Consider the following 57,671-nt stretch of genomic DNA (forward strand, 5'->3'; position numbering starts at 1 on the left):
ATGTCCAGCACCAGCGCCGTCTTGCGCTTGGCTGTCCATCGCTTGATCTCGTCTTCCATCAGGGTGCTCATGTCTTCTTCCTTTCGACACTAACACCTGAGCAGCTATTCACTGGGTCAATACAAGCCGCCGCCGCAGTGACATTTGCCACCGCCTGGACAAACCCGGCCCCGGATAATCCCGGGCTTTCTCGAATCCCTCCGTTCCATGCGCCCGGTCGTCCTGATCACCGGCGCGGCCCGCCGCCTGGGCCGCCACCTTGCACTGCATCTGGCCCGCGCCGGCTGGGATGTGGCCGTGCACCACCGCACCACGCCGGATGCCGATGCCGATTCGCTCGGCACCGCCTTGCGGGAACTGGGCGCGCGCACCGTGGGCCTGCCGGCCGATCTGGAAGATGAAGCCGCCGTCGAGACCCTGGTGCCTGCCGCCGTGGCCGCGCTGGGGCGGCTGGACGCCGTGGTCAACAGCGCCTCGCTGTTCAGCCACGACGAGATCGCCTCCTTCAGCTACGCGAACCTGGAGCGCCATTTGCGCGCCAATACCGCAGCCGCCTTGACGCTGGCGCGTGCCCTGCACCGCCACTGCGCCGCTGCCGGCCATGAGGGCTGCGTCGTCAATGTGCTGGACCAAAAGCTCTGGAACCCCAACCCCGACCACCTGAGCTACACCCTGAGCAAGGCTGCCCTGGAAGCCGCCACGCCGGTGCTGGCCCAGGCCCTGGCGCCGCAACTGCGCGTGGTGGACGTGGCGCTGGGCGTGACCCTGCCCAGCGGCCCGATGACCGAGGCCGAGTTCCTGGCTGCGCACCGCCTGACCCCGCTGGGCCGCAGCAGCCAGCCGGACGATTTCGCCCAGGCGGTGGAGTACCTGCTGAAGGCCCGCGCCGTCACCGGCAGCACCCTGCTGGTCGACGGCGGCCAGCACCTCGCCGCGCAGCCGCGCGACGTCTATTACCTCGTGAAAGAGAACTGACATGGCCTCGGCCCTCGACCATCCCAGCCTGCTCAACTGCCGGCGCCTGTTCCTGCGCAATTACGAGGTGTGGATCAACATCGGTGTGCACGATTTCGAGAAACGCGGCGAGCAGCGCGTGCTGATCAATGTGGACCTCTACGTGCCGCTGGCCGAGACCACCCCCCAGACCGATGAGCTGGACGAGGTGGTGGACTACGACTTCATGCGCCGCACCATTGCCGAGTACGTCTCGCACGGCCACATCCACCTGCAGGAAACCCTGTGCGACGCCGTGCTGGCGCGCATGCTCGAGCACCCCAAGGTGCGGGCGGCGCGCGTGAGTACGGAAAAGCCGGATGTCTATCCGGATTGCGATGCCGTTGGCGTCGAAGTGTTTGGCATCAAGTAATGAACAACGCCCCCAGTCTCACTGCGTTCGCCTCCCCCCGAGGGGGCGCAGTGCTCTTGGGGCGGCCCTGCGAGCACTGACATGAGCAACAAAGACAAAGCCACCCACGAGCTGAACAAGCTCAGCAAGCGCTTGCACCGTCAGGTGGGTGAGGCGATCACCGACTTCAACATGATTGAAGAAGGCGACAAGGTCATGGTCTGCCTGAGCGGCGGCAAGGACAGCTACGCCCTGCTCGACATCCTGATCAATCTGCGCCAGCGCGCCCCGATCTCGTTCGACATCGTGGCGGTGAACCTGGACCAGAAGCAGCCCGGCTTCCCCGAGGAGGTGCTGCCCACCTACCTGCAGTCCATCGGCGTGCCCTTCCACATCGAGGAGCAGGACACCTACAGCATCGTCAAGAAGCTGATCCCCGAGGGCAAGACCACCTGCAGCCTGTGCTCGCGCCTGCGCCGCGGCATCCTCTACCGCGTGGCGCAGGAACTGGGCGCCACCAAGATCGCCCTGGGCCATCACCGCGACGACATCGTCACCACGCTGATGCTCAACATGTTCCACGGCGGCATCATGAAGGGCATGCCGCCCAAGCTGGTCAGCGACGACGGCCGCAACACCGTGATCCGCCCGCTCGCCTATGTGGCCGAGGAGGACCTGATCCGCTGGGCCGAGCACCGCCAGTTCCCCATCATTCCCTGCAACCTCTGTGGCAGCCAGGAAAACCTGCAGCGCGCCGCCGTGAAGGAGATGCTGCAGAGCTGGGAGAAGAAGCAACCCGGCCGGCTGGACAACATGCTGCGCGCCATGGCCCACATCGTGCCCAGCCACATGATGGACCGCGAGCTCTTCCCCTTCCAGACCATCAAGCCCACCGGCACCCCGTTTGCCGGCGGCGACATCGCGTTTGACGAGGACGAGGAAAGCTGCGCCCCGCCGGCGGTTGCCCCTGGGGTCATCCAGGTCATCCGCAAGAATCCCGAGGTGGTTTAGGCTGTCTCCATTCCTTGGGAGACCGCTATGAACACCCGCCGCCTGCTGCTGCTTTCCGCAGCCCTCTCGCTGGCCGGCTGCGCCGCGCTCAAGACCCTGAGCATCGAAGTGCGCAGCTTCGGCCAGATGCCTGAAGGCAAGACCACCTATGCCTTCGAGCGTCTGCCCTCGCAGCAGCAGCCGCTGAGCCGCGCGGCCGAGTGGGAGGCCCTGGCCGCACCGGCCCTGGCCAAGGCCGGGCTCAAACCCGCGCCGGCCGGCAGCCCGCCGGACCTGATCGTCGCGCTGGGCGCACGCGTCAGCGCCACCGCTCTCAGCCCCTGGGACGACCCGCTCTGGTACCGCTGGAACGCCCCGCTCTACCACTGGCGCTTCGGCATGCCGCCGCATTCCCACCCGATGTTCATCGAGCGCCGCTATGAGCGCGAGGTCGGCGTGCTGCTGCGCGACCGCGCCACCGGCCAGGCCCTGTGGGAAGCCCGCGCCAGCAACGATGGCGCCACCCAGGGGGGCGACAGCATGATCGCGGCCTTGTTCGAAGCCGCCCTGGCCGACTACCCCAAGGCCAACCCGCAGCCCCATCAGGTGCGGGTGACGCTCCCGTAATCCCGGGGGGCGGGCCGGCAGGCCGGCCCAGATAATCCCGGCCCCTCAGAGACGACGAGCGAGGCCGGGATGGCGCTGAACATGGTGGTGATGGCCGCGGGCAAGGGCACGCGGATGAAGTCGGCGCTCCCGAAGGTGCTGCACAAGCTGGCCGGCAAGCCCTTGCTGCAGCATGTGCTGGACACCATGGCGCCGCTGGACTGCGCGGCGCGCATCGTCATCACAGGCCATGGCGCCGAGCAGGTCGAGACGCGCGCCCAGGCCCAGGCCCTGCGCTTCGTGCGCCAGATGCCGCAGCTGGGCACCGGCCATGCCGTGCAGCAGGCCGTGCCGGCGCTGGATGCCAGCGCCCCCACCACCCTGATCCTGAACGGCGACACCCCGCTGGTGCGGCGCGAAACCGCCGAAGCCCTGGTGGCCGCCAGCGCCGGCAGCAAGCTGGCCCTGCTGACCGTGGTGCTGGACGACCCGACCGGCTATGGCCGCATCCTGCGCGACGCCGACGGCAAGGTGCTGGGCATCAAGGAGCACAAGGACGCCACGGCGGCCGAGCGCCAGATCCGCGAGGGCTACACCGGCATGATGGCCGCGCCCACCGCCCTGCTGACCCGCTGGCTCGGCCAGCTGAAGAACGACAACGCCCAGGGCGAGTACTACCTGACCGACATCGTCGCCATGGCCGTGGCCGAGGGCGTCGAGGTCGTCGCCACCCAGGCCGGCAGCGAGACCGAGGTGCTGGGCGTCAACGACCCGGTGCAACTGGCCGATCTGGAGCGCCGCTTCCAGCGCCAGCAGGCCGAAACCCTGATGCGCGCCGGCGTGCGCCTGATGGACCCGGCGCGCTTTGACCTGCGTGGCCAGCTCGAAGCCAGCGCCGAGGTCGAGATCGACGTCGGCTGCGTGTTCGAGGGCCGCGTGGTGCTGGGTGAAGGCGTGCGCATCGGCGCGCATTGCGTCATCAAGGACGCGGTGATCGCCGCCGGCGCCGTCATCCACCCCTTCACGCACATCGACGGCGAAGCTGCCGGGGTCGAAGTGGGTGAAGGCGCACTGATCGGCCCCTTCGCCCGCCTGCGCCCCGGTGCCAAGCTGGGCCGCGAGGTGCACATCGGCAACTTCGTCGAAGTGAAAAACAGCAGCCTGGCCGCGGGCGCCAAGGCCAACCACCTGGCCTACCTGGGCGACGCCACGGTGGGCGAGCGCGTCAACTACGGCGCCGGCAGCATCACCGCCAACTACGACGGCGCCAACAAGCACCGCACCGTCATCGAGGCCGATGTGCACATCGGCTCCAATTGCGTGCTGGTCGCACCCGTCACCATCGGCGCCGGCAGCACCATCGGCGGCGGCAGCACCATCGCCAAGGACGTGCCGGCCGGTGAGCTCTGGGTGGCGCGCGCCCGCCAGACCAAGATTCCTGGCTGGACCCGTCCGGTCAAGGCCAAGAAGTAGCCCCCAACCCACACCGGGAGTGCCCATGAAGCTGCTGAATGCCCTGCTGGCCCTGGTGGCCGCGCTGCTGCTGATCGTCTTCGGCGCCGGCCAGTTCCTGGCGGCCGATTACCGCGTCGAGCGCTCCACCCGGGTGCAGGCCCCGCCCGCCAAGGTCTACGCCCTGATCGACTCCAGCAAGGGCTGGGCAAGCTGGGGCGTCTGGTACCGCCGGGATCCGCAGATGAAGGTCAGCGAATCCGGCGCCGCCCAGGGCGTGGGCGCCGTCTGGACCTGGACAAGCGAAAGCCAGGGCAACGGCCGCATGAAGCTGACCGGTGCCGAACCCGAGCGCAAGATTGCCTACGAACTGGCCATCGACGATTTCGACCCCAGCCAGGGCGAGATCGAACTCACGCCCGAAGCCGGCGGCACGCACGTGCGCTGGACCATGCACGGGCGCATGAGCAACACCATCGGGCGCTGGTTTGCGCTCTTCATGGACCGACTGGTGGGGCCCGATTTCGAGACCGGCCTGGCCAACCTCAAACAACTCGCAGAGAAGCAATAAACATCATGGCCGCTGGCAGCCTCCTCGCCCTCCTCGACGACATCGCGACCGTTCTCGACGATGTCGCCATCCTGACCAAGGTCGCCGCCAAGAAGACCAGCGGCGTGCTGGGCGACGACCTGGCGCTGAACGCCCAGCAGGTTGCCGGCGTGCGCGCCGAGCGCGAAATCCCCGTGGTCTGGGCCGTTGCCAAAGGCAGCTTCGTCAACAAGGCCATCCTGGTGCCGGCGGCCCTGCTGATTTCCTACTTCGCCCCCTGGCTCGTGCTGCCCCTGCTGATGCTGGGTGGCGCCTACCTGTGCTTCGAGGGCGTGGAAAAGCTCTGGCACAAGATCGCCCACCGCGACGAGGAAGCGGCGCATGAGAAGGAAGTGCTGGAGGCCCTGACCCACCCCGAGGTGGATCTGGTGCAGTTCGAGGCCGACAAGATCAAGGGCGCCATCCGCACCGATTTCATCCTTTCGGCCGAAATCATCGTCATCGCGCTGGGCATCGTGGCCGGCAAGCCGCTGGGCACCCAGCTGGGCGTGCTGACCGGCATCGCCATTGCCATGACGGCGGGCGTCTACGGCCTGGTGGCCGGCATCGTCAAGCTGGACGACGCCGGCCTCTACCTGAGCCAGAAGAACCCCAGCGGCCCGCTGCACCTGCTGGGCCGCGGCCTGCTGGCCGCCGCGCCGCGGCTGATGAAGCTGCTGGCCTTCGTCGGCACGGCCGCCATGTTCCTGGTGGGTGGCGGCATCCTGGTGCACGGCATCCCGGCCCTGCACCACATCGGCGAAGACCTGGCCAAGGGCGGCTTCACCGGCAGCCTGCTGGAAATGGGCCTGAACCTGGGCGTGGGCGTGGTGGCCGGCGCGGTCTGCCTGCTGGCCTGGAACGGCATCAGCCGCTTGCTGCCCAAGCGCGGCTAAGGGCAATAGGCCCGCGCGGCCGGCCCGGCCGCCAGGCTTTGGGCGGCCAGCTGGCGCAGTTGGGCCTGCAGCGCCGGCTCCACTGGCGACGTCACCAGCGCCGGCCCGCTGCCCAGGGCCTGGCCGCTGGCGCTGGCGTACAGCACATAGGCCGCCAGCAAGGCGCCGGCCGGGCTGCTGTGGTTGCCGTCGGCAGCACGCAAAGCCAGCGCCGGCAGGGCGGTCGCGGCACGGTCGAAGGCCTGCGGCACCGGGGCCAGGCAGGCGGCCTCGGCCTTCGCGATGCCTTCGTGAAGCCCGTAGATGCGCGCGCTCTCGTCAACCCCCTGGCGCGGCCATTCGGGAAACAGCACCGGTGTGGCGCCGCGCGCCTTGACCAGGCGGATCCAGGCCTTGGCTTCCTCGGTGGAGTAGTTCACCGTGCCGGAACTGCTGTACTTCTGCGCCTGCAGGAAGACCTGGCTCCAGGCTGCGGAATCCAGCAGCGTGCGCGAGGCCGTGTCGCTGAGGCGTTCGTCCAGGAACAACAGGCCGGGTGCCACCGCCACGCGCACCGGCTGCCCCGGGCTGGCCTGGCGGAACAGCTCCGCCACCAGGGCGGGCAGTTCGTTGAAGTGGGTGTGGCTGTTGCCATAGAACAGCAGTGCGCGCTCGCCGGGTACGGGAGCCGGCGCGGGCGGCGGCGCGCTCGGGGCGGTGGAAGACGCACCACCACAGGCGGCCAGGGCCGTCAGCAGGGCGGCGACGCAAAGCAGGCGAAGGGTGCGCATGCGGGCCATGCTCGCGCAGATGCCGCGGCGCCGCCCCTGCGGAAAGTCAGCTTTGCGGGAATGCGAGCACTTTCCGGGGCAGATGCCCGTTTGCAGGCGGCCACGGCGCGCTTAGCATCGGGCCATCCTTGCTCTGGGGCCGCCATGGTTTCCCAAGTCCTCGCCAGCATCGGCTTGACCGTCTGCATCGCACTGGGCCTGCACATGCTGCTGGGCCGGGAGCGTCAGCGTCAGCTCGGGCTGTGGTGGCAGGGCTACCAGGCGCGCTTCTCGCTGTGGCGGCGGCGCTGGTCGCCGGACGCCCGCGCCGAGCAGCGGCGCCGCCAGCGTCTCTTCGTGGCCAGCCAGCATCGCGAAGCGATCGAGCGGGCCCGCTCCAAGCCGATGGAGCTTGACGAAGTTGAGTGGGACGGCAATGTCGCCAAGCCCAAGTTTGGCCAAGCGCGCAAGCGCCATCTGCACTGAGCCAAGCCTTCGGCTTGACCAGCGCCTGCGTCCCCAAGTAGAAGCGCTTCTTAGCGCCACCAGGGAGCAGGCGGATGAGCACCGCGAAACGGCAGCCGGCAGCAGACCTTGCCCACATTTGGGCCGGCGGCGGCTTCGCGGGTGCCTGGCGCTACGAGCAACAGAGCGCCCGCCTGCAGTGCGACGAGGATGTGGCTACCGCCCTGGGGCTGGCCGTCGAAGGGCCGCTGACAGCCTTCCTGGCCATGGTGGACGAGGCCGATCGCGCCGCGCTGCTGGCGGCGGTGCAGGCTACCGCACATGACGGCGGCCGCCTGGACCGGCGCTTTCGCATCGGCCATGGCCCGGCGGCCGGGCAATGGGCGCGTCTGGCCGGCCGGGCCAGTCAGGGTGTGCTGGCGGCGGCGCTGACCGACCTCCCTGGTGAAGGCGAGCGCATGGACAGCTGGCGCGACGCCGAGCAGCGCTTCCGCCACGCCTTCGACCAAACCCCCACCACCGCCGTGCAGGGCTACGACCGGCTGCGCCGCGTCATCTACTGGAACGCCGCGAGCGAGCAGCTGTATGGCTGGCGGCGCGAAGAAGCCTTGGGCCGGCTGCTGGAAGACCTGATCGTGCCGCCGCCCATGCGTGCTGATGTGGTGCGCCTGCATACCGCCTGGCTGGAGCAAGGCGTGGCCATTCCAGCCGGTGAACTGGAGCTGCAGCACAAGGACGGCAGTATGGTGCCGGTGTTCTCCAGCCATGTGATGCTTCGCAACGGCTGGGATGAGCCCGAGATGTACTGCATCGACGTGGACCTGCGCCAGCAGCGCCAGGCCATGCTGGAAGGGCATCAGCGCGAGCGGCAGCTCAGCGTGCTCAGCCAGGTCAGCCACGCGGGCTGGTGGGAGTGGGAGCTGCTGACCGACGAGGTGCGCTGGTCCGCCGAACTGGGGCGTTGGTTTGGCGTCGGCCCTGGCCAGGCCGCACGGCTGGATCTGCTGCGGCGATTGGATGAAGCCACGCGTCAGCAATTGCAGGCGCATTGGATCCATGTGCAGCGCGGCGGGGCGCTGGACCTGGAGCTGCGCCAGCTGGTGGCCGGGCAGGAACGCCACTTCCTGTTGCATGTGGAGGCACCCGACCCCACGGTGCCGCAGCGCCGCATCGGCACCCTGCTCGACATCACCGAAAGCAAGGCCGCCGCCTCGCGCATCGATCGCCTGGCCCGCCACGACGACATGACCGGCCTGCCCAACCGCCTGCAGATGAGCGAGCGGCTGGAGGAAGCCCTGTCGCGCCAGCGCCGCAACCCGAAGGGCAAGCTGCTGGTGGCTTGCCTGGGGCTGGACCGCTTCCGGCTGGTGAACGAGAGCTTCGGCCCGAGCCGGGGCGACAGCCTGCTGAACGCCTGCGCCGAGCGCCTGCGCGGCCGCCTGCGCGCCCACGATCTGCTGGCACGGCTGGGCGGCGACCACTTCGGCGTGCTGATCGAAAGCGTGCGCGACGAAGCCGAAGCCGAGACCCTGGCCCAGCAGTTGCTGGGTCTGTTCCGCCAACCCTTTGGCAGCGGCGAGCAGGAGCATTACCTGAGCGCCAGCCTGGGCCTGAGCTGCTGGCCCGATGACGGCAGCAGCGCCGAGGTGCTGCTGCAGCATGCCGAAACCGCGCTGCACCGCGCCAAGGAGCAAGGCGGCGGGCACCATCAGTTCTACCGGGCCGAGATGAACGAGCGGGCGCTGGAGCGGGTGCAGATGCTGAACCGCCTGCGCCGCGCCCAGCCGCAGGGCGAGCTGAGCCTGCACTACCAGGCCCAGCGCCGCCTGAGCGACCGCAGCCTGATGGGCGCCGAAGCCCTGCTGCGCTGGCACTCACCGCAGCTCGGCAACGTGCCGCCAGACCGCTTCATCCCCCTGGCTGAGGAAAGCGGGCTGATCGATACCGAGGGCGGCCTCGGCGACTGGGTGCTGGCACGCTGCTGCGAGACCCTGGCGGGCTGGCAGGGCGGACCCCAGGCGCATCTGCGTCTGGCCGCCAATCTCTCGGCGCGCCAGTTCCGCAGCGGCCGCCTGCCCGGAACGGTGGCGCGCCTGCTGCAGGAGCATGGCGTGAACCCGCAGCGCCTGGAGCTGGAGGTCACCGAATCCCTGCTGCTGGACCATGACCAGGCGACGCAGCGGCAGCTGTTTGCGCTCAAGGACCTGGGTGTGGCCCTGGCCTTGGACGACTTCGGCACAGGCTACTCGTCGCTCGCCATGCTGCGCCGCGTGCCGGTGGACGTGCTCAAGATCGACCGCAGCTTCGTCAAGGACCTCGGCCATGACGGCGAGGCCGACGCGCTGGTGCGCGCCATCGTCGGCATGGCCAAGGCCTTGAAGCTGCAGCTGGTGGCCGAGGGCGTGGAAACCGAGGCCCAGGCGGCCTTCCTGAACGCGCTGGGCTGCGAGACCGGCCAGGGCTGGCTGTTTGGCCGGCCCGTGCCGCTCGACGACTTTTAGCGGCTCAGCACCCCCGCCAGCGCCTGGCCGGTGTGGGTGCCGGCAGCCACCAGGTCCTCCGGCGTGCCCGCCGCCACCAGGCGGCCACCGCCCTTGCCGCCCTCGGGGCCGAGGTCGATGACCCAATCGGCCTCGGCGATCAGGTCCAGGTCATGCTCGATCACCCAGACCGAATGCCCGCCATCCACCAGGCGGTGCAGCACCGCAATCAGGCGCGCCACATCGGCCATGTGCAGGCCCACCGTGGGTTCGTCCAGCACATACAGGGTGTGGGGCTGTTTCTGGCGGCGCACGTCCTCGCGCACCTTGACCAGCTCGCTGACCAGCTTGATGCGCTGGGCCTCGCCGCCTGAGAGCGTCGGCGAGGGCTGGCCCAGGGTCAGGTAGCCCAGGCCGACGTCCTGCAGGAGCTTGAGAGGATGGTGGATGGCCGGCATGGCGGCGAAGAACTCCACCGCCTCATCCACCGGCATGGCGAGCACCTCGCCAATGCTCTTGCCCCGCCAGCGCACCGCCAGGGTCTCGGGGTTGAAGCGCTGGCCGGCGCAGACGTCGCAGACCAGCTTCACATCGGGCAGGAAGCTCATCTCCACCGTGCGCATGCCCTGCCCTTCGCAGGCTGGGCAGCGGCCGGGGCCGGTGTTGAAGCTGAAGCGCCCGGCCTGGAAGCCGCGGCCCTTGGCTTCGAGCGTTTCGGCAAACAGCTTGCGGATCGCGTCCCAGAAGCCGATGTAGGTGGCCGGGCAGGAACGCGGGGTCTTGCCGATCGGGGTCTGGTCCACCTCCAGCACACGCTCCACCGCCTCGTGGCCTTCGATGGCGGCACAGCCAGTCCACTTCGGCAGCGCCTTGCGCAGGGGCACCGCGGCGGCCAGATTGGCCAGCAGCACCTCACGCGCCAAGGTGCTCTTGCCGGAACCCGACACGCCGGTCACGCCGACCAGGCGGCCGAGCGGCAGGCTGGCGTCCAGCTGCTGCAGGTTGTGCAGGCTGGCGCCGCGCACGCTCACGGCCTTGGTGTCGGCATCGACGGCCCGGCGCGGGCGCAGCGGGTGGCGCATCGGCTCGGCCAGGCAGCGGCCGGTGGTCGATTCGGGTGCCGCTGCCAGATCGGCCGCCGTGCCCTGCGCCACCACGCGCCCGCCGCGCTGGCCGGCGCCGGGGCCGATGTCGATCAGGTGCTCGGCGCGACGGATGGTGTCCTCGTCGTGCTCCACCACCACCAGGGTGTTGCCGCGGCTGGCCAGGGTCTGCAGCGCGTCGAGCAGGATGCGGTTGTCGCGCGGGTGCAGGCCGATGGTGGGTTCGTCCAGCACATAGCAGACGCCCTGCAGATGTGAACCCAGCTGCGCGGCCAAGCGGATGCGCTGGGCCTCGCCGCCACTCAGCGTGGGCGCGGCGCGGTCCAGGGTCAGATAGCCGAGGCCGACCTGCTGCAGAAAGGCCAGGCGGGCGCGGATCTCGCTCAGCACGTCGCGGCCGATCTCGTGCGCGCGGCCGGCCAGCGCCAGGCTGTCCACCCAGGCCAGGCAGTCGTCCACGCTCAATTGCGCGATGTCGGCAATCGGCGCGTCGGCAAAGCGCACCGCGCGCGCCGTGGGGTTGAGGCGCGCGCCGCCGCAGTCCGGGCAGGGCTGATCGCTCACGCCCTCCAGCTCGGGCTCATGCGAGAGCTGCTGTTCGCGGCCCTTCTCGTCGCCGGCCAGTTGCGAATCGTCCAGCGCCTGGCGCTGGCTGCGGTCCAGCGCCAGGCCGGTGCCCACGCAGCTGCCGCACCAGCCCTGCTTGCTGTTGTAGGAGAACAGGCGCGGGTCCAGCTGCGGGTAGCTGGTGCCGCAGACCGGGCAGGCGCGCTCGGTTGAAAAGACGCGCACCGGCTGGGCCCCGGTCAGGCAAGGCAGCAGGTGCACCACGCCCTTGCCGGCTTCGAGCGCCTTGGCCAGCAGCTCGCGCAGCGCGGGCTCGTTGGCAGGGTTCACCTCCACCTCGCCCACCGGCAGCTCAATCACATGCTCCTTGAAACGGTCCAGGCGCGGCCAGGGCTTGGTGGGGATGAAGAGCCCGTCCACACGCAGATGGGTGTAGCCCTTGGCGGCATGGGCCTTGGCAAGGTCGGTGTACAGGCCCTTGCGGTGCATCACCAACGGCGCCAGCAGGCCGATGCGCTGGCCCCGGTACTCGCTCTGGATCTGCGCCAGGATCTGCTCGGCCGATTGCGGCGCCACCACCGCGCCGTCGTGCACGCAATGCTGCACGCCCAGCTTCACCCACAGCAGGCGCAGGAAGTGCCAGACCTCGGTGGTGGTGGCCACCGTGCTCTTGCGGCCGCCGCGGCTCAAGCGCTGCTCGATCGCAACCGTGGGCGGAATGCCCCAGACCGCATCCACCTCCGGGCGGCCGGCCGGCTGCACGATGCTGCGCGCGTAGGCATTCAGCGATTCAAGGTAGCGGCGCTGGCCCTCGTTGAACAGGATGTCGAAGGCCAGGGTGCTCTTGCCGGAGCCACTGACCCCGGTGATGACGTTGAACTTGCCGCGCGGCACGTCCACATGCACGCCCTTGAGGTTGTGCTCGCGGGCGTTGACGATCTGGATCGCCTCGCTGTGCGCAGTGCGCTCCTTGCGGCGGTTCAAGAGCAGGGTCTGCAGCGGCACACCTTCGGCGGCCTTCAGCGGTTCGTCCATGGCCAGCGCGTAATCGCGCAGAGCCTGGGCGGTGTGGCTGCTGGCGTGCTCGCGCACGTCTTCGGGCGTGCCCTGGCAGACCAGCAAGCCGCCTTCGCTGCCGCCCTCGGGGCCAAGGTCGATCAGCCAGTCGGCGGCGCGGATGACGTCGAGGTTGTGCTCGATCAGCAGCAGCGAGTGGCCGGCGCTGATCAGCTTGCGCATCGAGCGCATCAGCTTGGCGATGTCGTCGAAGTGCAGGCCGGTGGTGGGCTCGTCGAACACGAACAGCAGGCCCTTCTTGGCCACGCGCGGCTTGGCTCCGCTATCGGCCAGGTGCGAGGCCAGCTTCAGGCGCTGCGCCTCGCCGCCGCTCAGCGTGGGCACCGGCTGGCCCAGGCGCAGATAGTCCAGGCCCACGTCCTGCAGGGGCTGCAGCTTGGCCAGCAGCTCGCGGTCGTCCTTGAACAGCTCCACGGCCTCGGCCACGGTCAGGTCCAGCACCTCGGCCACATTCAGCTTGCGGCTGCCGCGTTCGATCACCACTTCGAGCAGTTCGGCGCGGTAGCGGCTGCCGTTGCAGTCCGGGCAGCGCAGGTACACATCGCTGAGGAACTGCATCTCCACATGCTCAAAACCCGTGCCCGCGCAGGTGGGGCAGCGGCCCTCGCCGGCGTTGAAGCTGAAGTGGCCGGCGCCGTAGCCACGCTCCAGCGCCAGCGGGGCGGCGGCAAAGCGTTTGCGCACCTCGTCAAAGGCGCCCACCACCGAGGCCGGGTTGGAGCGCGCGGTCTTGCCGATCGGGCTCTGGTCCACGAAGACCACGCCGGCCAGCCAGTCGGCGCCGAGCAGGCGGTCGTGCGCGCCGGGGGCATCGGTGCTCTCGCCGAAATGGCGCTTCAAGGCCGGCACCAGCACGTCCTGCACCAGGGTCGATTTGCCCGAGCCGCTGACACCGGTGACGACGACGAAGCGCTGCAGCGGAATCTCCACCGAGAGCGAGCGCAGGTTGTGCTCGCGCGCGCCCTCCAGCAGCAGGCGCGGCGTGCTCGCCTCCACCACGCGCTTCAGGCCCATGCCGACATGGCGGCGCCCGCCCAGGTAGTTGCCGGTCATGGTGTTGGCGGCGCGCAGGGCGTCGGGCGTGCCATCGAACACCACATGGCCGCCCAGCATGCCGGGGCCGGGGCCCATGTCGAGCACGCGGTCGGCGGCGAACATCACGGCCGGGTCGTGCTCCACCACCACCAGGGTGTTGCCGGCGTCGCGCAGGCGGTGCATCGCCTGGGTGATGCGATGCATGTCGCGCGGGTGCAGGCCGATGCTGGGCTCGTCCAGCACGAAGAGCGTGTTGACCAGGCTGGTGCCCAGGGCCGTGGTCAGGTTGATGCGCTGCACCTCGCCACCGCTGAGCGTGCGGCTCTGGCGGTCGAGTGTCAGGTAGTGCAGGCCCACGTCGCACAGGTACTTCAGGCGGTTGCGGATCTCATCCAGCAGATGACCCAGGGCCTCGTCCAGCAGGGCGGAATCCGGCTGGTAGGCGTCGAAGAAGGCGCGCACCTGGGCGATCGGCAGCTGCAGCAGGTCCGGCAGGGCCAGGCCGGGCAGTTCGGCCAGCTGGGCCGGCGTCCAGCCCACACCGACGGGCAAAAAGCGCGCCGCGGGCGCCAGCACGGCATCGGCCTCAGCCTTGCCACCCAGGCGCCACAACAGCGATTCGGTCTGCAGGCGCGCACCACGGCAATGTGGGCACTCGGTGTAGCTGCGGTACTTGGACAGCAGCACCCGGATGTGCATCTTGTAGGCCTTGGTCTCCAGGTAGGCGAAGAAGCGCCGCACCCCGTACCACTTCTTGCCCCACTGCCCGTCCTTGTAGTCGTCCTGCCCTTCCAGCACCCAGTGGCGCTGCTCGGGGCTGAGGTGGCTCCAAGCGGTGTCGCGCGGGATGCCGAAGGCGCCGGCATGCTTCATCAGGTCGTCCTGGCACTCGGCCCAGGCCGGCGTCTGAAAGGGCTTGATGGCGCCGCCGCGCAGGGTCTTCTTCTCGTCCGGGATCACCAGGCCCCAGTCCACGCCGATGACGCGGCCAAAGCCGCGGCAATGCTCGCAGGCGCCCAGGGCGGAGTTGAAGCTGAACAGCGCCGGTTGCGGCGGGCGGTAGCGGATGTCGCTCTCGGGGCAGTGCAGGCCGCTGCTGTAGCGCCAGACCTCCGAGCCATCGAGTGACTGCACCGCCATCAGGCCCTGGCCGCGGGTCAGGCAGGTTTCGATCGCCTCCATCAGCCGCGCGTTCTCGGCGCTGGAAAGACGGATGCGATCCGCCACCACGTCGATCACCGTCTGCCCGTCGGCCTCGCGCCGGTTCAGGTAGCGGGTGAAGCCGGCGGCGGACAGCCATTGCTCGATCTCGGCCTCACCTACCGCGGCCGGCAGCTGCACCGTGAAGGTGAGCGCCACACGCGGGTCGCCGGCCGCGGCAGCGCGGGCGCGCAGATCGGCGGCGATGGTGGCGGGCGTGTCGGCGCGCACCTCCTGCGCGGTCTGGCGGTCGAACAGCCGGGCGGCGCGGGCGAACAGCAGCTTCAGGTGGTCGTTCAGCTCGGTCATCGTGCCAACCGTGCTGCGGCTGTTGCGCACCGGGTTGGTCTGGTCGATGGCGATGGCCGGCGGCACACCCTCCACGCTGTCCACCGCCGGGCGGTCCATGCGGTCCAGGAACTGGCGGGCGTAGGCGCTGAAGGTCTCGACGTAGCGCCGCTGCCCCTCCGCGTACAGGGTGTCGAACACCAGCGAGCTCTTGCCCGAACCGCTCGGCCCGGTGACGACCGTCAGCTCGCCGGTGCGGATCTCCAGGTCCAGGTTCTTGAGGTTGTGCTGGCGGGCGCCACGGATGCGGATGGGGGCCGACATGGAAGGCTCAGGGCGACGGGGGGCGGACATTCTGCGGGCGGAATGCGGCCCGCCGCCGCCCAGGGGCCATTCCGGCTACATCCAGTACCGGTCCGGAATGGCGTTCGCCGCGGGGCTCAGGGTCGGGTTGGGAAGCTGGAAGCGCAGGCGGCGCTCCAGATGGGCGCCGCGCAGCCCTTCCTTCGTGAAGGTGTGCGTGTCAAAGAGGCGCCGGTAGGCGCCACTCTCGTGCAGGCTGCGCAGGCCGGCCTCGATCTGCGCGGCCAACGCCTTGTTCTCGTGGCGCACGTAGAAGATCTGGTCGTTGCGGTAGCTCAGCAGCAGGCGCGGCTCCAGCATCAGCTCGGGCGCGTCCTGGCTGCGCAGGCTCAGCTCACCCACCGCCTCGAGGGCGCCGCGCGGGAAGTAGTCGATCGTGCCGCGCGCCACCATGCGGAACAGCGCGTCGTAGGTGTTGGACACCACCTTCAGGCCGGCGGCGCGCAGGATGGTGGTGTCCACCCAGCCCACGCCCTGCCCGGCAGTCAGCCCAGCCAGGTCTTCGAGCTTGCGCACGGCGGCAAATTGCGCCTGCCGCTCCTTGTGAATGATGAAGACGCGCTGCCCCATCAGGCCGCGGTAGAGCGGGATGTAGATCGGTCGGGCCAGGCGCTCGGCCTCGTCGTTCAGCGCGGCCCACATGAAGTCGACGTGCCCCTCGCGCAGGGCGCGGAAGGCGCGCGGGCGCTCCATCGCCATCTCGGTGGGCTCGAAGCTGGCCTCCACGCCCTGGGTGGCCAGCGCCAACTGCAGCAGCGAGAGCGCGAAGTTCAGACGCAGATCCTGCGGCAGCAGCGCGAGTTGGGCGTAGCGCAGCACCACCCGCGCCGAGGCCGGTCGCGCCGGCAGGCCCAGAGCCGCGGCCGCCAGCCAGTGGCGGCGGCGCCAGGCAAAAGGGGGCAGTGCATCCGGGGCCATGCTCGAACTCTATGCGCCCGGCCCGCGGCCGAGAATCCCGGTATGCAGCACGACGATTCCCTGTTCAGCGCCCTGCGCGCCGCCTTCCCCGCCGATCTGGACCGCATCGCCCTCACCGTCTGGGATCAGCAAGGCCAGCCGGCCTACACCTGGCGCGACCTGGAGCGTGGCTCGGCCATGCTGGCCAACTTGTTCACCGACCTCGGCCTGCAGCCCGGCGAGCGCCTGGCGCTGCAGGTGGAAAAGTCGGTCGAGGCCCTGATGGTCTGGCTGGCCTGCCTGCGCAGCGGTCTGGTGCTGGTGCCGCTGAACCCGGCCTACCAGGCCGGCGAGCTGACGCATTTCCTGAAGGACGCCGAGCCGCGCATCCTGGTCTGCGCCCCCGAGGCCTTCGGCCGCCACAGCAGCCTGGCCTTCCAGCTCGGCGTGGACTGGGTGTTCACGCTGGGCGCCGAGCGCCAGGGCACGCTTCTGGAACGCGCAAGCTTCCATGCCGACCAGCACCAACCCCTGCCCCGCCAGGCCGACGACCCGGCGGCCATCCTCTACACCAGCGGCACCACCGGGGTGTCGAAGGGCGCCGTGCTGACGCACGGCAATCTGCTCAGCAATGCCCGCACCCTGGTGAAGGTGTGGGGCTGGCAGCCGCAGGCCGATGTGCTGGTGCATGCGCTGCCGATCTTCCACGTGCACGGCCTGTTCGTGGCCAGCCACTGCGCACTGCTCAGCGGCAGCGCCATGCGCTGGCTGCAGCGCTTCGAGCCTGCGGCGGTGTGCAGCGCCCTGCAGGGCGCCACCGTCTTCATGGGCGTGCCCACGCTGTACACGCGTTTGCTGGCGCATGCCGGCTTCACGCGGGCGGTCGCAGCGGGCGTGAGGCTCTTCATCAGCGGCTCGGCCCCGCTGCAGGCTGAGACCTTCGACGAATTCGAGGCCCGCATCGGCCAGCGCATCCTGGAGCGCTACGGCATGAGCGAGACCGGCATGCTGACCAGCAACCCTCTGGCGGGGCAACGGGTGCGCGCCTCGGTGGGCCCGGCGCTGCCGGGCGTGCAGCTGCGCATTGCCGAGCCCGATGCCGAGGGTGTCGGCGGCGTCGAGGTCAAGGGGCCGAACGTCTTCGCCGGCTACTGGAAGCGCCCGGAGCTGAACACCAGCGAATTCACGCCCGATGGCTACTTCCGCACCGGCGACATGGGCCGGCTGGACGCCCACGGCTATTTGCACCTGGTGGGCCGCGCCAAGGACCTGGTCATCAGCGGCGGCTTCAACGTCTACCCGGCCGAGGTGGAAATGCACCTGAACGAGCTGCCCGGCGTGCAGGAGTCGGCCGTCATCGGCCTGCCGCACCCGGATTTCGGCGAGGCCGTCACCGCCCTGGTGATCCCCCAGCCCGGCGCACAGCTGGAAGAAGCCGTGCTGATCGCCGCCATGCGCCAGCGCCTGGCCGGCTTCAAATGCCCGAAGCGGGTGCTGCTGGCCACCGAGCTGCCGCGCAATGCCATGGGCAAGGTGCAGAAGAAACTGCTGCGGGAACAACATGCCCAGCTCTACCGATAACAGCCGCTGCCCGCGCTGCGGCGGCGGCTTTCACTGCGGCGCGGCCGAAGCGCGTTGCGACTGCTTCGAGCTGAAGCTCAGCCCGGCCCTGCGCGCCGAGCTGGCGCAGCGCTACAGCGGCTGCCTGTGCCTGAACTGCCTGCACGAGCTGGCCGAGCCCCCGCAGGCTCCTGAAGCAACGGCCATGCGCTGAATCAGCTGTGCAGCAAGCGCTGCAGCGCGATCTGCAGCACCTTGGCATCGCTGCTGGCGCGGTGGCGGCCGATCGAAAGCTCGCTGCGCACGCGCATCACGGTGTCATGCCAGCACTGCGCCTGGGCTTCATCCAGCAGGGTGCGCAGGTCTTCCAGCTTGAAGGCGGGCGCAGCCTCGGCGGCTTCAAACAGGCGGGCCAGCCAGGGGTAGTCCTGGGCCCAGCCGTCGCAGTACACGGTTTGCCCGGCCAGGCGCTGGTTCAGCTGCTCGGCCACCCAGCTGCTGGGCCGGCCATGGCTGCTCAGCAGTTCACGCTCAATGCCATGCAGCGCGGCGGCGCCTTCGTCCCAGTGCGACCAGTCGGCCTCCGGCTGCACCAGGGTGCAGAACAGCTGGCCGTCGCGGTCCACGAAGCCCACTTCGATGGGATAGCTGCCGCGACCAAAGCCGCTGGCCTCGATATCGATGAAGGCGGGAAGCTGCATGCGCCGACTGTAGGCAGGCCGGGCCGCGCCGGCATGGGGATTTCCATCAAGCCGCGCGCTGTTCAGCACCCGGCTTTGCGCGCATCATGGGCGCTCAGCCACCGCCCGAGCCCGCCCCGTGTCCGACCACGCAGAACGCCGCCAATTCGCCCGCATCCACTTCGATGCCCAGGCCCAGCTCAGCACCGTGGACACGCGCCTGGACGTGCAGCTGCTCGACATCTCCCTGCAGGGCGCGCTGGTGCGCCTGCCCCACGGCCTGAGCCTGGAACCCGGCGAACCCTGCCTGCTGGCCCTGCGCCTGGGCGACGTGACCATCAAGATGGCCGCCGAGCTGGCCCATGTGAAGGCCGACCACGCCGGCGTGCAGTGCCGCTCGATCGACCTGGAGTCCATCAGCCACCTGCGCCGCCTGGTGGAGGTCAACCTTGGCAAGCGTGAACTGCTGGAGCGAGAGCTGCGCGCCCTTGTGGCGTGAACCGCCACGGTTCGGGTAAGCCCGTTTGCGGCCCGACGCGCTCCGCGCAAACTGACCTCTCCTCCCCCAAAAGAAGGAACCCACCATGGCCCGTCCCCGTTCGCTGCTGCAGAGTCTGCGCCTGCTGAGTCTTGGCCTGTTGGCCGGCCCGGCCCTCGCCCAGACCCCTCTGAACCTGTGCATGGAGAACGCCGACAACGTGCCCTGGATCCTGATGGGCGGCAAGCCCGGCTATGTGCAGATCATGATGGGCCATGTCGAGAAGGCCGTCGGTTTTCCGATCAAGGTCACACCCATGGTCTGGAAGGACTGCCTGGCCGGCGTCAAGGCCGGCACCATCGACGGCGCCGTGAGTGCCAGCCACAACAAGGAACGCGCCGAGTACGCCGACTACCCCGTCAACCTGAACGGCGAGGTGGACGCCACGCGGCGCATGTACCGCACCTCCTACTTCTTCTACAAGGGCAAGGGCAAAGCGCTGGGCTGGGACGGCAAGGTGCTGAAGGCCGATGGACTGCTGGGCGCGCAACAGGGCTTCTCGGTGGTGGCGCAGCTCAAGGAGCTGGGCGCCAAGGTGGAGGACAACACCACCACCGCCGACGAGGTGCTCAAGCGCGTGGCCGCAGGCAAATACTTGGCCGGCGTGGTGCAGGTCAACGAGGGCGATGCCTCAATGGCCGCCGACGCCGCGCTGCGCGATGCCATTGAGAAGGTTCAGCCCGCTCTGGTGGAAAAGCCCTACTACACGATGTTCTCCAAGGTCTACACGGCCAAGAACGCCTCCACCGCGCGCACCGTCTGGAACGCCATCCTGAAGGTGCGCAACGACGCCGGCTTCAAGGCCGAAGTGGCCGCGCTCACCAAGGGCAGTGAATGAGTGATCGCACGGCGGGCAGCTACCGCATCTGTCCGCTGTGCGAGGCCGCCTGCGGCCTGCGCATCGAGCATGCGGGCGGCCAAGTCACGCGCATCCGCGGCGCCGAGGACGATCCTTTCTCGCGCGGCTACCTCTGCCCCAAGGCGGTGGCACTGAAGGATCTGCACGAAGACCCGGACCGCCTGCGCCGCCCGCTCGTCAAGCGCGCCGGCACCTTTGTCGAGGTCGACTGGGAAGAGGCACTCGAAGAGGTCGAGGCCCAGCTGCTCAACACCCTGCGCCTGTACGGGCCCGATTCGGTTGCCGCCGTCATCGGCAACCCCGCCGTGCACCGCATGGGCCTGCTGGCCTACTTCCCGCGCCTGGTGCGCGCCATCGGCACCGGCAATGTGTTCTCGGCCTCCACGCTGGACCAGATGCCCAAGCAGCTGTCCAGCGCGCTGATGTTCGGCCACTGGTTCTCGGTGGCGGTGCCCGATGTCGACCGCTGCGACTTCCTGCTCATGCTGGGCGGCAACCCGCTGGCCTCGAACGGCTCGATGTGGACCGTGCCCGATGTGAAGGCACGGCTGAAGGAGCTGCAGGCGCGCGGCGGCAAGCTGGTGGTGGTGGACCCGCGCCGCACCGAAACCGCCGCCATCGCCAACCAACACCTGGCCCTGCGCCCGGGCAGCGATGCCTACCTGCTGCTGGCCCTGGCCGCCACCCTGTTCGAAGAAGGCCTGGTCAAACCCGGCCGGCTGAGCGACCACTTGAACGGCCTGGACGAACTGCGCGCCTTCGTGGCGCCCTACCCGCCCGAGCGCGTCGCGGCGCGCTGCGGGCTCGAAGCTACCGCCATCCGCCAACTGGCGCGCGAACTGGCGGCGGCTCCGCGCGCCGCCGTCTACGGCCGCCTGGGTACCTGCACCCAGCGCTTCGGCAGCGTCAATTCCTGGCTGGTGGATGCGCTCAACATCCTCACCGGCAACCTGGACCGCGAGGGCGGCGCGATGTTCCCCAAGGCGGCCGGCTTTGCCGCCAACACCCTGCCCGGCCCGGCCAAGGGCGTGCGCCTCGGCCGGCGCAAGAGCCGCGTCAGCGGCGCGCGCGAGGTCTACGGCGAGCTGCCCATCACCTGCCTGCGCGAGGAAATCACCACCCCCGGCCCCGGCCAGGTGCGCGCCCTCATCACCGTGGCGTCCAACCCCGTGCTCTCCTGCCCCGGCGGCGCGGCCTTGGACGAAGCCCTGGGCCAGCTGGATTTCATGCTCAGCCTGGACGTCTACGTCAACGAAACCACGCGGCATGCCGACGTCATCCTGCCCAGCCTCTCGCCCTTGCAGGTGCCGCATTACGACATCGCCTTCAGCCAGCTCAGCATCCGCAACCACGCGCGCTGGAGCGAGGCTTTGCTCCCCGCCGACGAACCCGACGACTGGGAATACCTGCTGCGCCTGACTGCCCTGGTGCAGGGCCGCAACTGGCGCGCCCCCGCGGCCGAGCTGGACGACGCCATGCTGGCCGAAGAACTGGCGCGCAGCCTGCCCGAAGCCTTCCGCGCCCCGGTGCGCGCCGCGCTGGGCAATACACCCGGCCCGGCCCGCCTGGTGGACCTGGCGCTGCGCCTCGGCCCCTACGGCGACCAATTCGGCCGCAAGCCCGGCGGCCTGAACCTGGCCCAGGTGCGCGCGGCGCCGGCCGGCATCGACCTCGGCGCCCTGCAGCCGCGCGTGCCTGAGCTGCTGCGCACCCCCAGCGGCCGCATCGAGCTGGCCCCACCCGAATTCCTGGCCGAAGCACCGGCCCTGGCCGCCGCGCTGGACGAGCCCGCGCCGGAGCTCGTCGTCATCGGCCGCCGCGACCTGCGCTCCAACAACAGCTGGATGCACAACCTGCCGCTGCTGGCCAAGGGGCCTGAGCGCTGCACCTTGCAGATGCATCCGGCTGATGCGTCCCAGCGTGGGCTTTCGGATGGCGCGCTGGTGCGCATCGAAGGACCCGGTGGGCAGGTGCAAGCGCGCCTTGAGTTGAACGAGGCGCTTCGGCCCGGCGTCGTCAGCCTGCCGCACGGCTGGGGTCACGACCAGCCCGACACCCAGCTGCGCGTGGCGGCCGAGCGGCCGGGGGCGAACCTCAATGCCCTGCTGTCGGACGCCCTGCGAGACCCACTGAGCGGCAACGCGGTGCTGAGCGGCGTGTCTGTCAGCGTCCGCCCGGCCTGATCGGCCAGGCGCACTCGCACGCCCCCGCGCTCCGGCTTCGACCGGGCCGCCCCGCATACCATCGCCGGGAAAAACCCCCGGGCGCGCCAGGCCGCTTCGCGGATCCCCCGCCAAGCCCCGCCCTGCCCGCCCAGTCCCGGACCCGCCGGCCCCGCCGGACGCTCCCCGCCCCCATGCTCGACGACATCAAAAAAACCCTCTGGGCCGCCGCCGACAAGCTGCGCGCCAACATGGACGCCGCCGAATACAAGCACCTCGTGCTCGGCCTGATCTTCCTGAAGTACGTCTCCGACACCTTCGCCGCGCGCCGCGCCGAGGTGATCGCGCGGCTCTCCAACCCCGACGACGAGTACTACTACGGCGAGGCCAGCGCCGAAGACCTGGCTCTTGAAGCCGACGACCGCGACTACTACACCTCCGTCAACTGCTTCTGGGTGCCCGAAGGCGCCCGCTGGGAGCACCTGCGCGGCCAGGCCAAACAGCCCACCATTGGCCGCAGCATCGATGACGCCCTGGCCCTGATCGAGGCCGAGAACCCCAAGCTCAAGGGCATCCTGGACAAACGCTACGGCCGCGCCCAGCTGCCGGACGGCAAGCTCGGCGAGCTGGTGGACCTGGTGTCCACCATCGGCTTTGGCGACAACCCCAGCGCCGCCCGCGACGTGCTCGGCCAGGTCTACGAATACTTCCTCGGCCAGTTCGCCAGCGCCGAAGGCAAAAAGGGCGGCCAGTTCTACACCCCGGCCTCCATCGTGCAGACGCTCGTGGCCGTGCTCAGCCCCCACCACGGCAAGGTGTATGACCCCTGCTGCGGCTCGGGCGGCATGTTCGTGCAGAGCGAGAAGTTCATCGAAGCCCATGGCGGCCGCCTGGGCGATGTCTCCATCTACGGCCAGGAAAGCAACCCCACCACCTGGCGCCTGGCCGCCATGAACCTGGCCATCCGCGGCATCGACTTCAACTTGGGCCGCGAACCCGCCGACAGCTTCATCCGCAACCAGCACCCCGACCTGCGCGCCGACTACATCCTCGCCAACCCGCCCTTCAACATCAGCGACTGGTGGCACGGCAGCCTGGAGGGCGACCCGCGCTGGGTCTACGGCGACCCACCCCAGGGCAACGCCAACTACGCCTGGCTGCAGCACATGCTGCACCACCTCAAAGATACGGGCCGCGCCGGCATCGTGCTGGCCAATGGCTCCATGAGCTCCAGCCAGAACAACGAGGGCCAGATCCGCGCCGCGATGGTCGAGGCCGATGTGGTGGAGGTGATGGTGGCCCTGCCCGGCCAGCTCTTCTTCAACACCCAGATCCCCGCCTGCCTGTGGTTCCTGGCCAAGCGCAAGCCCGTCCATCGCCAGGGCCAGGTGCTGTTCATCGACGCCCGCAAACTCGGCCGCATGATCTCGCGCGTGCAGGCGCAGCTGGCCGAGGACGACATTGCCCGCATCGCCGCCACCGTGGCGGCCTGGCGCGGTGAGGCGGCGCCGGGTGAGGAGGTGGGGCAGTACGCCGATGTGCCGGGCTTCTGCCGCAGCGTGCCGCTGACCGAGATCGCCCAGCACGGCCATGTGCTGACCCCCGGGCGCTACGTGGGCGCCGAGGCGGTGGAGGACGACGATGAGGCCTTTGCCGAGAAGATGACGCGGCTGACGGAACTGCTGGGGGAGCAGATGGCCAAGGGGGCGGAGCTGGATGCGGTAATCAGGGAGAAGCTTGGGAGGCTTGGATATGAGTTCTAAGTGGCCGCTCGTTCGACTGGGCGACCATGTAGACGCCTGCCTCGGAAAGATGCTCGACGCTAAGAAGAACAAGGGCACCCCTCAGCCGTACCTGGGCAACAGCAATGTCCGCTGGGGTAATTTCGATCTCAGCGACCTCGCTGAGATGCGGTTCGAGCCCGAGGAAGAAGAACGCTACGGCCTGCTAACCGGCGACCTCGTAGTTTGCGAAGGCGGAGAACCTGGGCGGTGCGCAATTTGGACCGCGCCTGTACCAACCATGAAGATTCAGAAGGCTCTTCATCGCATCCGTCCCAAGAGCTCACTCGACAACTACTACTTGTATTACTGGTTCTGTCACGCAGCCAAGGCAGACCTTCTTGAGCCGCACTTCACCGGCACCACCATCAAGCACTTGACCGGGAAGGCACTCGCAGCATTGCAGGTGCCGTTGCCGCCGATCGCTGTGCAGGCTGCGATGGTGGATGTACTGAGAAGTTTGGACGACCGCATCACCCTCCTCCGCGAAACCAACGCCACGCTGGAAGCCATCGCCCAGGCGCTGTTCAAGTCCTGGTTCGTGGACTTCGACCCCGTGCGCGCCAAGCTGGCCGGCCGCGCCCCCGAAGGCCTGGACGAAGCCACCGCCGCCCTCTTCCCCGACAGCTTCGAGGACTCGGAGTTGGGGGAGGTGCCGAGGGGGTGGACGGTTCGCCCAATTGGCGACTGCGTGGAGACCGTCGGCGGCGCCACGCCGGACACGAAAAAGGAAGAGTTCTGGGAACCCGCCGAATTCGCGTGGACGACACCCAAGGATCTTTCGGGCGCGACTGCTCCGGTCTTGACGGAAACCGAAAGGAGGCTGAGTGCCAGCGGCCTGGCAAAGATCGGCTCTGGCCTGCTGCCCGTCGGAAGCCTGCTGATGTCGTCACGCGCACCGATCGGCTACTTGGCCATCACCGACCTTCCCGTGGCAGTGAACCAGGGCTACATCGGCATGCTGCCAGGAGGCGTTCTTCCACCGCTGTACATGCTGCGCTGGTGTGAAGCCAATATGGAGCAGATCAAGGGACGGGCTAACGGTTCGACCTTTATGGAGATCAGCAAGAAGGCGTTTCGACCAATCCCGGCCGTGGTGCCGACGTCTGACGCAATCGACGCCTTCTCGGCCATCGCCCAGCCCTTGTTCAATCGCGTCATCGCCAATGAGCGGCAAGCACGATCGCTCGCCACCCTCCGCGACACCCTCCTCCCCCGCCTGATCTCCGGCCAGCTGCGCCTGCCCGAGGCCACCGAATCCATCGAGGAAGCCCTGGCATGAAGCTCCACGCCCTGCGCCCCGAAGACCTGCCGCTGCTGCGCGAGTCCACCGACCTGGAATGCAAGCTGGCGCAGGGGCAGGACGGCCAGGGCGAGTTGCCCAAGGACTTCTGGCCCACCTATTCGGCCATGGCCAATGCCCACGGTGGCCTGGTGCTGCTGGGCGTGCGCGAGAAGGCCGGGCAGTTCAGCGTCGCCGGCGTGGCCAAACCCGACAAGCTGCGCAGCGAGCTGTTCAACAACCTGAACAACCCGGGCAAGGTGAGCGTGAACCTGCTGACCGAAGCCGATGTGCAGGAACTGCATTGGGAAGGCCGGCTGGTGCTGGCCATTCAGATTCCGCCCGCCACGCGCCAGCAGCGGCCGGTGTACCTGAACGGCCAGCCCCTGGGCCACACCTACCGGCGCTTGCACGATGGTGACCGCCGCTGCGACGACGAGGCGGTCAAGCGCATGCTGGCCGAGCAGATCGAGGACGAGCGCGACGCGCGCATCCTGCCGCACTTCGGCATGGAGGACATCGACCGCGACAGCCTGCGCATCTACCGCCAAATGCTCAAGGACGAGAAGCCCGGCCACCCCTATCTGGAGCAGGACGATCTGGCGTTCCTGACCAGCCTGCGCGGCTGGCGCCGCGAACGAGCCAGCGGCGAGCAAGGCTTGACCCTGGCCGGGCTGCTGATGTTCGGCCGCTGGGAGGCCATTCAGGAGGCTTTGCCGCACTATTTCCTGGACTACCAGGAACGGCCCGAAGCCAAGACCGAGCTGCGCTGGGTGGACCGCCTGGTGCCGGACGGCACTTGGTCCGGCAACCTGTTCGAGTTCTATCGGCGCGTCTACCGCAAGCTGATCGCCGACCTGAAGGTGCCGTTTGCCTTGAAGGATGGCCAGCGCCAGGACGACACCCCGGTGCATGTGGCCTTGCGCGAGGCCCTGGTCAATACCCTGGTGCATGCGGACTACACAGGGCGCGTCTCGGTGCTGGTGGTGAAGCGGCCGGACATGTTCGGCTTTCGAAACCCCGGCGGCCTGCGCCTGCCCATCGAGCAGGTGATTCGAGGCGGCGAGAGCGATTGTCGCAACCGCATCCTGCATCAGATGTTTTTGCTGATCGGCCTGGGGGAACGAGGCGGCTCCGGCATGCCCAAGATCTTCAGCGGCTGGCAGAGCAGCCATTGGCGCCAGCCCCTGCTGCGAGAGAAAGATGAACCGGAGCAGACCCTGCTGGAGCTGCACATGCTGGACCTGCTGCCACCGGCCGTTCTGGAGTCGCTGCACGCCCAGCTGGGGCCGGCCTTCGAGCGGGTCGATGCGCTGGGGCGCGTGATTCTGGCGACGGCCAGGATCGAGGGCGTGGTCAACCACTCGCGCATGACGGAGATCTGCACCGAGCACCCGCATGACATCAGCCTGGCGCTGGCCCGCCTGGAGCGAGACGGCCTTTTGCTCTCCCAAGGCCAGTCCAAGGGCAAGGTCTACCACCTGCCGGGAGCCGCGCCTGTTTCCCCGGAGCAGGTGTTCTCGGGAGCCGGCAGCTCCGGTAGTAGCGCCGCCAGCTCCGGTAGTAAGTCGGGAAGCTCCGGTAGCAAAAGCTCCAGCCCCGGTAGCAGCGAGACCGAAGGGTCAGGCTCGGCCCAACAGGGCAGCTTGGCCATGGAGACCGCGCAGCGGGACAGCCAGGGCTGCCTGCTTTCGCCCCACCTGGATGCCCCCATCGTGGACGACTTGGCGGCCCTGTCCGAGGGGCTGCGCGATCAGCTACTGGAGCGTTCCAGCCTGCCGCGCAGCAAGGCACGCCTGGACCGGGAAACGATGACAGCTGTGATCTTGTCCGTCTGTGAAGGGCGCTATGTGCGTCTGAGCGTGTTGGCCGAGCTGCTTCAGCGAGACCCAGACGGTTTGCGCAAGGGCTACCTGGACGGCCTGGTCAAAGGTCAGCTCATCCGGCGGGCCTTCCCGGGCACCCCCACGCATGAGCTGCAGTCTTACCGCAAGGCCACGAACGGCACGACGGATTGAGCGAACGCAGGGAGCGGCGATGACCGAAGACCAACTCGAACAAGAAGCCCTGGGCTGGCTGGCCGAGCTGGGCTGGCAACACCACCATGGCCAGACCATCGCCCCGGACGCCGAGAACGCCCAGCGCAGCGACTATCGCCAGGTGCTGCTGCGCGAACGCCTGGCCGCGGCCATCGCCCGCCTGAACCCGCAGCTGCCGGCCAATGCCCGCGAGGACGCGCTGCAGCAGGTGCTGAACCTGGGCCTGCCCGCACAGCTGGCCGCCAACCGCGCCTTTCACAAGCTGCTGGTCAACGGCGTGCCGGTGCAGTTCCAGAAGGACGGCGAAACGCGCGGCGACTTTGCGCGCCTGATCGACTGGCAAGACGTGGCGGCCAACGAGTGGTGGGCCGTCAACCAGTTCACCGTGAAGGGCCCGCACCACACGCGCCGGCCGGACGTGGTGCTGTTCGTCAACGGCTTGCCGCTGGTGCTGCTGGAGCTGAAGAACCCGGCCGACGAACAGGCGGACATCTGGAAAGCCTTTGAGCAGATCCAGACCTACAAGGCGCAGGTTCCGGACGTCTTCCACTACAACGAGCTGCTGGTGATTGCCGACGGCAGCGAGGCGCGGGTGGGCTCGCTTTCCGCCAATGCCGAACGTTTCCTGCAGTGGCGCACCATCGACGGCGTGCAGCTCGACCCGCTGGGCGAGTTCAACGAGCTAGAAACCCTGGTGCGCGGCCTGCTGGCGCCGCAGCGCCTGCTCGAATACCTGCGCTTCTTCGTGCTGTTCGAGGACGACGGGCAGTTGGTGAAGAAGATCGCCGGCTACCACCAGTTCCACGCGGTACAGGCGGCCATCCAGCAGGTGGTGGCGGCGTCTCGGGCCGATGGCAGCGCCGCGCAGCGTGGCAAGGGCGGCGTGGTGTGGCACACCCAGGGCAGCGGCAAGAGCATCACCATGACCTGCTTTGCCGCCCGGGTGATGCAGGAGCCGGCGATGGAGAACCCGACGCTGGTGGTCATCACCGACCGCAACGACCTGGACGGCCAGCTGTTCGGGGTGTTCAGCCTCTCGCAAGACCTGCTGCGCGAGCAGCCGGTGCAAGCGACGACGCGCCAGGAGCTGCGCGCGTTGCTGAGCAACCGGCCCTCGGGCGGCATCGTATTCACCACGATCCAGAAGTTCATGCCGGGCGAGGACGAGGACCTGTTCCCGCGCCTCTCTGAGCGCCGCAACATCGTGGTGATTGCCGACGAAGCGCACCGCACGCAGTACGGCTTCGAGGCCAAGCTGAAAGAGGTGAAGACCAAGCCGCTGCGCACGGGCGATGGCCTGCTGACGCCGGCCGACGCGCCCGAGGCGCATTTCGAGCCCCCGACGTACCAGACGAAGTACCAGGTGGGCTATGCCCAGCACCTGCGCGACGCCCTGCCCAACGCCACCTTCGTGGCCTTCACGGGCACGCCGGTCTCCGCCGCCGACCGCGACACCCGCGCGGTGTTTGGCGAGTACATCCATGTCTACGACATGCAGCAGGCCAAGGAAGATGGCGCCACGGTGGCCATCTACTACGAGAGCCGGCTGGCCAAGCTGAAGCTGCGCGAAGAAGAGCTTCCGCTCATCGACGCCGAGGTGGACGAACTGGCCGAGGACGAGGAGGAGAGCATCCAGGCCAAACTCAAGAGCCGCTGGGCCGCGCTGGAAAAGGTGGTGGGCGCCGAGCCCCGCGTGGCCAGCGTGGCGGCGGACCTGGTGGCGCACTTCGAAGCCCGGGAGGCCGCACAGCCCGGCAAGGCCATGGTGGTGACCATGAGCCGCGAGATCTGCGTGCACCTCTACAACGAGATCGTGAAGTTGCGCCCCGAGTGGCACGACGAGGACCCCGAGAAGGGCGCCATCAAGATCGTGATGACGGGCTCGGCCAGCGACAAGGCGCTGCTGCGCCCGCACATCTACGGCGGCCCGGTGAAGAAGCGGCTGGAGAAGCGTTTCAAGGACCCGGCCGACCCGCTGAAGTTGGTGATCGTGCGCGACATGTGGCTGACCGGCTTTGACGCGCCCTGCGTGCACACCATGTACGTGGACAAGCCCATGAAGGGCCACAACCTGATGCAGGCCATTGCCCGCGTGAACCGCGTGTTCAAGGACAAGCAGGGCGGCCTGGTGGTGGACTACATCGGCATCGGCAACGAGCTGAAGGCGGCGATGAAGGAGTACACCGCCAGCCAAGGCCGCGGCCGGCCGACGGTGGACGCCCACGAGGCCTATGCGGTGCTGGCCGAGAAGCTGGACGTGCTGCGCGCGCTGCTGCACGGCTTTGACTGGTCGGGCTTCCTGACCGGCGGCCACAAGGTGCTGGCCGGTGCGGCCAACCATGTGCTGGGCCTGCCGCTGGAGGCGGGCCTGAGTGGCAAGAAGCGCTTTGCCGACCACGCGCTGGCGATGAGCAAGGCGTTTTCGCTCTGCTGCACGCTGGACGAGGCCAAGGCGGTGCGCGAGGAGGTGGCCTTCCTTCAGGCGGTGAAGGTGATCCTGACCAAGCGCGACCTGTCGGCCCAGAAAAAGACCGACGAGCAGCGCGAGCACGCCATTCGCCAGATCATTGGCCACGCGGTGGTGTCCGACGCGGTGGTGGACATCTTTGACGCCGTGGGCCTGGACAAGCCCAACATCGGCCTGCTGGACGACGAGTTCCTGGCCCAGGTGCGCAACCTGCCCGAGCGAAACCTGGCGGTGGAGCTGCTGGAGCGCCTGCTGGAGGGCGAGATCAAGTCCAAGTTCGCGACGAACATCGTGCAGCAGCGGCGGTTTTCAGAGCTGCTGGGGCAGGTGATCGCCCGCTACCAGAATCGCTCCATCGAGACCGCGCAGGTGATGGAAGAGCTGGTGGACATGGCCAAGAAGTTCCGCGCCGCCGCCCAGCGCGGCGAGCAGCTGGGACTGAACGAGGACGAGGTGCGCTTCTACGACGCGCTGGCCACCAACGAGTCGGCCGTGCGCGAACTCAGCGACGAGACGCTGAAGAAGATCGCCCACGAGCTGACCGAGAACCTGCGCAAGAACATCACGGTGGACTGGTCCCAGCGCGAGAGCGTGCGTGCCAGCCTGCGGCTGATGGTCAAGCGCATCCTGCGCAAGTACAAGTACCCGCCGGATATGCAGGACGCGGCGGTGGAGCTGGTGCTGAGCCAGGCCGAAGCCCTGGGCGAGAGCTGGGTCTAGCCAGCCCCGCCCAGAAACCGGCTAAGGCTGGGTTTGCGCCTGCGCCAAGCCGCCGCCCAAGGCCTTGTAAAGCCCCACTCCCGCCTGCAAGCTCGCCAGCCGCACCTGCAGCGCTGCCTGCTGGGCCGCAAAGCTGGCCCGCTGGGCATCCAGTAGCTCCAACTGACTCGAAGCCCCGTTGGCAAAGCGCAGCTCCACCAGGCGCAGGCGTTCGGCCTCGGCTGCCGCCTGGGCTTGCTGGGCACGCAGCTGTTCGGTCAGGGTGCTGCGGGCCACCAGGGCGTCGGCCACTTCGCGGAAGGCCTGCTGCACGGCCTTGTCGTACTGGGCCACGGCGGCGTCGCGGGCGGCCTGGCTGGCGGCCAGGTTGGCGCGGTTGCGGCCGGCGTCGAACAGGGGCTGCAGCAGCTGGCCGCTGAAGCTCCAGGCGCTGTGCTTGAACAGATCGCTGAGCTGGCTGCTGGCCGTGCCGGCGCTGGTGCTCAGGAAGATGGAGGGGAAGAAGGCCGCGCGCGCCGCGCCGATATTGGCCTCGGCGGCGATCAGCTGGGCCTCGGCCTGGCGCACGTCGGGGCGCTGCAGCAGCGCTTCCGAGCGCAGGCCGGCGGCGAGCGGGGCCAGGGCCTGATCCAGCAGCGGCGTGGCGGCGGGCAGCTCGGGGCCCAGGGCCTGGCCGGTCAGCAGGGCCAGGGCGTGTTCGTCCTGGGCGCGTTGGCGCTCGGCCTGGGCCACGGCGGCGCGGGTGGCTTCGAGCGCCGAGATGGCACCTTGCAGCTCCAGGCTGGAGGCGGCGCCCTGGTCGAAGCGCAGCTGCACCAGGCGGTGGCTTTCCAGCCGGCTGTCCAGCGTGCGGCGGGCCAGCGCCAGCAGCTGCTCGTCCGTCTGCAGCGCGTAATGCGCCGAAGCCACGGCGGCCACCAGGCTGAGCTGGGCGGCGCGGGCGCCTTCGGTGCTGGCGAGGTAGCGGGCCTGCGCGGCCTCGCTCTGGTTCTTCAGCTTGCCCCAGAGGTCGAGCTCGTAGGCGCTGAGCTGCAAGCCGACCTGGTAGTTGCTGCTGATGCCCTCGCCCTGCGCCTTGGGTTGGCGCGACATCCCCGCGCCCAGGCCTACGGTGGGCCAGCGGTTGGCGTCGCTCACGCGCGCCAGCGCGGCGGCCTGCTCGACGTTCGCCAGCGCCACGCGCAGGTCGCGGTTGTGGCGCAGCGCGGTCTCGATCAGGGCCTGCAGGCGGGCGTCGGCGTAGAAGCCTTGCCAGTTGGGCAGCTGCACGGCCGCTTCAGCGGCCTGGCCGACGCTCTCGGCCACCGGCAGCGCCGGGCGCTGGTGCGCCGGGGCCAGGTTCATGCAGGCGCTCAGGGAAGCGGTGGCCAACAGGGACAGCGCGGTTCTCTTCATGGTGTTCATCTCAATGGCCTTCCGCGGCGCCGCCAATGCCATGGGCATGGTGTTTGTCGAATTCGAGCTGGCGGGTGCTGGGCTTGAAGAGCTTGCGCACCACCAGGAAGAACACCGGCACGAAGAGCACGGCCAGCACGGTGGCCGAGACCATGCCCGACATCACCCCGGTGCCGATGGCGCGCTGGCTGGCCGAGCCGGCCCCGCTGGCGAACACCAGCGGCATCACGCCCAGGATGAAGGCCAGCGAGGTCATCAGGATGGGCCGGAAGCGCAGATGGCAGGCCTCCAGGATGGCCTGGGTGAGGCTGCGCCCTTCGGCTTGCAGATCCTTGGCGAACTCAATGATCAGGATGGCGTTCTTCGCAGAGAGGCCAATGATGGTGATCAGGCCGACCTTGAAGAAGACGTCGTTGGGCATGCCGCGCAGGCTGGCGCCCAGCAGCGCGCCCAGCAGGCCCAGGGGCACCACCAGCAGCACGGCGAAGGGGATCGACCAGCTCTCGTACAGCGCGGCCAGGCACAGGAACACGGCCAGCAGCGAGAAGACCAGCAGGGCCGTGGCCTGGGCGCCGGAGATCTTTTCCTCGCGCGAGAGCCCGGTCCACTCGAAGCCGATGCCCGGCGGCAGCTGGGCCGCCATCTTCTCGATCTCGGCCATCGCCGCGCCGGTGGAGGCGCCGGGCGCGGCATCGCCGGCCAGGCGCATGGCCGGATAGCCGTTGTAGCGCACCGCCTGCATCTGGCCGGTGATCCAGCGCGTGCTGGCAAAGCTGCTCAGTGGCACATGCTGGCCCTTGTTGTTCAGCACGCTCAGGCGCAGCAGGTCTTCGGGCTGCATGCGGGCCGCGGCCTCGGCCTGCACCACCACGCGCTGCAGACGGCCGTTGGCGGGGAAGTCGTTCACATAGGCCGAGCCGAGCTGGGTGGCGATCACCGCGCCCAGGTTGTCGAAGCTCACGCCCAGGGCGTTGGCCTTGTCGCGGTCGATGTCGAGCTGCAGCTGGGGGGCGTCCTCCAGGCCGTCCGGGCGCATGCCGGTGATGAGCTTGCTCTTGCTCGCCATGCCCATCAGCTGGTTGCGGGCGTTCAGCAGGGCCTCGTGGCCCAGGCCGCCGCGGTCCTGCAATCGCAAGGCAAAGCCGGTGGCCGTGCCCAGCTCGGGGATGGGCGGGGGCGAGAGCGGGAAGATGAAGGCATCGCGCACGGCCATGAAGGCGCCGAAGGCACGGCCTGCCAGCGCCTGCGCGCTGTGGTCCTTGCCCTTGCGTTCCTCCCAGGGCTTGAGCGGCACGAACACCAGGGCGGCGTTCTGCCCCTGGCCGCTGAAAGAGAAGCCGATCACCCCCACGGTGGCGCGCACCTCGGGCTGCTTCAGCATGAAGTCCTCGACCTGCTTGACCGCGGCTTCGGTGCGGTGCGCCGTGGCACCCGGCGGCAGCTGCACGTTGACGATCAGATAGCCCTGGTCTTCATTCGGCAGGAAGGAGGTGGGCATGCGCACGTAGAGCCAACCCACCACGGCGATCAGCGCCACGTAGATCAGCAGCACGCGGCCGCCGCGCTGCAGCAGCTTGGCCACCCAGCCCTCGTAGCCCTTGGCGGTGGCGGAAAAGCCGCGGTTGAACCAGCCGAAGAAGCCGCGCTTGGCGTGCCCGCTGCCGGGCGCCACGGGCTTGAGCAGGGTGGCGCACAGCGCCGGCGTCAGGCTCAGGGCCATGAAGGCCGAGAGCAGCATCGAGGCCGCCATGGACAGCGAAAACTGGCGGTAGATATTGCCCACCGAACCCGCGAAGAAGGCCATGGGCACGAAGACCGAGACCAGCACCACGGTGATGCCGATGATGGCGCCGGAGATCTGGCCCATCGCCTTCTTGGTGGCTTCAAGGGGCGAGCGCCCCTCCTCGTGCATGATGCGTTCGACGTTCTCCACCACCACGATGGCGTCATCCACCAGGATGCCGATGGCCAGCACCATGCCGAACAGCGTGAGCACGTTGATGGAGTAGCCCAGGCCCAGCATGATTGCGAAAGTGCCTAGCAGGGCGATCGGCACCACGATGGTCGGGATCAAGGTGTAGCGCCAGTTCTGCAGGAATAGGTACATCACCAGGAACACCAGCAGGATGGCCTCGAACAGGGTCTGCACCACCTGGGTGATGGAGATCTGCACGAAGCGCGAGCTGTCGTAGGGGATCTCGTAGACCACGCCCTCGGGGAAGTAGCGCTGCAGCTCGACCATGCGGTCCTTCACCGCCTGGGCCGAGGCCAGGGCGTTGCCGCTGGGGGCGAGCTGAATGCCGATGCCGGTGCTGGGCTTGCCGTTCAGGCGCGAGTAGCTGCCATAGCCCTGCCCGCCCAGTTCCACGCGCGCCACGTCGCCCAGGCGAACGGTGGAGCCATCGGGGTTGGCGCGCAGCACGATGGCCTTGAATTGCTCGACCGATTCCAACTGCCCCTTCACCACCACGGTGGCGCTGACGGTCTGGGTCGAGAGATTGGGGAGCTCGCCGATGGAGCCGGCCGGCACCAGCGCGTTCTGGGCGCGGATGGCGGCGTTGACCTCGGTCGCGTTCAGGTTGTAGGCGCGCAGCTTGGCCGGGTCGATCCAGATGCGCATGGCGCGCTCGGTGCCGAACAGCTGGGCTTGGCCGATGCCGGGCAGGCGCTGCAGCTCCGGAATGATGGAGCGCGCGGCGTAGTCGCCCAGGGCGATCGGGTCCAGGCGCCCGTCCTTGCTGGACAGGGTGACGAAAAGCAGGAAGTTGTTGCGCGCCTTGTCCACGCGCACGCCCTGCTGCACCACGGCCGAGGGCAGGCGCGGCGCGGCGCGCGAGAGGCGGTTCTGCACCTCCACCTGCGCCAGGTCGATATTGGTGCCGGGCTCGAAGGTCACCGTGATGGTGCCGCTGCCGTTGGCCTGCGAGACCGACTCGATGTAGGCCAGATTGGGCGAACCGTTGAGCTCCTGCTCCAGCACGGCGAGCACGGATTCATCCAGCGTGCGCGCCGAGGCGCCGGGGTAGAAGGTGCTGACCACCAGCGAGGGCGGCGCCACCGTGGGGTACTGCGCCACCGGCAGCTTGGTGATGGATAGCGCGCCGAACACCAGGATGAACAGCGCGATCACCCAGGCAAAGATGGGGCGGTCGATGAAGAAGCGAGACAGCATGCGCGGCTCCGATCAGCGGCTGGCGGCCGAAGCCGGGGCCGAAGCCGGGGCCGAAGCCGCGCCGGTCCAGGGCACGGGCTTGACCGGCGCGCCGGGCACGAACATCTTCTGGAAGCCATCGACGATGACCTGCTCGCCGGGCTTCAGGCCGTCGAGCACCACCCAATAGCTCCCATCCTTGTTGCTCTGGCTGCCGCCCAGCTTGACCGGGCGCGGTTGCGGCTTGTTGTCGGCGCCCACCACCAGCACCGTGTCACCCTGGCTGCCGCGCGTCACCGCCTGCTGCGGCAGCAGCAGGCCGGCGGGCAGTTCGGCCTGCACCAGGCGCACGCGCACGAACTGGCCCGGCAGCAGCTGGCCCTGGGCGTTCGGCACCTCGGCGCGCAGCTGCACCTGGCCGGTGCCGGGGTCCACGCTCAGGTCGGTGAAGAGCAGCTTGCCGGGCTCCTTGGTCTCCTGGCCGTTGTCCAGCAGCACGCGTACCTGGGCGCCATCCTTGCCGGCGGCGCGCAACTGGCCGGCGGCCAGGGCCTGGCGCAGGGCCTGCACCTCGTTGGCGCTCTGCGTGAAGTTGACGTAGACCTTGTCGGTCTGCTGGATCAGCGCGAGCTGGGTGGCCTCAGCGGCGCTGACCAGCGCGCCTTCGGTCACCAGCGCGCGGCCGATGCGGCCGGCGATGGGCGCCTTGACGGCGGCGTAGTCCAGGTTCAGGCGCGCGGTCTGCACCGCCGCTTTGGCGGCCGCCACATCGGCCTCGGCCGCCTTGGCGGCGGCCACGGAGGCCAGGTATTCCTGCTGGCTGATGGCCTTGGCCTCGACCAGGGGCTTGTTGCGCTCGGCCTGCGCGGCGGCCTGGGCCACATTGGCCTGCGCCTTGGCCAATTGGGCCTGGGCGGCGTCCAGCGCGGCCTGGTAGGGCGCGGGGTCGATCTGGAACAGGGACTGGCCGACGCGCACCTCGGCGCCTTCGGTGAACAGGCGCTTCTGCACCACGCCGTTCACGCGCGCCCGCACCTGGGCAGTGCGCAGGGCCTCCACGCGGCCGGGCAGCTCCACCTGCAGGTTCACCGCCTGCGGCTGCACCTGCAGCACGCCCACGGCCGGCGGCGGCATGCCGCCCCCCTGCGCCTGGGCGTTGCCGCCCTGTTGGCCGCAGGCGGCCAGCGCCAGCAGCAGGGGAAGGGACAGCAACAGGGGCCGCGCCAGCGGCTTCTTCTGGGAGGCAGGGATCACGGGAAATCCTTTCGGGCGGCGCAGCACGGTGCGCGGCGATGACAGCGGGGCTTGGCTCACCCGGGACGACGAAGCAGCAGGCGCCCGTTCGACACGCTACCGCTCATCCAATTCACCCGGGGTGACAGGCAAGGCGGCGGAGTCTACATACATTCACGCATGTATGTAAATGAACTTAGAATGCCCCTCCATGGCGCGCAAGACGAAACAGGAAGCCCTGGAAACCCGGCAGAAGCTGCTCGACGCGGCCGAGTTGCTGTTCCATGCGCAAGGGGTTTCGCACACCTCGCTGCAGGACATTGCCAGCGCCACCGGCATGACGCGCGGCGCGGTGTACTGGCACTTCAAGAACAAGGCCGAGCTCTTCACGGCCCTGATGGACCGCGCCACCCTGCCCCTGGAGGCCGCCCCGCCCGAGGCGCCCTGCCTGCAGCAGCCGGGGCTGGCCGCGCTGCGCTGGGGCCTGCTGCACCTCTTTCACCTGACCGCCTACTGCCCCCGCACCCGCCGCGCGTTCGAAATTGCGCTGCAGAAGATGGAATTCAGTGGCGAGTTGGAGGCGCTGTCACAGCGCAAGGCTGAAGCGCACCAGCGCTGGGTGGAGCGGCACCAGGCCAATCTGGAAGGCGCCGTGCAGGCCGGCCAGTTGCCCTGCACGCTGGACACGCGCCAGGCCGCCATCGGCCTGGTGGCCCTGTGCCATGGCCTGCTGCACCAATGGCTGCTGCAGCCCAGCACCTTCGATCTGCCGCAGGTGGGCGAGGCCGCCACCGAGGCCTATCTGCAAGGCCTGGCCCACCAGGGTGCCAGCCTGCTGCCGGCCATTCCGCCGGCCGAACGCGCCCGCCTCCTGGCCTGCGTGCAGGCTCAGGCCCCCAACTAGGGCCTGTTAACACTACGGGGAGCCAGCGCGTTGCCATCAAAACGGGCGCCAACGAGGCGCGAAACGAAGCCGGGGCAGTTCCCCGGCGAGGCTTCGCAACGAAGTGGGCACCCTTTTTGGTGGCAACCCGAAGGGAAAGGGCCTGGCCGGCCGGCCAAGCCCTTTCGCGCGGCTTCCCGTAGTGTTAACAGGCCCTAAGCCCCAAGCAGGCCCCAAACTAAGCACGCCGCAAGCCCCGTCAGCGCACAGGGGCATGCACCGGAACCAGCGCCGCCCAACGACAATTGCGGGTTTGCCCGAAAGCCAAGGCCTGCCCGTGACCGCCACCCTGACCCGAGACGACGCCCACAGCCACCAGACTGTGAAGCCGCCCAAGGCCGAGCGCGCGCTCACGGCCTACCGCCCCTACTGGGCCAAGCGCTTCGGACCGGCGCCCTTCCTGCCCATGAGCCGCGAGGAGATGACGCAGCTCGGCTGGGACGAGTGCGACATCATCATCGTCAGCGGCGATGCCTATGTGGACCACCCCAGCTTCGGCATGGCGGTGATCGGGCGCACGCTGGAGGCGCAAGGCTTTCGCGTCGGCATCATTGCCCAGCCCGACTGGAACTCGGCCGAGCCCTTCAAGGCCCTGGGCCGGCCCAAGCTGTTCTTCGGCGTGGCAGCCGGGAACATGGATTCGATGATCAACCACTACACGGCCGATCGGAAAATCCGCAGCGACGACGCCTACACCCCGGGCGGCGAGGCGGGAAAAAGGCCGGACCGCGCCACGCTCGTCTACACCCAGCGCTGCAAGGAAGCCTTCAAGGACGTGCCGGTGATCATCGGCGGCATCGAGGCCTCGCTGCGCCGCATCGCCCATTACGACTACTGGAGCGACAAGGTGCGCCGCTCCATCCTGGTGGACAGCAAGGCTGACCTGCTGCTGTACGGCAACGCCGAACGCGCCATCATCGAAATCGCGCACCGCCTGGCACAGCGCAAGCCCATCGAATCCATCACCGATGTGCGCGGCACCGCCTTCATGCGCAAGGTCGATGACCCGCAGCTGGCCGGCTGGTTCGAGATCGATTCGAGCAGCGTGGACGCCCCGGGCAAGGTGGACGAGCTGATCAACCCCTACGCCACCACCGAGGAAACCGGCAGCGCGCAAGGCGCCGCCTGCGCCACCGGCGATGCGCCCAAGGCGGAGGAAAAGCCGATCCAGATCGTGCGCCGCGCCGTGGCCAAGACGGACGCCCGCGCCGTCACCCCACCGCGCGAGCGCTCCGTCATCCGCCTGCCGAGCTTCGAGCAGGTCAAGAGCGACCCGGTGCTCTACGCCCATGCCAACCGCGTGCTGCACCTGGAGACCAACCCCGGCAATGCGCGCGCCCTGGTGCAGCGCCATGGCGACGGCCCCTCGGTGCGGGATGTCTGGCTGAACCCGCCGCCGATCCCGCTCAGCACCGCCGAGATGGACCATGTGTTCGACCTGCCCTACGCGCGCAGCCCGCACCCGCGCTATGCGGACGAACAGGGCCGCCACGACGGCGCCACCAAGATCCCGGCCTGGGAAATGATCCGCTTCAGCGTCAACATCATGCGCGGCTGCTTCGGTGGCTGCACCTTCTGCTCGATCACCGAGCATGAAGGCCGCATCATCCAGAGCCGCTCGGAAGAATCGGTGCTGCGCGAGATCGAGGACATCCGCGACAAGGTGCAGGGCTTCACCGGCGTGGTGTCCGACCTCGGCGGCCCCACCGCCAACATGTGGCACATCGGCTGCAAGAGCAAGGAAATCGAGGCGGCCTGCCGCAAGCCCAGCTGCGTCTACCCCGGCATCTGCCAGAACCTGCACACCGACCACGGGCCGCTGATCCAGCTCTACCGCAAGGCGCGCGCCATCAAGGGCGTGAAGAAGATCCTCATCGGCTCGGGCCTGCGCTACGACCTGGCGGTCGAATCGCCCGAATACATCACCGAGCTGGTGACGCACCACGTGGGCGGCTACCTGAAGATTGCCCCTGAGCACACCGAAGGCGGGCCGCTCTCCAAGATGATGAAGCCCGGCATCGGCACCTACGACCGCTTCAAGCAGCTGTTCGAGGCCGCCAGCGCCGCCGCCGGCAAGAAGCAGTACCTGATCCCCTACTTCATCGCCGCCCACCCCGGCACCAGTGACGAGGACATGATGAACCTCGCACTCTGGCTGAAGAAGAACGGCTTCCGTGCCGACCAGGTGCAAACCTTCTACCCGAGCCCCATGGCCACCGCCACGGCCATGTACCACTCGACCAAGAACCCGCTCAAGAAGGTCACGCGCGACAGCGAGACAGTGGACATCGTCAAGGGCGAGAAGCGCCGCCGCCTGCACAAGGCCTTCCTGCGCTACCACGACGCCAACAACTGGCCGCTGCTGCGCCAGGCCCTGCAGGACATGGGCCGCGCCGACCTGATCGGCAACGGCAAGCACCACCTCATTCCGAGCTGGCAACCGCAGACCGATGGCAGCTACTGCAGCGCACGCCGCACCAACAGCACACCGTCCGTCAAACCCAGTGCCAAAGCCAGCCAGCGCCTGCGCGCCGGCACCCTGCTGACCCAGCACACCGGACTGCCGCCGCGCGAGCAGGGACAACCCGGACGAGGACCCGCGAAAGGCCGCCGCAAACCCGGCTAAACCCGGGGAATGCGGCCCCTTGGCCGCCGCATGAACTGGCGCATACTCCAACGAACCGTCCGTAACACGCCAGCATGTCCGACCTCTCTCAGTCCTCTGACGCGCGGCTCGATCCCGACGACGATGTGCTCGAACTCATCGACGAGCACGATGCCCACGCGGACGAGCACGCCGGCGCGCCCTGGCGGGTGCTGATCGTCGACGACGACAGCGACGTCCACAAGGCCACCGAGCTGGCCATGCAAGGCCTGCTGATCGAAGGTCGCAAGCTCGAGTTCCTGCACGCCAGCTCGGCCGCCCAGGCGCGCGAGCTGCTGGCCCGCGAACCGAACCTGGCCGTGGCCCTGCTCGACGTGGTGATGGAGAGCGAGGACGCCGGCCTGCAGCTGGTGCGCCACATGCGCGCCGACGCCTGCCACGACGCCACCCGTATCGTGCTGCGCACCGGCCAGCCCGGCTACGCGCCCGAGATCGAGACGGTGCGCTCGCTCGACATCAACGACTACAAGACCAAGAGCGAGCTGACGCGCACGCGCCTTTACACGGTGCTCACCGCCGCCATCCGCTCCTACAAGCAGATCTGCGAGCTGCAGGTCGGCCGCCGCGGTGTCTCGCGCATCCTGCAGGCCGCCAACGAGCTGAGCCAGATTCGTACCCTGCCCCGCTTTGCAGAGTGCGCGCTCGAACACTTGTGCGGCCTGTTCGAGAGCCCGCCCGCCGGCCTGGTGTGCGTGCAGCACCGTTCGGACGCCGTCGAGCAGGCCCGCATCGTCGGTGCGCTCGGGCCCTTCGCCGAGCTGATGGGCGCCAGCCTCAGCCTGCTGGATGCCGGCACCAGCCGGGATGCCATCGAACGCAGCTTCGGCTTCGGCCAGCCGCACATTGGCAACCCGCTCACCCTGCACTTCCGGCTCTCCAACGAGCGCAGCCTGGTGATGCACGCCCTGCTCGCCCGCGAGCCCGACGAGGCCGAGCTGCCGCTGCTGCACACCTTCAGCTCCACCGTGGCCATCGGCTTCGACAACGTGGCCATGTACGGCCAGTTGCTGGACCACGCCTACAACGACCAGTTGCTGCAGCTACCGAACCGCAACCGCTTCATCGAGCTGCTCGAAAAACATCTGCAGGCGCCCGAGGGGCTGTCGCTGGCACTGATCGACATCGACGACTTCTCCGACATCAACGACGCCTTCGGCCACCGCTTCGGCGACCAGGTGCTGCAGGCCGTGGCCGCGCGCCTGACCGAGCAGTTGGGCGAGCGCGCCGAGATGGCACGCATCTCGGCCGACACCTTCGGCCTGATGGGCCCGACCGAGCGCATCAACGCCGAGGGCGTGTCCGGCGTCTTCACGGAGCCCTTCAATGTGGCCGGCGAACGGCTCCAGCTCTCTGCCACCACCGGCCTGGTGAACCTGGCCGACAGCAGCGCGCTGGGCTCGGAGCTGCTGCTGGACGCCCACATTGCACTCAAGCGCGCCAAGCTGATGCACCGCGGGGCGGCCCAGTACTTCAGCGCCGAAATGGGTGTGGACGCGCGCGAGCGCTTCAAGCTGCTCAAGGGCCTGCGCGCCAGCTTCGAGGCGCGCCGCCTCTTCGTGGTCTACCAGCCCCAGGTGCACCTGCCCACGCGCAAGGTGGTCGGCGCCGAGGCGCTGCTGCGCTGGCGCAATGAGGAAGGCAAGTTCGTTCCGCCCGACCAGTTCATCCCGCTGGCCGAGCAGAGCGGGCTGATCATTTCCATCGGCGAGTTCGTGCTGCGCACCGCCTGCTTCCAGGTCGCCCGCCTGCGCGAGCTCGGCTACCTGGACTTCCGCATGGCGGTCAACATCTCGCTGGCGCAGTTCCGTCACCCGCAGTTCATCCCCACCCTGCAGGCGGCAATGCGCGACTCCGAGGTGCCGGGCGACGCGCTGGAGCTGGAGATCACCGAATCCATGGCCATGGAAGACGTGGACATGGTGCTGCACGTGCTGGCCGACATCCGTGCCACCGGCGCCACCGTCGCCATCGACGACTTCGGCACCGGCTTCTCGTCGCTGAGTCAGCTGCGCCAGCTGCAGGTCGAGCGCCTGAAGATCGACCGCGCCTTCGTGCAGGAGGCACAGAGCTCAGCCGCCGGCTCCACCATCGCCGCCATGGTCGTCAACTTGGGCCGCAGCCTGGGCATGCAGGTGCTGGCCGAAGGCATCGAGACCGAAGAGCAGGCCGCCCAGCTGGTGGCCCTGGGCTGCCACGAAGGCCAGGGCTATCTGTTCGCCCGCCCGATGCCGGGTGAGCTGCTGGAAGGCTGGATGGCGCAGAGCAGCAAGCCCAGCGCCTGAACCGGCTCAGCCGGCGCGCTTGGCGAGCAGCGCCCGCGCCACGCGCGACACCGGCGGCCGGCCCAGTACCTTGCTGATGAACGCGGCCGCATCCACCAGCGCATCGATGTCCACACCGGTCTCGATGCCCAGCCCGTTCAACATGAACACCACATCTTCGGTGGCCACATTGCCGGTGGCGCCCTTGGCGTAGGGGCAGCCGCCCAGGCCGCCGACGCTGGCGTCAAAATTGGCCACGCCCAGTTCCAGGCTTGCGTAGACATTGGCCAGCGCCTGGCCATAGGTGTCGTGGTAGTGGCCGCTTACCTCTTGGAGAGGGAAGTGCTTCAGCGCCCGCTCCAGCGCGGCCTGCACCCGGCGCGGTGTGCCCACCCCGATGGTGTCGCTCACGCCCAGGTGGTCGACACCGATCGCCTTCAGCTGCGCGGCCACACGGTCCACCTGGTCGGGATGGATCTCGCCTTCATAGGGGCAGCCGAGCGCGCAGCTCAGCGCCGCACGCACCTTGATGCCGCGTGCCTTGGCATCTGCCACCACCGGCGCGAAGCGCTCGATGCTCTCGGCGATCGAGCAGTTGATGTTCTTCTGCGTGAAAGCTTCGCTGGCGGCCGTGAAGACGACGATCTCATCGGGCTTCAGAGGCAGAGCGGCCTCCAGACCCTTGGCGTTGGGCACCAGCACGGCGTAGGCCACATCAGGGCGGCGGGCGATGCCGCGCATCACCTCCACGTTGTCGCCCATCTGCGGCACCCACTTGGGGCTGACGAAGCTGGTCGCCTCCAGGCGGCGGATGCCGGCCTCCTGCAGGCGCTGGATCAGTTCCACCTTGTGTTCGGTGGCCACCGTTTGCTTCTCGTTCTGCAGGCCGTCGCGCGGGCCGACGTCGCAGAGGGTGACCTTGCTCGGCAGTGCCATCTCAGTCCTCCAGGCGCAGCAGTTCGGCGCCATCGCTCAGCTGATCGCCCACGGCGTACAACAGCTCGGCCACCTTACCGTCGCGCGGGCTGTTCAGGGTGTGCTCCATCTTCATCGCCTCCATCACCGCCAAGGCCTGACCGGCCTTGACCGTATCGCCCGGCTTGACATGCAGAGCGACCAGCTTGCCCGGCATCGGAGCCGTCAGGCGGCCGGCCGCGCCGCCGCCCTCGCCGGCATGGGCGATGACATCGATCTCGGTCAGCGTGGCGCTGCCCTGCGGCGCAAACACCGTCACCTGCTCGCCGCGCGCATAGGTATGCACGGAGATGCGGCGCAGGGCCAGCCCCTCGCCCAGCAGCAAGGTATGGCGTTCGGGGCTGCTGGAATCAACGGCGAAGGCGATCGACTCACCCCCCACCACCAGCTGCATGCCGCCGCGGTGCAGGCGGCGCAGTTGCACGGCATGGTGCTGGCCATCCAGTTCCAAGTCGAAGCCGCGCACGGCGTCACCGGTCAGGCGGAAGCCGTCGCGCCGGCTCCAGGGGTCAGCATCCTGGCTGGCGGCTTCCGTGGCCAGGGTGTGCGCCACCACCGCGGCGGCGGCCACATCCAGCGGCAGGCCGGGCTGGCCGAACAGCGCGGCGCGTTCGCGCTCGATCAGGCCGGTGTCGAGATCAGCATGGGCAAAGCTCTGGGTGGCGGCACAGCGGCGCAGGAAGGCGACATTGGTCTGCAGGCCGACGATGTGGGTCTGGGCCAGGGCCGCATCCAGGCGCGCCAGCGCCTGGGCGCGGTCCTCGCCCCAGACGATCAGCTTGGCCACCATCGAGTCGTAATACGGGCTGATCGCATCGCCCTCGACCACACCGGTGTCCACGCGCACGTCGGCGCGGCTGAAGCTGGCGTGCGCCGGCCAGCGCAGCACGTCGAGCGCGCCAGTGGCGGGCAGGAAGCCGGCCTCGGGGTTTTCGGCGCAAATGCGCGCCTCGATCGCATGGCCATGGATGCGGAGCTCGTCTTGCTTAAGCGGCAAAGGCTGGCCGGCCGCGACGCGCAGCTGCCACTCCACCAGGTCCAGGCCGGTGATGGCCTCGGTGACCGGGTGCTCCACCTGCAGGCGGGTGTTCATCTCCATGAAGTAGAAGCGCCCGTCCTGCTCGGCAATGAACTCGACCGTGCCCGCGCCCACATAGCCTACCGCCTTGGCCGCCGCCACGGCGGCCTCGCCCATCTCGCGCCGACGTTGCTCCGTCATGCCCGGCGCGGGCGCCTCTTCCAGCACCTTCTGGTGGCGGCGCTGCACCGAGCAGTCGCGCTCGAACAGGTAGACGCAGTCGCCTTGCGTGTCGCCAAAGACCTGGATCTCGATGTGGCGAGGCTTCTGCACATAGCGCTCGATCAGCACCGCATCGTCGCCAAAGCTGTTGATGGCCTCGCGCTTGCAACTGGCCAGCGCGGCGTCGAACTCGTCGCCGTTCATCACCGCGCGCATGCCCTTGCCGCCGCCGCCAGCGCTGGCCTTGATCAAGACGGGGTAGCCGATGCGATCCGCCTCGCGCTTCAGCAGCGCCGGGTCCTGGTCAGCCCCGTGGTAGCCCGGCACCAACGGCACCTTGGCCGCCTCCATCAGGCGCTTGCTCTCGGCCTTCAGGCCCATAGCCAGGATGGCGCTGGCCGGCGGGCCGATGAAGACCACGCCGGCTTCGGCGCAGGCCTGCGCAAAGCCTTCGTTCTCGCTCAGAAAGCCATACCCGGGGTGGATGGCCTGCGCGCCCGTGGCCTTGGCCGCAGCCAGGATGCGTTCCCATTGCAGATAGGAATCGCGCGGCGCGGGGCCGCCGATCAGCACCGCCTCGTCACAGGCCAGCACATGCTGGGCACGCGCATCGGCCTCGGAGTAGACGGCAACTGTTTGAATGCCCATCCGGCGCGCGGTGGCGGCGACACGGCAGGCGATCTCACCCCGGTTGGCGATGAGGATCTTCTTGAACATGGGGACTCCTTGTGGGAGAGGCGGCGCCGCTGCCGGCGCGAGACCCGAAGTATCGAGGACGCCCCCGAGCGCCTTGAGCCCGGCGCGGCTACAGGCCGATCAGCTGGTGCGCCCCGGGCAGCAGGCGCAACTGCCATTGCGGGCGTTCACGCGCCCAGCCCTGCGGGCAGTTCAAGACCACGGTGCCTCCACCCTGAAGACCCAGCTGGACCGAGGGGCCTTCACGGCAGGCCGCCGCCGCTGCCGCCTGCGCTTCCAGCGGCCGCTCGAGCAAGGCCTGGCCCTGCAAAGCGATCACCTTGCCTTCGCGGGGCAGACGCGTGCAGCTTATCAACCTGGGATCGAGCTTGAAGCCATCGTCCAGCGTCCAGAAGCCGACGCCACCCGCGCAGTCCGCACGCATCAAATCCGCCAGCAAGCCCCCTGCCCGCCCCTGCCGGTCGGCAAGGCCCAGGCCTTCGCTGCTTTGCAGCCGTTCGGCCCGTGCCACGCCCAGACGCTGTAAGAGCCCGCTCAAGCCGGCGCTGAACTCCTGTTCCGGGTCCAGCAGTAGCTGGCCGAGCCCCCCTTCGGCCGGATTCGCGAGTGGACCGTCCGCCCATTCCAACAGCCGCTCCGCGGTCAGCCTGACCGCTCCCGCGTGCAGGCTGGCCAGACCTTGCAGGCCCCTCCGCGCTTCGGGTGAGCGCTGGGCGTGCAAAGCCTGGGCCGTGAGAAAGAGACTCATGCCGCAGTCGTAATCCTCACGGCTCTTGCGACCGGTAGGCAGCCCCACCGCCACTTGCCCGGCGCGCAGGCGCAGGCAGGCATTCAGGGCCCGCTCCACCCGGGCGTTCCAATCCGCCTGCGGCTGGTGGGGGCGCTGCTGCACATGAGCCAGCCACTCCGCATGGCCCTCATGCAGCCAGGGCCGCTGCTCGTCGCTGCTGTACAGGCCGCTGTTCCACCAATGCGCAGTCTCATGGGCCAGGAAGTACCGCAGGTCGGCCTGCGACAGCGCCGCCGCATTCATCGGCAGACGCAGCCGCATCATGGGCCCCACAGTGGTGTCGCCGTGATAGCCGCGCAGCTCGCTGGCCACCGCAACCACCATCCCGCCCGGAGGCGCTTCGCCATAGGCCTGGGCGTAATCGGCATGAATCTGTGCCAGCAGCTGCTGGAGCTGCTGCACGCGCTCGGCACCCAGGCCCCCGTCCAGCACGGCGCCGGGCGCCCGCTGCAGTTCGCTGCGGCCCAGCAGCAGGTAATCCCACAGGCCCAGCTGCTCGGGCAGCGAGCCCTCGCGGGCCTGCTGGGCCAGGGCTTGGTTCACTTGCCCGGCGCTGAGCTGCCGCAGCACCGGGCCCTGGGCATGCAGCGTGCCGCCTTCGGCCACCCAAGGCGCTCGCCATTCCCAGCGCAGCGCGGTATCGGGCAGCAGCACCAGATGGTGACCGGTGTGCAGCAGTACGCCCTGGCCATCGCTCAGGGGTTCGGCGGGCTGATAGACCGCATAGGCCTGGAGGGTTTGCGGCCGGATGGTGAGCGTGGCGGCCTGGCAGCCCGGCCGCAGACGCAGGACCGAGGGCAGCAGCTCGGTGCAATCGTCCGGCCGCAGCTGTAGCTGCTTTCGCCAAGCAGCCAGGCCGTGCTCCTGGTGCTTGGCAAAGGGCAGTTCCTGCACGCCCGGCGGCGGCTGGTAGCGCAGTTGCAGCTCGCCCTGTTCGGTCAGGCTGCCCTGAATCAGCAGGCTGCGCTCGGCCTGCGCTGGCACGGCCGCGGCCGCTGCCAGCAGCAGCGCACCCATGGTGTTCTTCATCGTTCCCCCTGAAATTTGCGGCGCAATCTACCAGTCGCCTGCCCTCGCACGCTGTGACGGAGCGGTCGTCGCGCTGGACGGAGCATGGAGCCTGCGCTCTACTCGGCCCCAAGAGCCGCAAAGGCCGCGCGACGCCCCGGCGTCGCTGCCGTGTGCACATCAGGTCGGGGAGAAACCGATGCGAAGCCCTTCAATCGAGGGCCTGGGCGGGCTGCTGAGCGCCCAGGCCGAGGACACGCCGCAGCTGCTGCAACGCTGCCTGCGGGCCATTCGCACCCATCTGGACATGGAAGCCGCCTTCGTGTCCGAATTCAAGGACGGCCGGCGCTGGTTCCGGCAGGTGGATCAGGCCGATTCGGCGCCCTTGCTGCTAGTCGGTGGTTCCGACCCCCTGGAAGAGAGCTACTGCCAACGCGTGGTGGATGGGCGCCTGCCCGAGCTGATTCCCGATGCCTGCCAACTGCCCGAGGCGCTGCGCCTGGCCGCCACCCGCGCCCTGCCGGTGGGCGCGCACCTGAGCGTGCCGCTGCGACTGCGCGATGGCTCGCTGTACGGCACCTTCTGCTGCTTCAGCCGCCTGCCCGACCCCAGCCTGCGCACCCGCGACCTGCGTCTGATGCGGGTGCTGGCGGAACTGGTCGCCGAAGGCCTGAGCGCCGAACTGGAGGCCGCCCGCCACCAGGCGCAGGCTCGCGCGCGCATCCGCGCGGCGCAGCAAGATGGGGCGCTGCAGATGGTCTACCAGCCCATCTGTGACGTCGCGCGTGGCCATGTGGTGGGCTTCGAGGCCCTGGCCCGCTTTCGCACCCTGCCGCCGCGCACGCCCGATTTGTGGTTTGCCGAGGCGGCCGAACTCGGCTGCAGTGCCGAGCTGGAGCTGCAGGCGATTGCCGCCGCGCTGGGCCCGTTGGCGCGCATTCCGGCGCCCACCTATCTGTCCATCAACGCCTCGCCCAGCACCCTGCTGCACCCGGGCCTGCCGGCCTTGCTGCAGGACTTCCCGCTGGAACGGGTGGTGGTCGAGGTGACCGAGCACGCGGCGGTCGAGCATTACGAGGAACTGGCCACTGCCCTGCGGCCGTTGCAGCGGCGCGGCCTGCAGCTCGCCATCGACGACGCCGGGGCCGGCTACGCCAGCTTCCGCCATGTGCTGAACCTGGCCCCGCAGCAGATCAAGATGGACATCAGCCTGACCCGCAACATCCACTGCGATGCCTCGCGCGTAGCGCTGGCGGCCGCCCTGTGCAGCTTCGGGCGCGCCACCGGCTGCCTGATCGTGGCCGAGGGCATCGAGTGCGATGCCGAACTGCAGACGCTGCGTGAACTGGGCGTCAGTCGCGGCCAGGGCTACCACCTGGGGCGGCCGGCGGCGCTGGATTCAGGTCTGGGTCTGCTGCCCGCGCAGCGCCCCGCGGGCCTGCATTGAGGCCTCAAGCCTCCGCCATGTCGGCGCGCAGCTGCTCCAGCAGTTCGGCCTCTTCGGCCGGGGCGTAGAAGTAGGGGTAGAGGCAGCGCACCTCATCGGCCAGCTCGGGCTTGCCGCCAAAGCGGTCGATCTGGGTGCGCACATGGCCCATGTCCAGACAGAGCAGCACCGAGGGGGCATCCACCGCGGCGTTGTGGCCCACCTCCAGGCGCTTGGCGCCCAGCATGCGACGGTAGAAGGGCGCGTGGCGGGGGTTGACCTCCATGACGATGAGGTCGCCCTCCAGGATGCCGTGCGCATACAAATAAGCCATGTGGAACAGGCCCGACAGTACCGACTTGGACAGGCCCGCGCCCTCCACCGCCAGCTTCGAGAACTCCACCAGCTTGCGGCCCTTGGCGCGCAGGCGCAGCAATTCATCGGGGAAGCTGTAGTCGGCGGCCAGGCCGTTGGGACCATCCAGGCGCACCGAGAGCGTGCCCACCAGGCGGCGGCCGTCGCGGGCCTGCAGCGTGGCCAGGCCGGGCTCCGGGCTACCGGCGGGCGAGACGCGTAGGCCGCGCTGGCCATAGCGGCGACCCACCAGGGTCTGAGTCTGGCGCCAGCCGACCAGATCGCGGATACGGTCGATCATCGGCCGTTGCAGATTGGCACGGCGCTCGGCGCCCAGGCCGGAGGGCACGGCAGGCGCCCAGGTGGACATCAACCAGTGCGCGGCCTTCTTGGCCGGCCCAACCCAACGGCTGTCGACAAAGACGCTGGCAGTCACCGGAGGATCCAAGGGCGCGGACGCCCTGTTGGCACTCACTTCGGGCTTCATCTGCCCCCCTTCCTCACACGACCCGCTTTCACCACAGCTCGATCCCCCAACGCCACAACAACAGCGCAAATGCGAAGAATGCCAGCAGTCCGACCCCGCAAGCCCCGATCAAGGCCGGCCAGAAGTCCCAACGCGGCAAAAGCCACGAAAAGGCAACAAACATCGGTAGCGTGGGCAGCACATACCAAAGCGTGTACTCGGCATGGCGCGCCAGCTTCTGCACCGGCTGCCCCTCCACGTGCATCCACACCAAGGCCAGCACCGTCACCCACGGCAGCGCGCCGATCAGGCCGCCCAGCCGGTCGCTGCGGCGCACGGTCTCGCCAATGGCGACAACCAGCGCCGCGGTGATCGCGTACTTGGTCGCCAGCCAGAGCACGCTCAGGCGCTCCCGCAGCCGCAGCCCGCTTCAGCCTTGGGCGCCTCCTGCACCTCGGCCACCCGCAGGTCCAGGCGCTCCAGCAGCTTGCGGTCGGCTTCGGCCTGCGGGTTGCCGGTGGTCAGCAGCTTCTCGCCGTAGAAGATCGAGTTGGCGCCGGCCATGAAGCACAGGGCCTGCAGGGCCTCGTCCATCTGCTCGCGCCCGGCGCTCAGGCGCACCATGCTGTGCGGCATGGTGATGCGCGCCACCGCAATGGTGCGCACGAACTCGAACGGGTCCAGATCTTCGTTCTTGGCCAGCGGCGTGCCTTCGACCTTGACGAGGTTGTTGATCGGCACCGATTCCGGCGGCGGGTTCAGGTTGGCCAACTGGGCCACCAGGCCGGCGCGCTGGGCGCGGCTCTCGCCCAGGCCGACGATGCCGCCACTGCAGACCTTCATGCCGGTGGCGCGCACGGCGTCCAGGGTGTCCAGCCGATCCTGGTAGGTGCGGGTGGTGATGATCTCGCCATAGAACTCGGGCGCGGTGTCGAGGTTGTGGTTGTAGTAGTCCAGTCCCGCGTCCTTCAGCTGCACGGCCTGCTCGGGCTTGAGCATGCCGGCCGTGACGCAAGTCTCCAGGCCCAAGCCCTTGACCTCGCGCACCATGGCCATCAGCTGCTCCATATGGCGCTCCTTGGGCGCGCGCCAGGCCGCGCCCATGCAGAAGCGCGTGGCGCCCTTGGCCTTGGCAGCCTCGGCCGCCGCCTTCACTTCGGAAAGATCCAGCAGCTTCTCGGCCTCCAGGCCGGTGTCGTAATGAGCCGACTGCGGGCAGTAGGCGCAGTCCTCCTCGCAGCCGCCGGTCTTGATCGACAGCAGGGTCGAGAGCTGTACCTGGTTGGCCGGCTGGTGCTGCTGGTGCACGCTCTGCGCGCGGTGGATCAGCTCCATGAAGGGCAGCGCGAACAGGGCCTCGACCTCGGCGACGCTCCACAAGCCCGGCTCGGCCTTGAGCGGACGGTGCAGGTGGATGGGTTGCACGGGAGCGTTCATCAGGAATCCTTCAACTTCAACAGACGGTCCAGGGCCGCAGCCTCCAGATGGGAGGCCACCGCGCCGGGTGAGGGCTCGGCCAGGCGCGGCACCGCGCCCAGGCAGGGTGCGGGCAGCAAAGCCCGCAGGGTGGCGAGATTTTCGCCGTGTTGCAGCATCTGCCCGTCCACCGTGTTGCCGATCCAGCCGACCAGGGGCAAACCCCGACTGGCAATGGCCTCGGCGGTGAGCAGAGCGTGGTTGATGCAGCCCAGACGCAGGCCCACCACCAGGATCACCGGTGCGGCCAGCTCGCGCGCCAGGTCGGCACTGTCCCAGCCGGCCGCTTCATCCAGGGGCACGCGGAAGCCGCCGACGCCTTCGACGAAGGCGAGGTCAAGCTTGTGCAGCGGCGCGCGCACGGCCTCCAGCACCTCGGCGCGCCGGATCGGCCGGCCTTCCAGGCGCGCGGCCAGGTGCGGGGCGCAGGGCGTGCGCAGTTGGATGGGGCCGACCTCGGCCTCGCTCAGGCCGGCGGCCTGCGCCGCGTGAAGCAGGGCCACGTCCTCGTTGACCCAGCGCCCTTCCCTCAAGTCCTGCCCGGCCGCCACCGGCTTGAGGCCGGCGGCCCGCAGGCCGCGCGCGGCGGCGGCCTGTACCAGGGCGGCAGTGCAGGTGGTCTTGCCGATTTCGGTGTCGGTGCCGGTGATGAAGAAGAGGCTCATGGCTGCAAGGCACGGATGAGGGTGTCGATGTCATCGGACTGGTGGTCCGCGCACAGCGTGATGCGCAGCCGCGCCGTGCCCGCCGCCACGGTCGGCGGGCGGATCGCTGGCACGCGGATGCCGGCCGCGTCCAACCGCCCGGAGAGTGCCAGCGCGGCCGCGTTCGCCCCCACGATCAGCGGCTGGATCGGCGTGTCCGAGCGCGGCAGCGCCCAGCCGCGCGCGGCGGCGAGGGGCGCCAGGCCCTCCACCAGCTGCGCGCGCAGCAGCTCCAGTTGGTCGCGCCGGCGCTCGCCCTCCTCGCCCTCGATCAGTTCGAGCGACTTCAGCAGCGCGTGCGCCAGGGCTGGCGGGCTGGCGGTGGTGAAGATGGTGGGGCGGGCGGTCTGCAGCAGCCACTCGATCAGCGTGGGGTGGGCGGCGATGAAGGCGCCCGCCACGCCGGCCGCCTTGCCCAGGGTGCCCATCCAGACCAGGCGCTCGCTGCGCAGCCCGCAGTGCGCCAGGCTGCCGCGGCCGCGCGGGCCGAGCACGCCAAAGCCATGGGCGTCGTCCACCAGCAGCAGCGCATCGTGCGCCTCGGCCAGCGCCAGCAGCTCGCGCAGCGGGGCCAGGTGGCCGTCCATGCTGAACACGGCATCGCTGACGATCAGCTTGGTGGCCGCCGTCGAGGCACGCAACTGGGCCTCCAGTTCGTCCAGCTCGGTGTAGACGCTCTTCTGTGCCCGCGCCAGGCGCGCGCCATCGATCAGGCTGGCGTGGTTCAGGCGCTCGGAAAAGATCTGCGCGTCCTCGCGGTCGCCCAGGCCGGTCAGCAGCGCCAGATTGGCCATGTAGCCGGTGCACAGGGTGATGGCGCGGGCGTCCGGGATGCAGTCGCGCGCCCAGCGCGCCAGCTCGGCCTCGAGCGCCTCGTGGGCCTCGGAGTGCCCGCTGATCAGGTGCGAGGCGCCGCTGCCCACGCCGTAGCGCTGGGCGCCTTCCTGCAGCGCCTGAATCAGCGCCGGATGGTCGGCCAGGCCCAAGTAGTCGTTGGAGCAGAACAGCAGCTTCTCGACGCCGTCGATGACCTGGCGCGGCGCGGTGGGCGAGCTGGCGATGCGGCGCGTGCGGATCAGGTCCTGCGCGGCGCGCTCGGCCAGGCGCGCCTGGAAGCGCTCAAACAGGGCAGACATCGTCGAGCGTGGCACGTGCGCGCTCGGCCAGCCAGGCGGCGGTCGGGGCGTCGATCAGGTAGGGCGGCATCAGGTAGACGGCACGGCCGATCGGACGGATCAACAGCTCGTGCGTGCGCGCCGCCAGATGGAAGCGTTCGGCAAAGCGCGCGCCGGCCACCGCCTCCTTCACATCGAAGGCCAGCACCAGGCCGGTTTGGCGGCCGTGCTCGATGCGCGCGTCGGCCAGCAGCGGCGCGAACGCCTCGCGCAGAAGCGCCGCCTGGTGGGCCAGCGTCGGCAGCACCGTGTCCATGCGCCGCAGCACCTCGTTCGCGGCGGCACAGGCGATCGCGTTGCCCGTGTAGGAATGCGAATGCAGGAAGCCGCGCGCCACCTCATCCGACAAGAAGACCTCGAACACACGGTCCGTCGTCAGCACCAGGGAGAGGGGCAGGGTGCCGCCGGTGATGCCTTTGCTGAGCAGCAGGAAATCGGGCCAGTTCAGCGGGTCCACCTGCTCCCAGGCGAAGAAGCTGCCGGTGCGGCCGCAACCCACCGCAATCTCGTCGGCGATCAGATGCGCGTCGTACTTGGTGCAGAGCGCCCGCAGCTCGCGCAGCACTTCGGGCCCATGCATGCGCATGCCGCTCGCGCCCTGGATCAGGGGCTCGACGATGACGGCCGCACAGCGGCCCTGCAGCGCGACGAGCTTGGCCTCGATCGCCGCGAGCGCTCCGGCCTCGTGCAGGGCCGGCGCCAGATGCGTGCGGCGCAGCAGCGGCGCGTAGGCATCGCGAAAGATCGCCACGTCGGTGACCGACAGCGCCCCCAGGGTCTCGCCGTGGTAGCCACCGGCCAGGGCGATGAACTCGTTCTTTTCCGGCAGGCCAAGGTTGCGCCAGAAGTGCGCGCTCATCTTCAGCGCGATCTCGGTCGCCGAGGCGCCGTCACTGCCGAAGAAGGTATGGCCAAGCGCGCCGCCCGTGCGCGCGCTCAAACGCTCGGCCAGCTCCACCGCCGGTTCGTGCGTGCAGCCAGCCAGCATCACATGCGGCAAGGTGCGAGCCTGCCGGGCGATGGCAGCGGCCAGGCCGGCATCGGCATGGCCGAACAGATTGACCCACCAGCTGCTGTTCGCATCGAAGTAGCGGCGGCCCTGGTCGTCGAACAGCCAGGGGCCCTCGCCGCGCACGATAGGCAGCGGCGGCACCTGGTCCAGGCGGGCCATTTGCGTGCAGGGGTGCCAGACGGCGGCGCGGCTGCGCGCCGCCAGATTCAGGGAATTGCTCAAAGCCAGGGTGCCGGGGTCTTGGTCAGGAAGCTTTGCACGCCCGCCTTGCCCTCGGCTGACGCGCGGATGTCGGCGATGCGGCGCGCGGTGTCGTCGCGCAGCTTTTCGGTGATGTGGGGCTCGGCGCCAAGGTCGAGCACCAGCTTCTTGCAGGCCTGCACGGCATGCGGGCCATTGGCGCACAGGGCCGCGGTCAGCTCGTTCACCTTGGCATCGAGCGCTTCCAGGTCGGCCACGAGCTCATGCACCAGGCCCAGGCGCTGCGCCGTCGCGGCATCGAAGCGCTCGGCGCTCGTGAACCAGCGGCGCGCCTGGCGCTCGCCCATGGCCTTGACCACATAGGGGCCGATGGTGGCGGGCAGCAGGCCGAGCTTGGCTTCGCTGAGGCAGTAGCCCGCCGCTGCCGTACTGACGACGATGTCGGCACAGGCCACCAAGCCCACGCCGCCGGCGTACACATCCCCTTGCACGCGCGCGATCACGGGCATGGGGCAGCGGTAGATGGTCCACAGCATCTCGGCCAGGCGGCCAGCATCCTGGTGGTTCTCCTCCCAGGAATAGTCGGCCATCGCCCGCATCCAGTTCAGGTCGGCGCCGGCACAGAAGGCCTTGCCTTCGGCGGCGAGCACGATGCAGCGCAGGTCCTTGCGCGCCCCCAGGTCCTCGAAGGCGCGCGTCAGTTCGTGGATGACGGCGTCGTTGAAGGCATTGCGAACCTCGGGGCGGTTCAGGGTGACGCGGGCGACGCGGTCCTGCTCTTCGATCTTCAGGGTGGCGGTCATGCGGCCTCCAGGGGGGTCAGGGGTTTGCTCATCAGCACCGAGGCGTAGGTCTTGCCGCGCCACTGCACGCCGCCGCGTTCCACGTAGCCGCGGTGCAGGTAGCGGCGGCGCAGGGCTTGGGCGGGGATGGCGGTGTCGAGCGCGACCTGGGCGAAGCCCTGGGCCTGCGCCCAGTCCTCGGCGGCGTCCATCAGGCGCTCGGCCAGGCCCTGGCCGCGCAGCTCGGGGTGCACGGCCAGCTGGGACAGGATGGCCGTGCCAGGCTCGGTGTAGAGCGCCGGCGGGGCATCGGCGATATAGGTCTCATCGGCGCGCTTGGGGCCGCGGATGCTGACGGTGCCGACCAGGCGCGCCTCCTGCACGGCCACCAGGGTGAGGCCCTCGGCGATGCGCGAGCGCGTCGTTTCGACACTCTGGTTGGCCGCGGTGAAGTTCCAACCCTGTTCGACCAGGCTGGCATAGGCGGCATGCAGCAGCGCGGTCAGCTGCTGCAGGCAGTCACTGGCTTGCAGCGGGCGGATGGTGACGGGCTTCATCGAGCTTCAGGTGTTGGGTCAGGAAGAGGCGCAGGGCTTCGAAGGATGCGGCCCGCGCGGCCGCATCGCCGCCCTGATGCACGCCCTGCGGGTTCACGCCATTGGGCACATCGGTGCGCAGCCTGACGGGGCGCACGCTGTCAAAGCCATGGAAGGCGCCGGCGTAGCTGATGCGCTGCACCGCGGCCCCTTCGGCCTGCCAGCGCGCAGCCAGCTGCTCGCAGGGGGCGGCGGGGGTCCAGTCGTCGGCCGCACCCAGCTGCAGCAGCACGGGCATGGCCGGCGCACCGGCCTGCAGCTGCTTGCCGCAGCCGGGGTAGTAGAGCGCTGCGGCGGCCAGCGCAGGTGCCTTGGGCTCGCGGCGCGCGTCGATCAGCGTCAGCGCGGTGGTGCCGCCATTGCTCCAGCCCAGCAAGGCGATGCGCGCCGGGTCCACGCCGGGCTGCTGGCGCAGCCAGGCCAGCGCCGCCAGCGCATCGGCGCGGCGTTCGGCCACCGAGACCTTGCGCTCGGCGTATGGCGTGCTGCACTGCGGGCCCAAGCCGCGGCTGCCCCAGCTGTCGGTCAGCAGCAGCTGCACGCCCAGGCCGGCAAGGAACTGGCGGTACGCCGGGTAGCGCGCGTCCAGGGTCTTGCCGTCGCGCTGGTAGAGGCCGCCGCAGCCGTGCAGGGCCAGCACCGCGGGCTGGGGCTGCGGACCTGGCAGCGGGTACCAATGGGCCTGCAGCGCGGGCTCACCGGCGCGGGCGGGAATCTGATGGGGCTCGGCCTGCGTGGCGCCGGCAAGCGCCAGCAAGACGGCCACCTTACATGCGGAAGACACCAAACTTCGTCTCGGGAATCGGGGCGTTGAGCGCCGCGCTCAGGCCCAGCGCCAGCACGCGCCGCGTGTCGGCGGGGTCGATGACGCCGTCATCCCACAGCCGGGCGCTGGCGTAGTACGGGTGGCCCTGCTCCTCGTACTGCTGACGGATCGGGGCCTTGAAGGCCTCCTCCTCGTCGGCGCTCCAGCTGCCGCCCTTGGTCTCGATGCCGTCGCGCTTCACGGTGGCCAGCACCGAGGCCGCCTGCTCGCCGCCCATCACCGAGATGCGCGCGTTCGGCCACATCCACAAGAAGCGCGGTGAGTAAGCGCGGCCGCACATGCCGTAGTTCCCGGCGCCGAAGCTGCCACCGATGATGACGGTGAACTTGGGCACCTGGGCACAGGCCACCGCCGTCACCATCTTGGCGCCGGCGCGGGCGATGCCCTCGTTCTCGTACTTGCGGCCCACCATGAAGCCGGTGATGTTCTGCAGGAACACCAGCGGCACCTTGCGCTGGCAGCACAGCTCGATGAAGTGCGCGCCCTTGTTGGCGCTTTCGGCGAACAGGATGCCGTTGTTGGCCACGATGCCGACGGGCATGCCCTCGATGTGCGCGAAGCCGCACACCAGGGTGGTGCCGTAGCGGGCCTTGAACTCGTCGAACTTCGAGCCATCCACCACGCGGGCGATCACTTCCCTCACGTCGAACGGCTTGCGCGTGTCGGTCGGGATCACGCCATGCAGCTCGGCCGGGTCGTAGGCTGGCGCTTCGGGGGCCTGCAGCTTCAGGCTGTGCGCCTTGCTCCAGTTCAGGCTGCCCACCACCTGGCGGGCCAGGGCCAGGGCGTGGGTGTCGTTCTCGGCCAGGTGGTCGGCCACGCCGGAAAGGCGCGTGTGCACGTCGCCACCGCCCAAGTCCTCGGCGCTCACCACCTCGCCGGTGGCGGCCTTCACCAGCGGCGGGCCGCCCAGGAAGATGGTGCCCTGGTTCTTGACGATGATGGTCTCGTCGCTCATCGCCGGCACATAGGCGCCACCGGCCGTGCAACTGCCCATCACCACGGCGATCTGCGGCACGCCCTGGGCCGAGAGATTGGCCTGGTTGTAGAAGATACGGCCGAAGTGGTCGCGGTCCGGGAAGACCTCGTCCTGGTTCGGCAGGTTGGCGCCGCCGCTGTCCACCAGGTAGATGCAGGGCAGGTGGTTCTGCTCGGCGATTTCCTGCGCGCGCAGATGCTTCTTGACGGTGAGCGGGTAGTAGGTGCCGCCCTTCACGGTGGCGTCGTTGCACACGATCATGCATTCGACCCCGGCGACGCGGCCGATGCCGGTGATGACGCCCGCGCAGGGCGCGCTGTCGCTGCCGTCCTTTTCCTTGTAGACGTTCAGCGCGGCCAGCGGGGCCACTTCCAGGAAGGGCGTGTCGGGGTCCAGCAGCATCGCCACGCGGTCGCGCGGCAGCAGCTTGCCGCGTGCCACATGCTTAGCGCGCGCCGCCTCACCGCCGCCTTCGGCGATGCGGGCCAGCTTAGCCTGCAGGTCCTCGATCAAGGCGCGCATGGCGCTGGCGCTGTGCTGAAACTCGGCGGAACGGGGATTGAGCTTGCTCTGGAGCTGGGCCATGGGGTTCTTCCTTGGAGGGCCGGCATTCTCGCCCGACCGAGCGGTCGGGCCTTGCCGACGGGTGGTCGCAGGGCTAGGCTCGACCCATGACCCGCTCCGGCTCCGCTCTCTTCGACGCCTTGCAGCGGCTGGGATTCAAGCGCTGGTACGAGCGGCAGCTGCTGGCCGGCCATGCGCATTTGGTGCTGGCCCTGCTCAGCCTGCTGGCCCTGCTGGGCAGCTTTGAGGCCATGGGCCTGGCGCAGGGCGGACGCGCCTGGAACTGGGCCGGCGTGCTGGCCAGTGCCTCGGTCGGGTTTTGGGCGCTGCGCCGTTATGGCGTGCTGCTGGGTCAGGCCGAATCGGTCTCGCTGCAAGCCACCTGCCCGCACTGCGGCACGTATGGACGCCTGCAGTGCCTGTGTGCGCGCCCGGACGGCGCGGAAGTCAGCTGCCGCGCCTGCTCCGGCGCCTGGGTGATCCAGGACTGATCACGCCGGCGGGTAGCCGGCCTCGCGCAGCGCCGCGGCCAGCTGTTCGGCGCTGAGTGCAGCCGGCGCCTG

The 57,671-nt window shown here is 69.1% G+C and carries 44 protein-coding genes (1 of these 44 running past the window's edge); 23 read left to right on the plus strand and 21 right to left on the minus strand.

All coding sequences use genetic code 11. The features are described from left to right. Positions 1 to 207 precede the first annotated feature (207 nt). The 7 genes from ACE3QP_RS13625 to ACE3QP_RS13655 all read left to right on the plus strand — a co-directional run bounded on the left by ACE3QP_RS13625 (position 208) and on the right by ACE3QP_RS13655 (position 5,878). Entirely contained in the window at positions 208 to 975 is a 768-nt protein-coding gene (locus tag ACE3QP_RS13625) for an SDR family oxidoreductase (protein ID WP_374436867.1), read from the plus strand. Between the two features lies 1 nt (position 976). Then, entirely contained in the window at positions 977 to 1,366 is a 390-nt protein-coding gene (locus ACE3QP_RS13630) for a dihydroneopterin aldolase (RefSeq protein WP_374436869.1), read from the plus strand. Between the two features lie 81 nt (positions 1,367 to 1,447). Continuing rightward, positions 1,448 to 2,356: a tRNA 2-thiocytidine(32) synthetase TtcA gene (gene ttcA, locus ACE3QP_RS13635; protein ID WP_374436870.1), complete on the plus strand. Its 909-nt coding sequence runs from the start codon at positions 1,448 to 1,450 to the stop codon at positions 2,354 to 2,356. A 27-nt stretch (positions 2,357 to 2,383) separates the two neighbouring features. Beyond that, positions 2,384 to 2,962, plus strand: coding sequence for a DUF4136 domain-containing protein (locus ACE3QP_RS13640; RefSeq protein WP_374436872.1), 579 nt, complete (start codon positions 2,384 to 2,386; stop codon positions 2,960 to 2,962). A gap of 69 nt (positions 2,963 to 3,031) precedes the next feature. Then, positions 3,032 to 4,414: a bifunctional UDP-N-acetylglucosamine diphosphorylase/glucosamine-1-phosphate N-acetyltransferase GlmU gene (gene glmU, locus ACE3QP_RS13645; RefSeq protein WP_374436874.1), complete on the plus strand. Its 1,383-nt coding sequence runs from the start codon at positions 3,032 to 3,034 to the stop codon at positions 4,412 to 4,414. A 25-nt stretch (positions 4,415 to 4,439) separates the two neighbouring features. Continuing rightward, entirely contained in the window at positions 4,440 to 4,964 is a 525-nt protein-coding gene (locus ACE3QP_RS13650; RefSeq protein ID WP_374436875.1) for an SRPBCC family protein, read from the plus strand. Between the two features lie 5 nt (positions 4,965 to 4,969). Then, a complete protein-coding gene (locus ACE3QP_RS13655; protein ID WP_374436877.1) occupies positions 4,970 to 5,878 on the plus strand; it encodes a DUF808 domain-containing protein in 909 nt (302 codons plus the stop codon). Here ACE3QP_RS13655 and ACE3QP_RS13660 read toward each other — a convergent pair. Continuing rightward, the gene (locus ACE3QP_RS13660) at positions 5,875 to 6,648 is read right to left on the minus strand and encodes a hypothetical protein (RefSeq protein ID WP_374436879.1); all 774 of its coding nucleotides are present in this window, start codon (positions 6,646 to 6,648) and stop codon (positions 5,875 to 5,877) included. The genes ACE3QP_RS13655 and ACE3QP_RS13660 overlap by 4 nt on opposite strands. Before the next feature lie 144 nt (positions 6,649 to 6,792). Between ACE3QP_RS13660 and ACE3QP_RS13665 the strand changes: the two genes are divergently transcribed. Beyond that, entirely contained in the window at positions 6,793 to 7,113 is a 321-nt protein-coding gene (locus ACE3QP_RS13665; protein WP_374436881.1) for a hypothetical protein, read from the plus strand. 74 nt (positions 7,114 to 7,187) lie between these two features. After that, positions 7,188 to 9,593, plus strand: a complete 2,406-nt coding sequence (locus tag ACE3QP_RS13670) for a putative bifunctional diguanylate cyclase/phosphodiesterase (protein WP_374436882.1) — start codon at positions 7,188 to 7,190, stop codon at positions 9,591 to 9,593. Here the strand turns inward: ACE3QP_RS13670 and uvrA are convergent. After that, positions 9,590 to 15,166, minus strand: a complete 5,577-nt coding sequence (uvrA, locus tag ACE3QP_RS13675; protein WP_374436884.1) for an excinuclease ABC subunit UvrA — start codon at positions 15,164 to 15,166, stop codon at positions 9,590 to 9,592. The two genes, ACE3QP_RS13670 and uvrA, sit on opposite strands and share 4 nt — an antisense overlap. A gap of 75 nt (positions 15,167 to 15,241) precedes the next feature. Then, positions 15,242 to 16,123: a substrate-binding periplasmic protein gene (locus tag ACE3QP_RS13680; protein WP_374436885.1), complete on the minus strand. Its 882-nt coding sequence runs from the start codon at positions 16,121 to 16,123 to the stop codon at positions 15,242 to 15,244. 42 nt (positions 16,124 to 16,165) lie between these two features. Here ACE3QP_RS13680 and ACE3QP_RS13685 point away from each other — a divergent pair, with 42 nt between their 5' ends. Together ACE3QP_RS13685 and ACE3QP_RS13690 are read left to right on the plus strand one after the other, a co-directional pair. Then, positions 16,166 to 17,683 carry an AMP-binding protein gene (locus ACE3QP_RS13685; RefSeq protein WP_374436886.1) on the plus strand — a complete coding sequence of 506 codons (1,518 nt, stop codon included), beginning with the start codon at positions 16,166 to 16,168 and terminating at the stop codon, positions 17,681 to 17,683. After that, positions 17,664 to 17,876, plus strand: a complete 213-nt coding sequence (locus tag ACE3QP_RS13690; RefSeq protein ID WP_374436888.1) for a cysteine-rich CWC family protein — start codon at positions 17,664 to 17,666, stop codon at positions 17,874 to 17,876. The genes ACE3QP_RS13685 and ACE3QP_RS13690 overlap by 20 nt, the downstream gene beginning before the upstream one ends. Before the next feature lies 1 nt (position 17,877). Here the strand turns inward: ACE3QP_RS13690 and ACE3QP_RS13695 are convergent, their stop codons facing one another. Further along, complete coding sequence (locus ACE3QP_RS13695; protein ID WP_374436889.1) at positions 17,878 to 18,363, minus strand: hypothetical protein; 486 nt, start codon at positions 18,361 to 18,363, stop codon at positions 17,878 to 17,880. A 118-nt stretch (positions 18,364 to 18,481) separates the two neighbouring features. On the opposite strand from ACE3QP_RS13695, the gene ACE3QP_RS13700 reads away from it, so the two are divergent. The 7 genes from ACE3QP_RS13700 (at position 18,482) to ACE3QP_RS13730 (ending at position 30,190) form a co-directional block, all read left to right on the plus strand. Further along, complete coding sequence (locus tag ACE3QP_RS13700) at positions 18,482 to 18,841, plus strand: PilZ domain-containing protein (protein ID WP_374436891.1); 360 nt, start codon at positions 18,482 to 18,484, stop codon at positions 18,839 to 18,841. A gap of 85 nt (positions 18,842 to 18,926) precedes the next feature. Next, on the plus strand, positions 18,927 to 19,718 hold the full coding sequence (locus ACE3QP_RS13705; protein WP_374436893.1) for a hypothetical protein: 792 nt from the start codon (positions 18,927 to 18,929) through the stop codon (positions 19,716 to 19,718). Then, positions 19,715 to 21,922: a molybdopterin-dependent oxidoreductase gene (locus ACE3QP_RS13710; RefSeq protein ID WP_374436894.1), complete on the plus strand. Its 2,208-nt coding sequence runs from the start codon at positions 19,715 to 19,717 to the stop codon at positions 21,920 to 21,922. The genes ACE3QP_RS13705 and ACE3QP_RS13710 overlap by 4 nt, the downstream gene beginning before the upstream one ends. Before the next feature lie 173 nt (positions 21,923 to 22,095). After that, positions 22,096 to 23,664 carry a type I restriction-modification system subunit M gene (locus ACE3QP_RS13715; protein WP_374436896.1) on the plus strand — a complete coding sequence of 523 codons (1,569 nt, stop codon included), beginning with the start codon at positions 22,096 to 22,098 and terminating at the stop codon, positions 23,662 to 23,664. Between the two features lie 49 nt (positions 23,665 to 23,713). Next, positions 23,714 to 24,964, plus strand: a complete 1,251-nt coding sequence (locus tag ACE3QP_RS13720) for a restriction endonuclease subunit S (RefSeq protein ID WP_374436897.1) — start codon at positions 23,714 to 23,716, stop codon at positions 24,962 to 24,964. Further along, positions 24,961 to 26,982, plus strand: a complete 2,022-nt coding sequence (locus tag ACE3QP_RS13725) for an RNA-binding domain-containing protein (RefSeq protein ID WP_374436898.1) — start codon at positions 24,961 to 24,963, stop codon at positions 26,980 to 26,982. The genes ACE3QP_RS13720 and ACE3QP_RS13725 overlap by 4 nt, the downstream gene beginning before the upstream one ends. A 19-nt stretch (positions 26,983 to 27,001) precedes the next feature. After that, positions 27,002 to 30,190, plus strand: coding sequence for a type I restriction endonuclease subunit R (locus tag ACE3QP_RS13730; protein WP_374436900.1), 3,189 nt, complete (start codon positions 27,002 to 27,004; stop codon positions 30,188 to 30,190). A 21-nt stretch (positions 30,191 to 30,211) separates the two neighbouring features. Here the strand turns inward: ACE3QP_RS13730 and ACE3QP_RS13735 are convergent, their stop codons facing one another. Genes ACE3QP_RS13735 through ACE3QP_RS13745 form a run of 3 tightly spaced genes read right to left on the minus strand, consistent with a single transcriptional unit; the run spans position 30,212 to position 35,990 of the window. Continuing rightward, positions 30,212 to 31,585, minus strand: coding sequence for an efflux transporter outer membrane subunit (locus tag ACE3QP_RS13735; RefSeq protein WP_374436902.1), 1,374 nt, complete (start codon positions 31,583 to 31,585; stop codon positions 30,212 to 30,214). A gap of 10 nt (positions 31,586 to 31,595) precedes the next feature. Further along, entirely contained in the window at positions 31,596 to 34,754 is a 3,159-nt protein-coding gene (locus ACE3QP_RS13740; RefSeq protein WP_374436980.1) for an efflux RND transporter permease subunit, read from the minus strand. A 15-nt stretch (positions 34,755 to 34,769) separates the two neighbouring features. Beyond that, a complete protein-coding gene (locus ACE3QP_RS13745; protein ID WP_374436904.1) occupies positions 34,770 to 35,990 on the minus strand; it encodes an efflux RND transporter periplasmic adaptor subunit in 1,221 nt (406 codons plus the stop codon). Positions 35,991 to 36,180: 190 nt separating this feature from the next. Between ACE3QP_RS13745 and ACE3QP_RS13750 the strand changes: the two genes are divergently transcribed. From ACE3QP_RS13750 to ACE3QP_RS13760, 3 genes are all read left to right on the plus strand, one after another. Then, entirely contained in the window at positions 36,181 to 36,873 is a 693-nt protein-coding gene (locus ACE3QP_RS13750; protein WP_374436906.1) for a TetR family transcriptional regulator, read from the plus strand. 316 nt (positions 36,874 to 37,189) lie between these two features. Further along, the gene (locus tag ACE3QP_RS13755) at positions 37,190 to 39,538 is read left to right on the plus strand and encodes a YgiQ family radical SAM protein (protein WP_374436907.1); all 2,349 of its coding nucleotides are present in this window, start codon (positions 37,190 to 37,192) and stop codon (positions 39,536 to 39,538) included. Between the two features lie 74 nt (positions 39,539 to 39,612). Continuing rightward, entirely contained in the window at positions 39,613 to 41,859 is a 2,247-nt protein-coding gene (locus tag ACE3QP_RS13760; protein ID WP_374436909.1) for an EAL domain-containing protein, read from the plus strand. A 6-nt stretch (positions 41,860 to 41,865) separates the two neighbouring features. Here ACE3QP_RS13760 and ACE3QP_RS13765 read toward each other — a convergent pair whose 3' ends face one another. From ACE3QP_RS13765 to ACE3QP_RS13775, 3 genes are all read right to left on the minus strand, one after another. Next, the gene (locus ACE3QP_RS13765) at positions 41,866 to 42,774 is read right to left on the minus strand and encodes a hydroxymethylglutaryl-CoA lyase (RefSeq protein WP_374436911.1); all 909 of its coding nucleotides are present in this window, start codon (positions 42,772 to 42,774) and stop codon (positions 41,866 to 41,868) included. Between the two features lies 1 nt (position 42,775). Further along, entirely contained in the window at positions 42,776 to 44,770 is a 1,995-nt protein-coding gene (locus ACE3QP_RS13770) for an acetyl-CoA carboxylase biotin carboxylase subunit (protein WP_374436913.1), read from the minus strand. An 88-nt stretch (positions 44,771 to 44,858) separates the two neighbouring features. Then, complete coding sequence (locus tag ACE3QP_RS13775; RefSeq protein WP_374436915.1) at positions 44,859 to 46,568, minus strand: hypothetical protein; 1,710 nt, start codon at positions 46,566 to 46,568, stop codon at positions 44,859 to 44,861. A 178-nt stretch (positions 46,569 to 46,746) separates the two neighbouring features. Between ACE3QP_RS13775 and ACE3QP_RS13780 the strand changes: the two genes are divergently transcribed. Further along, complete coding sequence (locus ACE3QP_RS13780) at positions 46,747 to 47,994, plus strand: EAL domain-containing protein (protein WP_374436917.1); 1,248 nt, start codon at positions 46,747 to 46,749, stop codon at positions 47,992 to 47,994. Between the two features lie 4 nt (positions 47,995 to 47,998). Here ACE3QP_RS13780 and ACE3QP_RS13785 read toward each other — a convergent pair whose 3' ends face one another. The 10 genes from ACE3QP_RS13785 to ACE3QP_RS13830 form a co-directional block, all read right to left on the minus strand. Beyond that, entirely contained in the window at positions 47,999 to 48,763 is a 765-nt protein-coding gene (locus tag ACE3QP_RS13785; protein ID WP_374436919.1) for a hypothetical protein, read from the minus strand. A gap of 79 nt (positions 48,764 to 48,842) precedes the next feature. After that, positions 48,843 to 49,193, minus strand: a complete 351-nt coding sequence (locus ACE3QP_RS13790) for a DUF3147 family protein (RefSeq protein WP_374436920.1) — start codon at positions 49,191 to 49,193, stop codon at positions 48,843 to 48,845. A gap of 2 nt (positions 49,194 to 49,195) precedes the next feature. Then, positions 49,196 to 50,230 carry a biotin synthase BioB gene (bioB, locus tag ACE3QP_RS13795; RefSeq protein ID WP_374436922.1) on the minus strand — a complete coding sequence of 345 codons (1,035 nt, stop codon included), beginning with the start codon at positions 50,228 to 50,230 and terminating at the stop codon, positions 49,196 to 49,198. Further along, on the minus strand, positions 50,230 to 50,934 hold the full coding sequence (bioD, locus tag ACE3QP_RS13800; RefSeq protein ID WP_374436924.1) for a dethiobiotin synthase: 705 nt from the start codon (positions 50,932 to 50,934) through the stop codon (positions 50,230 to 50,232). Before bioD ends, bioB begins: the two co-directional genes overlap by 1 nt. Beyond that, complete coding sequence (locus tag ACE3QP_RS13805; protein ID WP_374436926.1) at positions 50,931 to 52,109, minus strand: aminotransferase class I/II-fold pyridoxal phosphate-dependent enzyme; 1,179 nt, start codon at positions 52,107 to 52,109, stop codon at positions 50,931 to 50,933. The genes bioD and ACE3QP_RS13805 overlap by 4 nt, the downstream gene beginning before the upstream one ends. Beyond that, on the minus strand, positions 52,093 to 53,388 hold the full coding sequence (gene bioA / locus ACE3QP_RS13810; protein WP_374436982.1) for an adenosylmethionine--8-amino-7-oxononanoate transaminase: 1,296 nt from the start codon (positions 53,386 to 53,388) through the stop codon (positions 52,093 to 52,095). The genes ACE3QP_RS13805 and bioA overlap by 17 nt, the downstream gene beginning before the upstream one ends. Continuing rightward, positions 53,379 to 54,164 carry an enoyl-CoA hydratase/isomerase family protein gene (locus tag ACE3QP_RS13815; protein ID WP_374436927.1) on the minus strand — a complete coding sequence of 262 codons (786 nt, stop codon included), beginning with the start codon at positions 54,162 to 54,164 and terminating at the stop codon, positions 53,379 to 53,381. The genes bioA and ACE3QP_RS13815 overlap by 10 nt, the downstream gene beginning before the upstream one ends. Further along, the gene (locus ACE3QP_RS13820; RefSeq protein WP_374436928.1) at positions 54,161 to 54,700 is read right to left on the minus strand and encodes a GNAT family N-acetyltransferase; all 540 of its coding nucleotides are present in this window, start codon (positions 54,698 to 54,700) and stop codon (positions 54,161 to 54,163) included. The genes ACE3QP_RS13815 and ACE3QP_RS13820 overlap by 4 nt, the downstream gene beginning before the upstream one ends. Next, a complete protein-coding gene (locus ACE3QP_RS13825) occupies positions 54,663 to 55,496 on the minus strand; it encodes a dienelactone hydrolase family protein (RefSeq protein ID WP_374436929.1) in 834 nt (277 codons plus the stop codon). Before ACE3QP_RS13825 ends, ACE3QP_RS13820 begins: the two co-directional genes overlap by 38 nt. 10 nt (positions 55,497 to 55,506) lie before the next feature. Next, positions 55,507 to 57,129: a carboxyl transferase domain-containing protein gene (locus tag ACE3QP_RS13830; protein ID WP_374436931.1), complete on the minus strand. Its 1,623-nt coding sequence runs from the start codon at positions 57,127 to 57,129 to the stop codon at positions 55,507 to 55,509. 86 nt (positions 57,130 to 57,215) lie between these two features. On the opposite strand from ACE3QP_RS13830, the gene ACE3QP_RS13835 reads away from it, so the two are divergent. Then, a complete protein-coding gene (locus ACE3QP_RS13835; protein ID WP_374436932.1) occupies positions 57,216 to 57,599 on the plus strand; it encodes a hypothetical protein in 384 nt (127 codons plus the stop codon). Here ACE3QP_RS13835 and ACE3QP_RS13840 read toward each other — a convergent pair whose 3' ends face one another. Continuing rightward, positions 57,600 to 57,671, minus strand: partial view of a heavy-metal-associated domain-containing protein gene (locus ACE3QP_RS13840; RefSeq protein ID WP_374436934.1) — the final stretch only. The gene runs 132 nt beyond the window's last position; the window shows 72 of its 204 coding nt (coding positions 133-204); the start codon falls outside the window, past its right edge; its stop codon occupies positions 57,600 to 57,602. It abuts the gene before it with no gap.

It is taken from the genome of Inhella sp. (genome assembly GCF_041912635.1).
GTDB lineage: Bacteria > Pseudomonadota > Gammaproteobacteria > Burkholderiales > Burkholderiaceae_C > Inhella.

Bases quoted from the DNA above. Each gene is read 5' to 3' on its own strand.
- ACE3QP_RS13625 (WP_374436867.1), top strand. From the start codon at position 208: ATGCGCCCGGTCGTCCTGATCACCGGCGCGGCCCGCCGCCTGGGCCGC.
- ACE3QP_RS13630 (WP_374436869.1), top strand. From the start codon at position 977: ATGGCCTCGGCCCTCGACCATCCCAGCCTGCTCAACTGCCGGCGCCTG.
- ttcA (WP_374436870.1), top strand. From the start codon at position 1,448: ATGAGCAACAAAGACAAAGCCACCCACGAGCTGAACAAGCTCAGCAAG.
- ACE3QP_RS13640 (WP_374436872.1), top strand. From the start codon at position 2,384: ATGAACACCCGCCGCCTGCTGCTGCTTTCCGCAGCCCTCTCGCTGGCC.
- glmU (WP_374436874.1), top strand. From the start codon at position 3,032: ATGGCGCTGAACATGGTGGTGATGGCCGCGGGCAAGGGCACGCGGATG.
- ACE3QP_RS13650 (WP_374436875.1), top strand. From the start codon at position 4,440: ATGAAGCTGCTGAATGCCCTGCTGGCCCTGGTGGCCGCGCTGCTGCTG.
- ACE3QP_RS13655 (WP_374436877.1), top strand. From the start codon at position 4,970: ATGGCCGCTGGCAGCCTCCTCGCCCTCCTCGACGACATCGCGACCGTT.
- ACE3QP_RS13660 (WP_374436879.1), bottom strand. From the start codon at position 6,648: ATGCGCACCCTTCGCCTGCTTTGCGTCGCCGCCCTGCTGACGGCCCTG.
- ACE3QP_RS13665 (WP_374436881.1), top strand. From the start codon at position 6,793: ATGGTTTCCCAAGTCCTCGCCAGCATCGGCTTGACCGTCTGCATCGCA.
- ACE3QP_RS13670 (WP_374436882.1), top strand. From the start codon at position 7,188: ATGAGCACCGCGAAACGGCAGCCGGCAGCAGACCTTGCCCACATTTGG.
- uvrA (WP_374436884.1), bottom strand. From the start codon at position 15,166: ATGTCGGCCCCCATCCGCATCCGTGGCGCCCGCCAGCACAACCTCAAG.
- ACE3QP_RS13680 (WP_374436885.1), bottom strand. From the start codon at position 16,123: ATGGCCCCGGATGCACTGCCCCCTTTTGCCTGGCGCCGCCGCCACTGG.
- ACE3QP_RS13685 (WP_374436886.1), top strand. From the start codon at position 16,166: ATGCAGCACGACGATTCCCTGTTCAGCGCCCTGCGCGCCGCCTTCCCC.
- ACE3QP_RS13690 (WP_374436888.1), top strand. From the start codon at position 17,664: ATGCCCAGCTCTACCGATAACAGCCGCTGCCCGCGCTGCGGCGGCGGC.
- ACE3QP_RS13695 (WP_374436889.1), bottom strand. From the start codon at position 18,363: ATGCAGCTTCCCGCCTTCATCGATATCGAGGCCAGCGGCTTTGGTCGC.
- ACE3QP_RS13705 (WP_374436893.1), top strand. From the start codon at position 18,927: ATGGCCCGTCCCCGTTCGCTGCTGCAGAGTCTGCGCCTGCTGAGTCTT.
- ACE3QP_RS13710 (WP_374436894.1), top strand. From the start codon at position 19,715: ATGAGTGATCGCACGGCGGGCAGCTACCGCATCTGTCCGCTGTGCGAG.
- ACE3QP_RS13715 (WP_374436896.1), top strand. From the start codon at position 22,096: ATGCTCGACGACATCAAAAAAACCCTCTGGGCCGCCGCCGACAAGCTG.
- ACE3QP_RS13720 (WP_374436897.1), top strand. From the start codon at position 23,714: ATGCTCGACGCTAAGAAGAACAAGGGCACCCCTCAGCCGTACCTGGGC.
- ACE3QP_RS13725 (WP_374436898.1), top strand. From the start codon at position 24,961: ATGAAGCTCCACGCCCTGCGCCCCGAAGACCTGCCGCTGCTGCGCGAG.
- ACE3QP_RS13730 (WP_374436900.1), top strand. From the start codon at position 27,002: ATGACCGAAGACCAACTCGAACAAGAAGCCCTGGGCTGGCTGGCCGAG.
- ACE3QP_RS13735 (WP_374436902.1), bottom strand. From the start codon at position 31,585: ATGAAGAGAACCGCGCTGTCCCTGTTGGCCACCGCTTCCCTGAGCGCC.
- ACE3QP_RS13750 (WP_374436906.1), top strand. From the start codon at position 36,181: ATGGCGCGCAAGACGAAACAGGAAGCCCTGGAAACCCGGCAGAAGCTG.
- ACE3QP_RS13760 (WP_374436909.1), top strand. From the start codon at position 39,613: ATGTCCGACCTCTCTCAGTCCTCTGACGCGCGGCTCGATCCCGACGAC.
- ACE3QP_RS13765 (WP_374436911.1), bottom strand. From the start codon at position 42,774: ATGGCACTGCCGAGCAAGGTCACCCTCTGCGACGTCGGCCCGCGCGAC.
- ACE3QP_RS13770 (WP_374436913.1), bottom strand. From the start codon at position 44,770: ATGTTCAAGAAGATCCTCATCGCCAACCGGGGTGAGATCGCCTGCCGT.
- ACE3QP_RS13775 (WP_374436915.1), bottom strand. From the start codon at position 46,568: ATGAAGAACACCATGGGTGCGCTGCTGCTGGCAGCGGCCGCGGCCGTG.
- ACE3QP_RS13780 (WP_374436917.1), top strand. From the start codon at position 46,747: ATGCGAAGCCCTTCAATCGAGGGCCTGGGCGGGCTGCTGAGCGCCCAG.
- bioB (WP_374436922.1), bottom strand. From the start codon at position 50,230: ATGAACGCTCCCGTGCAACCCATCCACCTGCACCGTCCGCTCAAGGCC.
- bioD (WP_374436924.1), bottom strand. From the start codon at position 50,934: ATGAGCCTCTTCTTCATCACCGGCACCGACACCGAAATCGGCAAGACC.
- ACE3QP_RS13805 (WP_374436926.1), bottom strand. From the start codon at position 52,109: ATGTCTGCCCTGTTTGAGCGCTTCCAGGCGCGCCTGGCCGAGCGCGCC.
- ACE3QP_RS13815 (WP_374436927.1), bottom strand. From the start codon at position 54,164: ATGACCGCCACCCTGAAGATCGAAGAGCAGGACCGCGTCGCCCGCGTC.
- ACE3QP_RS13820 (WP_374436928.1), bottom strand. From the start codon at position 54,700: ATGAAGCCCGTCACCATCCGCCCGCTGCAAGCCAGTGACTGCCTGCAG.
- ACE3QP_RS13830 (WP_374436931.1), bottom strand. From the start codon at position 57,129: ATGGCCCAGCTCCAGAGCAAGCTCAATCCCCGTTCCGCCGAGTTTCAG.
- ACE3QP_RS13835 (WP_374436932.1), top strand. From the start codon at position 57,216: ATGACCCGCTCCGGCTCCGCTCTCTTCGACGCCTTGCAGCGGCTGGGA.